The 57,452-nt window shown below is 71.5% G+C and carries 48 protein-coding genes (1 of these 48 running past the window's edge); 21 read left to right on the forward strand and 27 right to left on the reverse strand.

Going from position 1 to position 57,452, the window contains the following annotated elements; all coding sequences use genetic code 11:
- Positions 1-915: 915 nt before the first annotated feature.
- The 5 genes from adh to xylB all read right to left on the reverse strand — a co-directional run bounded on the left by adh (position 916) and on the right by xylB (position 7,713).
- A complete protein-coding gene (adh, locus tag ABT147_RS36335; RefSeq protein WP_351414337.1) occupies positions 916-2,439 on the reverse strand; it encodes an aldehyde dehydrogenase in 1,524 nt (507 codons plus the stop codon).
- 103 nt (positions 2,440-2,542) lie between these two features.
- Entirely contained in the window at positions 2,543-3,841 is a 1,299-nt protein-coding gene (locus tag ABT147_RS36340; RefSeq protein WP_351414340.1) for a GAF domain-containing protein, read from the reverse strand.
- Positions 3,842-3,963: 122 nt separating this feature from the next.
- The gene (locus ABT147_RS36345; protein WP_351414342.1) at positions 3,964-4,563 is read right to left on the reverse strand and encodes an N-acetylmuramoyl-L-alanine amidase; all 600 of its coding nucleotides are present in this window, start codon (positions 4,561-4,563) and stop codon (positions 3,964-3,966) included.
- 403 nt (positions 4,564-4,966) lie between these two features.
- Entirely contained in the window at positions 4,967-6,175 is a 1,209-nt protein-coding gene (locus ABT147_RS36350; protein ID WP_351414345.1) for an ROK family protein, read from the reverse strand.
- A gap of 92 nt (positions 6,176-6,267) precedes the next feature.
- Entirely contained in the window at positions 6,268-7,713 is a 1,446-nt protein-coding gene (xylB, locus tag ABT147_RS36355) for a xylulokinase (RefSeq protein ID WP_351414347.1), read from the reverse strand.
- 145 nt (positions 7,714-7,858) lie between these two features.
- On the opposite strand from xylB, the gene xylA reads away from it, so the two are divergent.
- Together xylA and ABT147_RS36365 are read left to right on the forward strand one after the other, a co-directional pair.
- Complete coding sequence (gene xylA, locus ABT147_RS36360; protein WP_351414349.1) at positions 7,859-9,025, forward strand: xylose isomerase; 1,167 nt, start codon at positions 7,859-7,861, stop codon at positions 9,023-9,025.
- Positions 9,026-9,520: 495 nt separating this feature from the next.
- Entirely contained in the window at positions 9,521-9,784 is a 264-nt protein-coding gene (locus ABT147_RS36365) for a hypothetical protein (protein ID WP_351414352.1), read from the forward strand.
- 19 nt (positions 9,785-9,803) lie between these two features.
- Here ABT147_RS36365 and ABT147_RS36370 read toward each other — a convergent pair whose 3' ends face one another.
- Together ABT147_RS36370 and ABT147_RS36375 are read right to left on the reverse strand one after the other, a co-directional pair.
- Entirely contained in the window at positions 9,804-11,105 is a 1,302-nt protein-coding gene (locus ABT147_RS36370) for an SWF or SNF family helicase (protein WP_351414354.1), read from the reverse strand.
- Positions 11,102-13,969, reverse strand: a complete 2,868-nt coding sequence (locus ABT147_RS36375; RefSeq protein ID WP_351414356.1) for an SCO1167/SCO6262 family helicase — start codon at positions 13,967-13,969, stop codon at positions 11,102-11,104. The genes ABT147_RS36370 and ABT147_RS36375 overlap by 4 nt, the downstream gene beginning before the upstream one ends.
- Positions 13,970-14,214: 245 nt before the next feature.
- On the opposite strand from ABT147_RS36375, the gene ABT147_RS36380 reads away from it, so the two are divergent.
- Positions 14,215-14,403: a tail-anchor membrane protein gene (locus ABT147_RS36380; protein WP_045560506.1), complete on the forward strand. Its 189-nt coding sequence runs from the start codon at positions 14,215-14,217 to the stop codon at positions 14,401-14,403.
- Between the two features lie 47 nt (positions 14,404-14,450).
- Here ABT147_RS36380 and ABT147_RS36385 read toward each other — a convergent pair whose 3' ends face one another.
- The 3 genes from ABT147_RS36385 to ABT147_RS36395 all read right to left on the reverse strand — a co-directional run bounded on the left by ABT147_RS36385 (position 14,451) and on the right by ABT147_RS36395 (position 16,500).
- Entirely contained in the window at positions 14,451-15,314 is an 864-nt protein-coding gene (locus ABT147_RS36385) for a hypothetical protein (RefSeq protein WP_351414359.1), read from the reverse strand.
- 135 nt (positions 15,315-15,449) lie between these two features.
- Positions 15,450-15,746 (reverse strand): hypothetical protein, encoded by a 297-nt coding sequence (locus tag ABT147_RS36390; protein WP_351414361.1) that lies wholly within the window; start codon positions 15,744-15,746, stop codon positions 15,450-15,452.
- Between the two features lie 154 nt (positions 15,747-15,900).
- A complete protein-coding gene (locus ABT147_RS36395) occupies positions 15,901-16,500 on the reverse strand; it encodes a class I SAM-dependent methyltransferase (RefSeq protein ID WP_351414363.1) in 600 nt (199 codons plus the stop codon).
- A 153-nt stretch (positions 16,501-16,653) separates the two neighbouring features.
- On the opposite strand from ABT147_RS36395, the gene ABT147_RS36400 reads away from it, so the two are divergent.
- The 7 genes from ABT147_RS36400 (at position 16,654) to ABT147_RS36430 (ending at position 23,525) form a co-directional block, all read left to right on the forward strand.
- Entirely contained in the window at positions 16,654-17,430 is a 777-nt protein-coding gene (locus ABT147_RS36400; protein ID WP_351414365.1) for an MHYT domain-containing protein, read from the forward strand.
- 54 nt (positions 17,431-17,484) lie between these two features.
- The gene (locus ABT147_RS36405; protein WP_351414367.1) at positions 17,485-20,019 is read left to right on the forward strand and encodes a sensor histidine kinase; all 2,535 of its coding nucleotides are present in this window, start codon (positions 17,485-17,487) and stop codon (positions 20,017-20,019) included.
- Complete coding sequence (locus ABT147_RS36410) at positions 20,016-20,453, forward strand: roadblock/LC7 domain-containing protein (protein ID WP_351414368.1); 438 nt, start codon at positions 20,016-20,018, stop codon at positions 20,451-20,453. Before ABT147_RS36405 ends, ABT147_RS36410 begins: the two co-directional genes overlap by 4 nt.
- Positions 20,454-20,473: 20 nt before the next feature.
- Positions 20,474-20,890 (forward strand): DUF742 domain-containing protein, encoded by a 417-nt coding sequence (locus tag ABT147_RS36415; protein ID WP_351414369.1) that lies wholly within the window; start codon positions 20,474-20,476, stop codon positions 20,888-20,890.
- A 230-nt stretch (positions 20,891-21,120) separates the two neighbouring features.
- Complete coding sequence (locus tag ABT147_RS36420) at positions 21,121-21,726, forward strand: GTP-binding protein (protein WP_351414370.1); 606 nt, start codon at positions 21,121-21,123, stop codon at positions 21,724-21,726.
- 224 nt (positions 21,727-21,950) lie between these two features.
- Positions 21,951-22,364, forward strand: a complete 414-nt coding sequence (locus ABT147_RS36425) for a roadblock/LC7 domain-containing protein (protein ID WP_351414373.1) — start codon at positions 21,951-21,953, stop codon at positions 22,362-22,364.
- Positions 22,365-22,493: 129 nt separating this feature from the next.
- Positions 22,494-23,525, forward strand: a complete 1,032-nt coding sequence (locus ABT147_RS36430) for a DUF6397 family protein (RefSeq protein ID WP_351414376.1) — start codon at positions 22,494-22,496, stop codon at positions 23,523-23,525.
- 25 nt (positions 23,526-23,550) lie between these two features.
- Here ABT147_RS36430 and ABT147_RS36435 read toward each other — a convergent pair whose 3' ends face one another.
- Positions 23,551-24,426, reverse strand: coding sequence for an acyl-CoA thioesterase (locus ABT147_RS36435; protein ID WP_351414378.1), 876 nt, complete (start codon positions 24,424-24,426; stop codon positions 23,551-23,553).
- 19 nt (positions 24,427-24,445) lie between these two features.
- Positions 24,446-26,959 carry a DEAD/DEAH box helicase gene (locus tag ABT147_RS36440; RefSeq protein WP_351414380.1) on the reverse strand — a complete coding sequence of 838 codons (2,514 nt, stop codon included), beginning with the start codon at positions 26,957-26,959 and terminating at the stop codon, positions 24,446-24,448.
- A gap of 166 nt (positions 26,960-27,125) precedes the next feature.
- Between ABT147_RS36440 and ABT147_RS36445 the strand changes: the two genes are divergently transcribed.
- On the forward strand, positions 27,126-27,920 hold the full coding sequence (locus ABT147_RS36445; RefSeq protein ID WP_351414383.1) for a metal-dependent hydrolase: 795 nt from the start codon (positions 27,126-27,128) through the stop codon (positions 27,918-27,920).
- A gap of 44 nt (positions 27,921-27,964) precedes the next feature.
- On the opposite strand, the gene ABT147_RS36450 is transcribed toward ABT147_RS36445, so the two are convergent.
- From ABT147_RS36450 to ABT147_RS36460, 3 genes are all read right to left on the reverse strand, one after another.
- On the reverse strand, positions 27,965-28,429 hold the full coding sequence (locus tag ABT147_RS36450) for a DUF5709 domain-containing protein (RefSeq protein WP_351414385.1): 465 nt from the start codon (positions 28,427-28,429) through the stop codon (positions 27,965-27,967).
- A 339-nt stretch (positions 28,430-28,768) separates the two neighbouring features.
- Positions 28,769-30,550 carry an ABC transporter ATP-binding protein gene (locus tag ABT147_RS36455; protein WP_351414388.1) on the reverse strand — a complete coding sequence of 594 codons (1,782 nt, stop codon included), beginning with the start codon at positions 30,548-30,550 and terminating at the stop codon, positions 28,769-28,771.
- Positions 30,547-32,493 carry an ABC transporter transmembrane domain-containing protein gene (locus ABT147_RS36460; RefSeq protein ID WP_351414390.1) on the reverse strand — a complete coding sequence of 649 codons (1,947 nt, stop codon included), beginning with the start codon at positions 32,491-32,493 and terminating at the stop codon, positions 30,547-30,549. Before ABT147_RS36460 ends, ABT147_RS36455 begins: the two co-directional genes overlap by 4 nt.
- A 352-nt stretch (positions 32,494-32,845) precedes the next feature.
- Here ABT147_RS36460 and ABT147_RS36465 point away from each other — a divergent pair, with 352 nt between their 5' ends.
- The 3 genes from ABT147_RS36465 (at position 32,846) to ABT147_RS36475 (ending at position 36,957) form a co-directional block, all read left to right on the forward strand.
- Complete coding sequence (locus ABT147_RS36465) at positions 32,846-33,562, forward strand: L,D-transpeptidase family protein (protein WP_351414461.1); 717 nt, start codon at positions 32,846-32,848, stop codon at positions 33,560-33,562.
- Between the two features lie 100 nt (positions 33,563-33,662).
- Positions 33,663-35,354 carry a peptide-N4-asparagine amidase gene (locus ABT147_RS36470; RefSeq protein ID WP_351414393.1) on the forward strand — a complete coding sequence of 564 codons (1,692 nt, stop codon included), beginning with the start codon at positions 33,663-33,665 and terminating at the stop codon, positions 35,352-35,354.
- 145 nt (positions 35,355-35,499) lie between these two features.
- Entirely contained in the window at positions 35,500-36,957 is a 1,458-nt protein-coding gene (locus tag ABT147_RS36475; RefSeq protein WP_351414396.1) for a cation:dicarboxylate symporter family transporter, read from the forward strand.
- 182 nt (positions 36,958-37,139) lie between these two features.
- Here ABT147_RS36475 and ABT147_RS36480 read toward each other — a convergent pair whose 3' ends face one another.
- Positions 37,140-37,598: a MarR family winged helix-turn-helix transcriptional regulator gene (locus tag ABT147_RS36480; RefSeq protein WP_351414398.1), complete on the reverse strand. Its 459-nt coding sequence runs from the start codon at positions 37,596-37,598 to the stop codon at positions 37,140-37,142.
- A 154-nt stretch (positions 37,599-37,752) separates the two neighbouring features.
- Here ABT147_RS36480 and ABT147_RS36485 point away from each other — a divergent pair, with 154 nt between their 5' ends.
- Both ABT147_RS36485 and mltG read left to right on the forward strand, forming a co-directional pair.
- On the forward strand, positions 37,753-39,762 hold the full coding sequence (locus ABT147_RS36485) for an ABC transporter ATP-binding protein (RefSeq protein WP_351414400.1): 2,010 nt from the start codon (positions 37,753-37,755) through the stop codon (positions 39,760-39,762).
- 43 nt (positions 39,763-39,805) lie between these two features.
- Positions 39,806-40,687: an endolytic transglycosylase MltG gene (gene mltG, locus ABT147_RS36490; protein ID WP_351414403.1), complete on the forward strand. Its 882-nt coding sequence runs from the start codon at positions 39,806-39,808 to the stop codon at positions 40,685-40,687.
- A gap of 25 nt (positions 40,688-40,712) precedes the next feature.
- On the opposite strand, the gene ABT147_RS36495 is transcribed toward mltG, so the two are convergent.
- From ABT147_RS36495 to ABT147_RS36520, 6 genes are all read right to left on the reverse strand, one after another.
- Positions 40,713-41,789, reverse strand: a complete 1,077-nt coding sequence (locus ABT147_RS36495) for an NAD(P)-binding domain-containing protein (RefSeq protein ID WP_351414405.1) — start codon at positions 41,787-41,789, stop codon at positions 40,713-40,715.
- A 90-nt stretch (positions 41,790-41,879) separates the two neighbouring features.
- Positions 41,880-43,079 (reverse strand): LLM class flavin-dependent oxidoreductase, encoded by a 1,200-nt coding sequence (locus ABT147_RS36500; RefSeq protein WP_351414407.1) that lies wholly within the window; start codon positions 43,077-43,079, stop codon positions 41,880-41,882.
- Position 43,080: 1 nt separating this feature from the next.
- Positions 43,081-44,109 carry an ABC transporter substrate-binding protein gene (locus ABT147_RS36505; RefSeq protein WP_351414410.1) on the reverse strand — a complete coding sequence of 343 codons (1,029 nt, stop codon included), beginning with the start codon at positions 44,107-44,109 and terminating at the stop codon, positions 43,081-43,083.
- A gap of 92 nt (positions 44,110-44,201) precedes the next feature.
- Positions 44,202-45,017, reverse strand: coding sequence for an ABC transporter ATP-binding protein (locus tag ABT147_RS36510; protein WP_351414412.1), 816 nt, complete (start codon positions 45,015-45,017; stop codon positions 44,202-44,204).
- A complete protein-coding gene (locus tag ABT147_RS36515) occupies positions 44,990-45,877 on the reverse strand; it encodes an ABC transporter permease (protein WP_351414415.1) in 888 nt (295 codons plus the stop codon). The genes ABT147_RS36510 and ABT147_RS36515 overlap by 28 nt, the downstream gene beginning before the upstream one ends.
- Before the next feature lie 249 nt (positions 45,878-46,126).
- Positions 46,127-46,207 (reverse strand): putative leader peptide, encoded by an 81-nt coding sequence (locus tag ABT147_RS36520; RefSeq protein ID WP_351414463.1) that lies wholly within the window; start codon positions 46,205-46,207, stop codon positions 46,127-46,129.
- A 137-nt stretch (positions 46,208-46,344) separates the two neighbouring features.
- Between ABT147_RS36520 and ABT147_RS36525 the strand changes: the two genes are divergently transcribed.
- From ABT147_RS36525 to ABT147_RS36540, 4 genes are all read left to right on the forward strand, one after another.
- A complete protein-coding gene (locus tag ABT147_RS36525; RefSeq protein ID WP_351414417.1) occupies positions 46,345-46,767 on the forward strand; it encodes a secondary thiamine-phosphate synthase enzyme YjbQ in 423 nt (140 codons plus the stop codon).
- A gap of 121 nt (positions 46,768-46,888) precedes the next feature.
- A complete protein-coding gene (locus tag ABT147_RS36530) occupies positions 46,889-47,350 on the forward strand; it encodes a hypothetical protein (protein WP_351414420.1) in 462 nt (153 codons plus the stop codon).
- Positions 47,350-50,088 carry an AAA family ATPase gene (locus tag ABT147_RS36535; RefSeq protein ID WP_351414422.1) on the forward strand — a complete coding sequence of 913 codons (2,739 nt, stop codon included), beginning with the start codon at positions 47,350-47,352 and terminating at the stop codon, positions 50,086-50,088. Before ABT147_RS36530 ends, ABT147_RS36535 begins: the two co-directional genes overlap by 1 nt.
- 108 nt (positions 50,089-50,196) lie before the next feature.
- Positions 50,197-51,399: a cytochrome P450 family protein gene (locus ABT147_RS36540; RefSeq protein WP_351414425.1), complete on the forward strand. Its 1,203-nt coding sequence runs from the start codon at positions 50,197-50,199 to the stop codon at positions 51,397-51,399.
- Positions 51,400-51,497: 98 nt separating this feature from the next.
- Here ABT147_RS36540 and ABT147_RS36545 read toward each other — a convergent pair whose 3' ends face one another.
- The 3 genes from ABT147_RS36545 to ABT147_RS36555 all read right to left on the reverse strand — a co-directional run bounded on the left by ABT147_RS36545 (position 51,498) and on the right by ABT147_RS36555 (position 54,250).
- On the reverse strand, positions 51,498-52,667 hold the full coding sequence (locus ABT147_RS36545) for a N(5)-(carboxyethyl)ornithine synthase (RefSeq protein WP_351414427.1): 1,170 nt from the start codon (positions 52,665-52,667) through the stop codon (positions 51,498-51,500).
- A 76-nt stretch (positions 52,668-52,743) separates the two neighbouring features.
- Positions 52,744-53,016, reverse strand: a complete 273-nt coding sequence (locus ABT147_RS36550; RefSeq protein WP_351414430.1) for a hypothetical protein — start codon at positions 53,014-53,016, stop codon at positions 52,744-52,746.
- A gap of 340 nt (positions 53,017-53,356) precedes the next feature.
- Positions 53,357-54,250 carry a phosphorothioated DNA-binding restriction endonuclease gene (locus ABT147_RS36555; RefSeq protein ID WP_351414433.1) on the reverse strand — a complete coding sequence of 298 codons (894 nt, stop codon included), beginning with the start codon at positions 54,248-54,250 and terminating at the stop codon, positions 53,357-53,359.
- A 25-nt stretch (positions 54,251-54,275) separates the two neighbouring features.
- On the opposite strand from ABT147_RS36555, the gene ABT147_RS36560 reads away from it, so the two are divergent.
- Positions 54,276-54,728: a flavodoxin family protein gene (locus ABT147_RS36560; protein WP_351414435.1), complete on the forward strand. Its 453-nt coding sequence runs from the start codon at positions 54,276-54,278 to the stop codon at positions 54,726-54,728.
- Positions 54,729-54,862: 134 nt separating this feature from the next.
- On the opposite strand, the gene ABT147_RS36565 is transcribed toward ABT147_RS36560, so the two are convergent.
- A complete protein-coding gene (locus ABT147_RS36565) occupies positions 54,863-56,425 on the reverse strand; it encodes a mucoidy inhibitor MuiA family protein (protein ID WP_351414437.1) in 1,563 nt (520 codons plus the stop codon).
- Between the two features lie 8 nt (positions 56,426-56,433).
- A protein-coding gene (locus ABT147_RS36570; RefSeq protein WP_351414440.1) for a DUF4139 domain-containing protein crosses the window boundary here: on the reverse strand, positions 56,434-57,452 show its final stretch. It continues 1,096 nt past the right edge of the window; only the last 1,019 of its 2,115 coding nucleotides appear in the window; its start codon lies off the right edge, out of view; it ends in the stop codon at positions 56,434-56,436.

Here is a 57,452-nt window from a genome sequence, read left to right on the forward strand (position 1 = left end):
CGTCTCCGCAGCCCACGCCTTCTGCACCCTCCAGCGCATCACCCGGTCCCCAAAAGAGACGGCGTCGGCCTGAGCCTCTACAAGGTCGCCCGCGAGCTTCAGCTACTCCTCGCGGTCTGGACCGGCGCCTGCCCCACCTGTCACCGCGACATGCCACAACCGATACCGACCTGACCAAGCACTACTAGAACCCCACCGTGCCGCCGGCGGTGGACAGGAACTGGGTGAGCACGGACCAGGGGTGGTCACGCAGCACCGAGCTGATCGCGGGGCGTTCGGCCGCGTCGGCCTTCACGCGCTGGAACCGTACGTCAGTGGGGGCGGTCGACCTCGGTTCACGCACGGTTCACGGTCTCGACGGGCGTCCGCGCCGTCCTCGCCGAGCCGTCAGATTCGTGCAGCATGTTCGAGGTGCGACGCTCGCCGGTGGAGTGAGATGTCACCCCCGAGGCTGAACCGGTGGAGCAGCACCACCGCGATGGCCTGGCGATGCGCAGCGCAAGCGGCCCCCATGCCACCTGGAAGGCACGGTCGTTGCTGTCTGGCGAACAGGTCGCCTCGGACACTGCCCAGTCCTTCGACCCTCTCAGGTACGCGGGGATCGTCGACGCCGACTGCAAGCCCGTCTGGTGCCGAGACCGGCCTGCCTGGGAGAGTCCGTATGTGGCGGTCCCGGCGGAGGGGGTGAACGCGCCGACATCCCGCCCGAGATCCCAGAGCGGGAGCGTTGTTGCGCGTGGAGGCTAGGGCCGTCTCGCTGGCGCCTGGCAGGGGCACTTTGGCCCGCAGCTGGTCCGGGACGAGCTCTCGTCGAATCCCTGTGGTTACGTAGAGTGCTGACGAGATTGCTATAGGTAGCCAACCTGTCGGGTTGGCTGGAGCGCAACAGTGCCTCCAGCCAACCGACTTGAGGTACTAGAAGAAGCCGAGCTTCTGAGGACTGTAAGAACAAAGAATGTTCTTCGTCTGCTGATAGTGGTCCAGCATCATCTTGTGGGTCTCGCGGCCGATGCCCGAACCCTTGTAGCCGCCGAACGCGGCGTGGGCGGGGTAGGCGTGGTAGCAGTTGGTCCAGACGCGGCCCGCCTGGATGGAACGGCCGGCGCGGTAGGCGGTGTTGGTGTCCCGTGTCCAGACACCCGCCCCCAGGCCGTACAGCGTGTCGTTGGCGATCTTGATGGCGTCGTCGAAGTCGTTGAACGAGGTCACGGAGACGACCGGTCCGAAGATCTCCTCCTGGAAGATCCGCATACGGTTGTCGCCCTCGAAGATGGTCGGCTGGACGTAGTAGCCGCCCTTCAACTCGCCGTCGTGGTCGATGCGTTCACCGCCAGTGAGGATCTTCGCCCCCTCCTGCCGGCCGATGTCCAGATAGGAGAGGATCTTCTCCAACTGGTCGTTGGACGCCTGGGCACCGATCATGGTGTCGGTGTCCAACGGGTGCCCGGTCTTGATCTGCTCGGTGCGGGCGACGGCCGCCTCCATGAACTCGGCGTAGTTGCCGCGCTGCACCAGCGCCCGCGAGGGGCAGGTGCACACCTCGCCCTGGTTGAGCGCGAACATCGTGAAGCCTTCGAGGGCCTTGTCACGGAAGTCGTCGTTCGCCGACCAGACGTCGTCGAAGAAGATGTTCGGCGACTTCCCGCCGAGTTCGAGCGTCACCGGTGTGATGTTCTCCGAGGCGTACTGCATGATCAGGCGCCCGGTCGTCGTCTCGCCCGTGAACGCCACCTTCGCCACCCGGGGACTCGACGCCAGCGGCTTGCCCGCCTCCACCCCGAACCCGTTGACGATGTTCAGCACACCCGGCGGCAGCAGGTCCGCCACCAGGCTCAGCCAGACATGAATGGACGCCGGGGTCTGCTCGGCCGGCTTGAGCACGACCGCGTTGCCCGCCGCCAGCGCGGGCGCCAGCTTCCAGGTCGCCATGAGGATCGGGAAGTTCCACGGGATGATCTGGGCGACCACACCCAGCGGCTCGTGGAAGTGGTACGCCACCGTGTCGTCGTCGAGCTCCGCCAGCGAACCCTCCTGCGCGCGGATCGCCCCGGCGAAGTACCGGAAGTGGTCGATGGCGAGCGGGATGTCGGCGGCCAGCGTCTCCCGCACCGGCTTGCCGTTCTCCCAGCTCTCCGCGACCGCCAACTGCTCCAGATTCGCCTCCATGCGGTCGGCGATCTTCCGCAGCACGTCCGACCGTTCGGTCACGGACGTACGCCCCCACCCGGGCACGGCCGCGTGCGCCGCGTCCAACGCCCGCTCCACGTCCTCGCTCGTACCCCGCGCGATCTCGGTGAACGGCAGCCCGTTCACCGGACTCGGGTTCTCGAAGTACTGGCCGCGCGCCGGCGGCACGTACTCACCCCCGATGAAATGGTCGTAACGCGCCTCGAAGGAGACGACCGCGCCGTCCGTACCGGGCGCTGCGAAACGGGTCATGAATGCCTGCCTCCCGAGAAGCGCCGCCCGCCGTTGGGCGGCTCTCGCGAGGAGGCTAGAAACCCGAAGGTTGCAACGACGTTGCGCCCCATGAGCGCATCCCTCAGGGGTACCGAAGGCGCCCCCACCCCGGTGGTGCAGACAGTTCCGACTCCAGCTCGCGCAGCCGGGACCGTACGGCCGGTGTCGGCCGTACGGCCGCCAGCGCCCGCCACACCTCCAGGTCGTCCTCGCCCCAGGGGGCGTGCGCCCAGTCCGCGAGGAGGTCGGGGTCGCGGCGGGCTATCAGGGCGGTGCGCAGCCCGTCGGCGAGCCGCTGCCGCAGTCGCACGACGGCCGGTGCCTGCGAACCCGGCAGCAGCGGACCCACGTACACCGACGCGGCCGCCGTCACCGCGCCCGTCTCCAGCCTCCGTTCCACGGCCGTCACATCCGACTCGACCGGCACCACGAGCCGATACGGCCGGGACCCCAGCAATCCCGGCCCGAGCAGCCGGCGCAGCCGGGCCAGTTCGGCCCGCAGTGTCACCGGCGGCACCGACTCGTCCTCGTACAGCGCGCAGAGCAACTCGTCGCCGGACAGTCCCTCCGGGTGCCGGGCGAGCAGCACCAGGAGCTCGCTGTGCCGACGGCTGAGCCTGATCTTCCGTCCACCGACGAGGAGTTGGGCCTCGTCACGGCCCAGAGCCGCCAGTTCGAGCGCGTCGGCCGAAGTGCCGGGCGGGGTGAGCAGGGCGAGCTGGGACTCGGCCGCCCTGGCCACCGCCTGGACGAAACCGAGGCTGTGCGGATGCGCCAGGCCGTCGCCGCCGGTGATGTCTACCGCGCCGAGCACTCGCCCGGTACGCGGATCGTGCACCGGCGCCGCCGCGCACGTCCACGGCTGCACCCGGCGTATGAAGTGCTCGGCCGCGAACACCTGCACCGGCCGGTCCACGGCGACCGCCGTGCCCGGCGCGTTCGTCCCGACGGCGGACTCCGCCCAGCGCGCCCCCGGCACGAAGTTCATCCGGTCCGCCCGCCGTCTGGTCGCGGCATCCCCCTCCACCCACAGCAGCCTGCCCTGCGCGTCGCACACGGCCAGCAGATGCTCGCCGTCCGACGCGAACGTGCCCAGCAACTCCCGGACCAGCGGCATCACCCGGGCCAGCGGATGCTCCGCGCGGTAGGAACCGAGGTCGCCGTCCGTCAGTTCCACCCGCGCGGTGCCCTCCGGCCCGACACCCGCCCTCGCCGAACGCCGCCATGAGGCCGCCACCACGGAACGCACCGGTCGCGCCACCGTGCCTCGCAGCGTGAACGCCTCATGGGCGCGGCGCAGCACCCGGACCCGTTCGACGGGGTCGGCTCCCGGCTCCAGAGCCACCCATGGATCGGTCAACTCGGCCTCCCCGAAAAGCATGCACAACTGGACCCATCGTCACCGCCGAACGCACACCCCGACAAGCCACGCGACCTCCCCGCACGGCCCGGACCGCCTCGGCCCGGCCCGGCACGCGACGGACGGCCTCGGCCCGGACCTCGTCAGACGGCGCTGACCAGACGTATGTAACGGTCCCAGTCCCAGTGCGGCCCCGGGTCGGTGTGGTCGGTGCCCGGTACCTCGTGGTGGCCGATGATGTGGGCGCGGTCCTTCGGTATGCCGTATCTGTCGCAGATCGCCGAGGTGAGGGTCGCCGACTGCTCGTACATGGCACCGGTGAAGTACTCGGGCCGGTCCACCCAACCCTCGTGCTCGATGCCTATGCTCCGCGCGTTGTAGTCCCAGTTGCCCGCGTGCCAGGCGATGTCGCGCTCCCGGACGCACTGGGTGACCCGCCCGTCGGCCGACCGGAGCACATAGTGCGCGGAGACCTGCTTCGCCGGGTTCCAGAACACGGGCAGGGTGTTCTTGTACGTCGTCTGTGTCACGTGGATGATCACCAGGTCGACGGACCGGTCGGTCGGGCGGTCGGCCGCGGTGTAGTTGGCCGTGCTCGCCGGATCCCACCGGGCGTGCGCGTGGTCGACGGCCGGCGGCTGCGCGCCGGCCCGCGGGCTCGGGAGCAACGCGTAGGGGATCGCCGCGAGAGCGGTGCCCCGCAGAAGCCGCCGCCTGCTCGGCAACGGCCTGGCTCGCTCCATCTGGGTCCGCCTTTCAAGGATGGGTAATCCGCTCGGATGTCGTGATCGAAGACGCATCCGCAGGTCGGATGGGTGCGCCTCACGTGAATCACGGTACGGCGATCGCCGATCGGCCGTCCGAGCGTGTGGAAAACGGTGGAAAAGCAGTGAGTTGTGGATAACTTCGTCACCCGGAAGAGGGATGTGGCTGCACCGCCCCCAGAACGCCAACCCCTGAACGCCGCCTCGCGAACCCCTGCCTACGAACCTCTGCCTACGAACCTCTGCCACGAATGCCGGCCCGCGAATGCCGTGGCCCCCGAACAGCACAGTCCTCGAACAGCACAGGCCGAGAACCTCCAGCCCGTGAACCGCACAGCCCGAGAACCGTCCAGCCCACGAACGGTGAGGCGCGCCGACCGCGCTACGGCCGTACCCCGACCGTCGCCGGATCGTCCAGCACACCCCGCACCACCGAGTGCGCCGCACCCAGCAGCGGCCCCTCGGAGCCCAGCCGGGACACGGTCACGGCACATGCCGGACCGGCCGTCCGCCGCGCCAACTCCCGCTCCAGCGAGGGCAGCAACCAGGGCGCGAGGGCGGCCAGGGCACCGCCCAGCACCACAGTCTCCGGGTCCAGCAGATTGACCGCGCCGGTCAGGGCGATGCCGAGCGCGGTTCCGGCGCCGCGCAGGGCCCGGTGCACGTCCTTGTCACCGGCGGCTGCCCGCTCGGCGAGGAACTCGACACGGCGTTCTCCCGGTTCCAGCCCCGCCGCCCGCAGCACGGCCTCCTCACCGGCGTACTGCTCCAGACAGCCGCGTCCACCGCACGCGCAGTCGGGGCCCTCCGGCCGTACGGGCACATGCCCCAACTCGCCCGCGAAACCGCGCGTTCCGCGGAGCAGCCGGCCGTCCACGACGACCGCGCCGCCGATGCCGATCTCCGCGGAGACGTGCAGGAAGTCGGAGGGTGTGCCGTCGCCGAGCCAGAGTTCGGCGAGGCCGCCGAAGTTGGCCTCGTTGTCCACGGTCACCGGCAGGCCAGCGGGCAACAGGGCGCCCAGGTCCGTGTCGTGCCAGTCGAGGTTGGGGGCGCGGACCACGGTCCGGGCGTCGCCCGCCACCAGCCCGGGCACGGCGACCGCGAGACCCGCGGGCCACAGGCCCTCGCCCTCCGCCTCGGCGACGACCCGCCGGACGAGGTCGGTGAGCTCGTCGATGACCGGCTCGGGCGACCGGCCGCGGTTGGTGCCCTGCCGTACCGCCCGAGCCCGTACCTCACCGCGTAGATCCACGGCACAGACCGCGAGGTGGTCGACACCGATCTCCGCACCGATCCCGGCGGGGCCGCGACCGCTGAGGGCGAGTGCCGAGCCGGGCCGCCCGACGCGGCCGGGGCGCTCGGGACCCAGCTCCTCCAGGAGCCCCGAGCGGATCAGCTCGTCCACCAGCGTCGACACGGCGGCCCGGGTCAGGCCGATGCGCGAGGCGACGGCGGCCCGGGACAGCGGCCCCTCGGCGTTGACGGAATGCATGACCCGGGAGAGGTTGCGGCGGCGCATGCCCTGCTGGTTGTCGGGCAGGCCACGGCCGGAGCCGCTCGTGTGGGATTCGTGCAGTGGAGCGGTCATGCCTCCCCCGGCTTCCTTCGGTGTGTCCTGGTGGGTCTCCTGTAGATCATGCCGGAATCGGATTTTCCCACTTCGGACACCCCCTGGCCCGCTCAGCTGCCGCCCGGTTCACGCTCCAGCAGCGGCGCGGCGTCGGACAGTACCCCGGAGATCCTGGCGAGCGCCTCCTCGTCCCGCTCCACGGCCTCCAGCACCGGCCCCCGGGTGGTGTCCCAGCGGCGGGCGACCGCGGCCGGGTCCTCGCCGGTGAGCAGCCCGGCGGCCTGCGCGGCGGCGCCCAGCGCGACCAGTTCCCTGGCCTCGGGGACCTGCACGGCACGCCCCGACAGGCGCCGCACCGTCTGCTGCCAGGCCGTGCCCCGGGCGCCCCCGCCGATGAGCAGCAGCGGCGCCGAGGTGTCCGCGTCCGAGTCGAGCACCAGGTCGAGGGCGCCGAGCAGCGAGTGGACGGCACCGTCGTACGCGGCCTGGAGCAGCTGTCCGCCGGTCGTGTCGTGACGCAGTCCGTGCAGCAGACCCGAGGCGTGCGGCAGGGCCGGGGTGCGCTCGCCGTCCAGGTAGGGGAGGAGGGTGACGTGTCCGCCGGGCTCCACGGCCTCGCGGTCCAGGCCCAGCAGGGCGGCGACCCGGTCGACGGCCTGGGTGCAGTTCAGGGTGCAGGCCAGCGGCAGCCAGTCCCCGTGCGCGTCGGCGAAGCCCGCCACCGTGCCGGTCGGGTCGGAGGGGCGGTGCCGGGAGACGGCGTACACCGTGCCGGAGGTGCCGAGGCTCAGCACGGGGGTGCCGGGGCGCAGCCCGAGCCCCAGTGCGGCGGCCGCGTTGTCGCCGGTGCCCGCGGCGACCAGGGTGCCCTTGGAGAACGGCAGGTCGTGGGCGTCCCGCACGGTCCCGGCGACCTCGCCCGGCCGGACCACACGGGGCAGCAGCGCCGGGTCCAGCCCGACGTGGGCGAGGACCTCCGTGTCGTACGCCTCGGTCGCCGACGCCCACCACCCCGTGCCGGAGGCGTCGCCGCGATCGGTCGTGCCCTGGCCGGTGAGGCGCTCGGTGAGGTAGTCGTGCGGCAGTCGTACGGCGGCCGTGGCGCGGACGGCCTCGGGCTCGTTCTCGGCCAGCCAGGCCCACTTCGTGACGGTGAACGACGGGCCCGGCACACTGCCGGCGCGCTCCGCCCACGCCTTCGCGCCGCCCAGCTCCTCCACCAGACGGGCGGCCTGCGGCGCCGAGCGGACGTCGTTCCACAGCAGCGCCGGGCGGACCGGCTCGCCCCGGGCGTCGAGGGTGACGAGGCCGTGCTGCTGGCCTCCGACCGACACCGCAGACGCTTCGCGTGCCGCCTCCCCGCACTGGTGCAGCGCCTCGCACAGCGCGTCCCACCACTGGCGGGGATCGCTCTCCCGGCCCGCGCCGGAGGACACGGTGTGCGATGCCTGCCCGCTCGCCACCACCCGTCCCGTCGACGCGTCGACGACCAGGGCCTTGGTGGACTGTGTGGACGAGTCCACACCGACGACGAGCGGACCCTCGGCTGCTGACATCGGGCTCTCCCTCTCACACGGCTCGTGACTGCCGCTGACGCGGCCGACGTCTCCCTCCGGCGACATCTTGTCTTCCCAGAGACGCGTCCGCATACTAATTTGTAAATCGCCATGACGAAATAGTCGGAGCGCAAGGAGCCGCGGCATGAACTACCAGCCCACCCCCGACGACAGGTTCACCTTCGGCCTGTGGACCGTCGGCTGGCAGGGACGGGACCCGTTCGGCGACGCCACCCGGCGCGCCCTCGACCCGGTCGAGTCGGTGCATCGTCTGGCGGAGCTCGGCGCCTACGGGGTGACCTTCCACGACGACGACCTGATCCCCTTCGGGTCCTCGGACAGTGAGCGCGCGGAGCACATCAAGCGCTTCCGCGCGGCCCTGGACACGACCGGTATGACCGTGCCGATGGCCACCACCAACCTCTTCACGCACCCCGTCTTCAAGGACGGCGCGTTCACCGCCAACGACCGCGACGTCCGCAGGTACGCGCTGCGCAAGACGATCCGCAACATCGACCTGGCGGTCGAGCTGGGCGCCAAGATCTACGTCGCCTGGGGCGGCCGCGAGGGCGCCGAATCCGGTGCCGCCAAGGACGTCCGGGACGCGCTCGACCGCATGAAGGAGGCCTTTGACCTCCTCGGCGAGTACGTGACCTCCCAGGGCTACGACCTGAAGTTCGCGATCGAGCCCAAGCCGAACGAGCCGCGCGGCGACATCCTGCTCCCCACGGTCGGCCACGCCCTGGCCTTCATCGAGCGCCTGGAGCGCCCGGAGCTGTACGGCGTCAACCCCGAGGTCGGCCACGAGCAGATGGCCGGGCTGAACTTCCCGCACGGCATCGCCCAGGCCCTCTGGGCGGGCAAGCTCTTCCACATCGACCTCAACGGCCAGTCCGGTATCAAGTACGACCAGGACCTCCGCTTCGGCGCGGGCGACCTGCGCTCCGCCTTCTGGCTGGTCGACCTCCTGGAGAGCGCCGGTTACGCGGGCCCGAAGCACTTCGACTTCAAGCCGCCGCGCACCGAGGACTTCGACGGCGTGTGGGCGTCGGCCGCGGGCTGCATGCGCAACTACCTCATCCTCAAGGAGCGCGCGGCCGCCTTCCGCACGAACCCGGTGGTCCAGGAGGCCCTGCGGGCCGCGCGCCTGGACCAGCTGGCCCAGGCGACGGCCGCCGACGGTCTGAAGGCCCTGCTCGCGGATCGTTCGGCCTTCGAGGAGTTCGACGCCGAGGCCGCCGCGGCTCGCGGCATGGCCTTCGAGCAGCTCGACCAGCTGGCGATGGACCACCTGCTGGGCGCGCGCGGCTGATCACGCGCGCGTGGGAGGCCCTTTCCGCTGACGCGGCAGGGGCCTCCACCCGCCCCCGTCGGCTTGTGTCTCGGCCGTCCCCTGCGTCACCCCTCGTCGATTCCCGCACGGAATTCTCCGGAATCATGCGATCCGTGGCATGAGTCCGTATCAACTCCCGCGCAGGACTCGCGTCTTGGCCGTTTCGCGGCGACTCTGGTCGGTATGGGCATGCCGCCGCCACCGTCACAGCCGCCGGACGGCACACCGCCGTCGCACGGCGGAGGGTTCGGGCCCCCACCAGGGGGCTACGGCCCACCCCCGGACGATCCGACCGGGGCACACACACCACCACCCGGCGGCTTCGGTCCGCCCTCACAGGGTGGCGGCCTGCCTCAGACGGGGCAGGGAGGTGGCTGGCAGCCCCCGGGTCAGGGCGGGGGCTGGCAGCCACCCGATCCGTCCCATGAACCCTCTTCCGGCGGGCGCCGCAACGTCGTACTCATCGTGCCGGCCGTGATCATCGCCATCGGTGCCGTGATCGCCGTGGTGCTGGTGGTCACCGGAGGCGAGGGATCGCCGGACGAGAAGCCTTCGGGCGGGACCGGCGGCGGCACGAGTGCCTCGCCCACCCCGTCGCTGAGCCTCCCGTCCCGGTTGCCCAGCGACCTTCCGACACTTCCCTCGGGCTTCCCGAGCGACCTGCCCAGCGGGTTCCCGACCGCGTTCCCCAGCGACCTCGACTCGTTCCTTCCGGCCCCCGCCGACGACGCCGAGTGAGAGCCCGGCCGACCACGCCTCAGACGTCGGTCTCGGCGCTGACCGAAGCCAGTGCCGTCGCCGGGTCATGGGCCGCCGGGCCGGCGGGTGCCCAGCGGCCCCGCTCCTTGCGGTAGGGCCACCAGCGGCCGTCCCGCCCGAGGCGCAGCTGGGCCGAGCCGTCGACCACGGTCCAACGGTTGTGCGCGGGGCGCAGTGAAGGCCGCTCGTCCTCGTCCCAGGCCGTCTCCAGCGCGGCACGCGCGCGTGCGAGCGATTCCGCCTGTACGTGCCACTCCTCGTCCAGTACGGCGAGACCGGCCACCCCGCCGTACCGCCAGGCACGTACGGCGAGCGTCAGCCCTTCACGGCCGCGCTCGGAAACCTGGCCGAGCCGTGCCCCGACGCTCGGCTCCGGACCGCCGGAGGCCAGCCGCACCGCGTCCTGCTGGAGCGTCAACTCCTCGTCCAGAGGCTGCTGCTCGTGTCCGGGAAGGAGCGCCTCGGCCAGCATCCGACGGGCCTCCCGGGCCGTCTGCGCCGCCAGGAACTCGAGTGCGGTCGGGTCCACCCCCGGCGCGGGTGGGGCCTCGGTGTCCAGGGAGGCCGGCAGGCCGGGCTCCACCGGCGGCCGGGGCGGCTCCGGGAGCGGCGGAAGGATCTCGCCCGCCGCGAACGCCTCGACGGCGTTCAAACCGTCCTGAGGGCTTTCCTGAAGGTCGTCCTGAAGGCCTTCGGACGACATCCGTCCGTCCGCCGCGGGAGCGATGCCGCGCACCTGGAGCTCGTCCAGGAGCGGGCGCTCGGCACGGCCCCGCATCAGCAACAGGACGAACGGGTCCTGGTCCAGCAGCCGGGCCACCTGGTAGCAGAGGGCCGCGGTGTGCCCGCAGTGGTCCCAGGCACCGCAGTCGCACTCCGCCTCCAGATCACCGAGCCCGGGCAGCAGTTCGACGCCGGCGGTCGCGGCGTCCTCGACCAGATACGGTGGCATCTCACGGTCGAGCAGGGCGGCGATGTGTCCGGCCCGCTCGACCGCCATGTCCAGGAAACGGTCCCAGTGGTCCTCGGACAGCTCCTGCAGCAGCACGTCGGCGCGGTGCGCGGTGCCGTCCCGGTCCTGGACGACGGCGGTGACGCGCCCGGGGCGCACCGACACCGCGCCCACGGCTCCCGCGCGCGCCAGCCTGCGCCCCTCCTTCACCTGCTGCCCGTCCAACGCGGCGTCCTCGAGCGCCTTCAGCCAGGCCCGGCCCCACCACGTCTGTGCGAAACCCCGCCCGTGCACAGGCGCCAGGGCCGCGAACGTGCGCTCCGCGCCATGTCCTGAACGTTCCGTCATCGTGCGCCCCCTCGCAGCTCCACCAGGTCGGCCAGTTCGGTGTCGGACAACTCGGTGAGCGCCGTGTCGCCCGCACCCAGCACCGCGTCGGCCAACTCCCGCTTGCGCAGCAGCATGTCCGCGATGCGGTCCTCGATCGTCCCCTCCGTGATCAGCCGGTGCACCTGCACCGGCCGCGTCTGTCCGATGCGATACGCCCGGTCCGTGGCCTGCGCCTCGACGGCCGGATTCCACCAGCGGTCGTAGTGCACGACATGCTCGGCCCGGGTCAGATTCAGCCCCGTGCCGGCGGCCTTCAACGACAGCAGGAAGACGGGAACTTCACCCTCCTGGAAGCGCTCGACCATCGCCTCGCGCTCAGGGATCGGCGTTCCGCCGTGCAGGAACCGGGTGGGGACACCGCGCGCCGCCAGATGCCGTTCCAGCAGACGTGCCATCTGGACGTACTGCGTGAACACCAGAACGCTCGCTCCCTCGGAGAGGATGGTGTCCAGCAGTTCGTCCAGCAGCTCCAACTTCCCCGATCTGCCAGGGATCCGGGGCCGCTCCTCCTTGAGGAACTGGGCGGGATGGTTACAGATCTGTTTGAGCCCGGTCAGGAGCTTCACGATCAGTCCGCGCCGCTCCATGCCGTCGGCAGCGGCGATCTCCGCCATGGTCTCGCGGACCAACGCCTCGTACAGGCCGACCTGTTCCCGGGTGAGCGACACGGCACGGTCGGTCTCCGTCTTCGGCGGGAGCTCCGGCGCGATGCCCGGGTCCGACTTGCGGCGGCGCAGCAGGAACGGCCGTACGAGACGGGAGAGTCGCTCCGCCGCGGCGGGATCCCTGCTGCCCTCGACGGCCTGCGCGTACCGGGTGCGGAAGGCGCCGAGTCCGCCGAGGAGGCCCGGAGTGGTCCAGTCGAGGATCGCCCACAGTTCGGACAGGTTGTTCTCCACCGGAGTGCCGGTGAGCGCCACACGCGCGCGTGTCCCGATCCTGCGCAGTTCCTTCGCCGTGGCCGAGTAGGGGTTCTTCACGTGCTGCGCCTCGTCCGCCACGACCATGCCCCAGGGCACGTCGGCCAGCCGCGGCGCGTCGAGCCGCATCGTGCCGTACGTGGTGAGGACGAACTCTCCGTCGGCGAGGCCGTCCAGGCTGCGCCGGGACCCGTGGAAGCGGCGCACCGGCACACCTGGCGCGAACTTCTCGATCTCCCGCTGCCAGTTGCCCATCAGCGAGGCCGGACAGACCACGAGAGTGGGGCCCGCCGACGACGTGTCCGACTGCCGGTGCAGATGCAGGGCGATCAGGGTGATCGTCTTGCCGAGGCCCATGTCGTCGGCGAGACAGCCACCGAGCCCGAGGGAGGTCATCCGGGCCAGCCAGGTGAGGCCACGCAGCTGGTAGTCCCGCAGTGTCGCCGCGAGCCCGGACGGCTGCCCGACGGGCTCCTGTCCCTCAGGGTCCGACAGCCGCTCCCGAAGCGTCGCCAGCCACCCCGTGGGCCGTACGTCGACCATCCGGCCGTCGACCTCCGTCGAGCCCGTCAGAGCGGCACTGAGCGCGTCGACGGGCGACACCTTGCGGTCCTGTTGCGCACGCGCGTGGCGGATTTCCTCCGGGTCGACCAGGACCCACTGGTCGCGCAGCCGCACCATGGGGCGGTTCGCCTCCGCGAGCAGGTCCAACTCCTGCCGGGTGAGCCGCTGGTCGCCCAGGGCGAACCACCAGTCGAAGGCGAGCAGGGAGTCGGAGGACAGGTACGACGGGGTGTCCGACGCGGCTCTGCCCGGCCCCTTCTCCTCGTCCGGTGGGCCGATGACCGCGCGGGCGGTCAGTCCACGCGCCAACTCCTTGGGCCAGTGCACGTCGACGCCGGCCGCCGCCAGCAGCCGCGCGCCCTCACCGAGCAGTTCGGTGATCTCCTCGTCGGCGAGTTCCACGGCGTCAGGCACGGCTGCCGAGAGCAGCGGGGTGAGCGGGGCCCAGGCTCGGGCCGCGCGGCGCAGCGCCAAGAGGGCGTCCATCCGCGCGCGCGGGCCGAAGCTCCGGTTGCCGGCCCATACGGCGGAGGCGTCCGCGACGAGGGCCGGGTCGCTCACGCTGTGCACCTGGGGGACGGCACGGAACGGCAGGTTCGTCCCGCCCGACTCGTCGTCCCCGGCCGAGACGAGCCCGGGGATCTCGACACGCAGCGACACGCGGACCCCCGCGTCGTGCCCGGCGGCGACATCGGCGGCCCAGGCGCGCTGCTCGGGCACGTACACGGGTTCCCGCGCGGCGAAGGCCGGGCCGCCCGCCGCGATGCTCGCGGCGGGGGAGCGGGGCAGCGAGTCCATGACGGCGTCGAGGAACTCGCGCAGCAACCGCTCCGGATCGGGCAGCCGCAAGGGTTCGTCGTGATCGACGGGCACCGCGTGTGCCTCCGGCGGCATCGCGGCGGCCAGTTCTCTGACGCGGTCCAGATCCTCCGCCCGCAGCGGGCCCGCCCGCCAGGCGTCATGGCCGCTCGCGGTCACGCCGGGCAACAGCAGTCCGCGCGCGGCGAACTGCAGCGCCAGCACGGAGGCCGCGCCCCAGAACGCCGTCGACCGGTGTGCGTCCGTGGCGGCACGCGCGCGTGTGAGCACGGGAAGCGCGGCGCGCACCGGGAGCGACAGGATCGGTACGGTCACCAGATCGACGCCGGCGCCTACGCCGCCGGGCAGGGCGACCGTCAGCTCCTCGGCGGTGCCGTGCGTGGTCGGAGGTGGCGGTGAGCCGTCCGGTCGCCAGAAGGCGACACGGCCGGCGCGGGCAGGGGCGTCGGCCACGAAGACGGCGCGGCAGCGGGTCAGCTCGGAGACTTCGGAGGGGGTTGCCACGGGTTTCGGCGGCACAGGGATGCTGGACTCCTCAAATTTGACTACCGTAGCCAGAATCGCCGATCGTACGTCACTTCAAACCTCCGACAGGCATCCTGATGAGTGATGTGGGTCACTTTTCCTGCTCGACGGCGGGGGCATCTCAGGGTTGTACGGGGGTTCGACTCAGGGACGTGTCAGGGTCGTGGTCCGGAACTGCCGGGAGTCCGATCCCGTTTTCAGGACAGAGAGCGGCAGTAGCCGCGAAGGAGGCGACAGAGATGTCGAAGAGTACGAAGATCGTCGCGGGGGGTGCGGCAATCGGGATCGTCCTGCTGATCCTGCTGCCGTTCCCCTTCTGGGCCAATCTCCTGATAGTCCTCGGGATCCCCACGGCCGCGTACCTCGCGCTGGACCCCTCACAGCGGCGCAGGCTGCGCCGGACCGGCCGCAAGGAGCTGGGCCGCTGAGGCGCCACCGGCCCGCCCGCCGGTGCGGGCCGGTGCGGCGCAAGGGCTCAGTTCGGGCGTACGGCGATCTTGTCGAGGGACTCCAGGAGGCCGGGCAGTTCCGGTCCCCGGCCCACCGGCAGCACTTCGCCGGGTTCCTCGTCGAGGAGGACGAACGCGATGTCGTCGGTTCTGGCCACCATCGACCAGCCGGGACCGTCGGCACGCAGTGTCCGGGCGTCGCCCGGCGCGAACGAGGAGCGGACGCGCCCGAGGGGCGGCGGGGACTCCACATACGCGCGTGCCTCCGCGAGAACGCGGCGGATGCCGGTGCGAGGGACGCCCTCGTCTGTCCCGGCACCGGTTTCCGTCCCGGCCTCCGTGGCGTCGCCTGTCGCCGCCCGGTCCGAGCCGTCCGGCCCGCCGAAGGCGGCGTCGTCGATCTGCTCCCGCCACATCGACCACTGCAGCGCGATCTCGTCGGCCCCCAGGCGCCGCTGGGCGGGACCCCAGGTGCCGGTGTCGGGCGGGCTCAGCGGGGGGCGGTCCGCGACCTCCGGGTCGGGGTCGTGCGGGGCGGGCACCCCCGGCGCCGCCACGGCGACCGCGAGCGGCCAGCCGGGCAGCGCGGCCACGACCGAGTCCTCGTCGGGTGACAGGTCGTACTCCATGCCGCAGTCCCACGACGCGATGGCCACGGCGACCAGCGACACGTCGTCCACCGCCACCGTCCACCGGGCGCCTTCGCCGTCCTGGCCCAGCACGATTCCGTACCCGTCGGCGAGCGGTGCGAGGCCGAGGGCCGCGCAGGCCTCCGGATAGTCGTCGCCCAGCACACTGGGGAAGTTCGCGGGCGTGAGCAGTACCGCCGTCAGCACATACAGCGCGTCGTCGTCCCCGGCGATGACGGCGTCGTCGTCCGTCCCGGCCATGCCGGCCCCCCTCGCTCTCGCTCGTCCGTCGGCGCACCCTAATGCGCCCGGCGGGCCCTTGTCACGAGCGAGAACCCCGTGCGGAGCCGCGGGTCCGGGTGGACAGGGGCGAATCGACCGGAGACCCTCACTCGTTCAGGCGGCGGGAAGCCCCAGAAGTGACCGCGCGACCGTCTGCGGCGACTCGTCCCGCTCTCGCGCGAGGGCGATGACCGCCCGGCACGCCAGTTCGCTGACCCCGAACGACAGCGCCTCGGGCGACACCCAGGTCACCGTCTCGTCGATCTGCTCCTGGTCGTCCTCGGCGCACGCCGAGATGTAGGCGGCGGCCGCCTCGAACAGGTTGTGCGTGCGCTTGACCTCCTGCGCGGCGGTCTCCGTGCGCAACGAGTCGAGGAATCTGCCGATGGACTTGCGAACACTGCCGAACATATGGGCTACCTACCCCCCGCGTCGGTATCACAGCTCGTTCCCCTCAACGTAGAGACGGAGCTGAGGCCACAGAAGGGGGAGGACCGGGTGAAGCGCAGCGAACGGCACATTCAGGACGACTGTGCGGCGCGGCCCTTCCCGGCGGCGCCGGGGCTCAGCCGGCGCGCGCGGCGAGCGCGAGGAAACGGGCGTCCTCGTCGACGTACGACGTCATGCGCCAGCCCGCCCCGGCCAGCAGCGGACGGAGGTTCGCCTCGGCCCGCAGGTCCTCCGGGGTGATCTGCCTCCCCTGACGCGCGGCGAGCGCCGCCCGGCCGATGGGGTGGAAGAGCGCCAGCGTGCCGCCCGGCCGGACCACTCTGGCCAGCTCCCGCAGGTTCTCGGTGGGATTCGGGAGGTGTGCGACGAGACCCGCGGCGAAGACCGCGTCCAGTGACTCCGAACACAACGGCAGGACGGCCACGTCGGCGAGCAGCAACTGCCCGTCGCGGTCCCGTCCGGCCCGCACGGCGGCCTCCAGCATGGCGGGTGTCAGATCGGCCCCGAGCACCACCCCGGAGGGGCCCACGGCGGCGCGCAACGGCGTCAGGGCCCGCCCCGTGCCGCACCCCGCGTCGAGCACCCGGTCGCCGTCGCCCAGGCCCAGCTCGGCGACCGCCGCGGCGTAGGCGGGTCCGTCGTCGGGAAACCGGGTGTCCCAATGGGCCGCGCGCGCCGAGAAGAACTCCTGGACATGTGTGTGGTCGTCGCTCATGCTCCGCATGATCCCGCACCGGAGAACGGCCAGGGGATGACGCACATGTTCGGGCGGCAGGCGATCGTTCCCGTGCATATATGCGCCACATTGCAGCACCTTTCGAAATGCGCCCCCTGCGTGCTCCCGTGCCCCCACTAGCGTCCCGGAGCCATGGGACACCTGGACCACGCCATCTTCGGCTGGCTGACCCCCGCGCTGTCGTACGTCATGGCCTGCATCGGCGCCGCCCTCGGACTGCGCTGCACGGTCCGGGCGCTCGGCGCCACCGGCAGGTCCCGCCGCAACTGGCTCGTCACCGCGGCCTCGGCGATCGGCACCGGCATCTGGACCATGCACTTCGTGGCGATGCTCGGCTTCGGCGTCAGCGGCACGGAGATCCGCTACGACGTACCGCTGACCATCCTGAGCCTCCTCGTCGCCATGATCGTGGTCTGCGCGGGAGTCTTCGCCGTCGGCTACGGCCGGGACCGCGCCCGGGCGCTCTTGTTGGGCGGGCTCACCACCGGCCTGGGCGTCGCGAGCATGCACTACCTGGGCATGGCGGCCGTACAACTGCACGGCGAGGTGACCTACGACCCGGCGCTCGTCGCGCTCTCCGTCGCGATCGCCGTCGTCGCGGCGACCGCCGCCCTCTGGGCGGCACTCAACATCGCGTCGCCCATCGCGGTCACCGTCGCGTCCCTGGTCATGGGCGGAGCGGTGAGCAGCATGCACTACACCGCGATGTGGGCGGTGCGTGTGGAGGTCACTCCGTCCGGGACGGTACTGCCCGGGGCCACGGCGATGCAGTTCATCTTCCCCCTCGCCGTCGGCCTCGGGTCCTACCTCTTCCTCACCTCGGCGTTCGTCGCGCTGTCACCGACGGCAGGGGAGCGCGAGGCATCCGCGTCGGCCCAGCAGCCGGTCGAGAACGCCGCCGCCCACTAGCCGCGCGGCGGCCTTCGAGACCCGCCCCTGTGAACCACTCCGATCGAGGAGGCCATGCGTACACCCCGCAGGACCCCGACAGCCGGCGCCGAGGCGCCGCCCCAGCCCGCGATACGTGGCCGCCGCGCCCACGCCGGACCTCCCGCCGACGAGCGCTTCGACCCCGACGGAACCGGCGCGCCCCCGACCGGGCCGCCCACGCGCGCGGGGCGATGGCATCTGCGCCCCCGCACCGTCCGGGCCAAGATCATCTGCCTGCTGATGGTGCCCGTCGTCTCCCTGCTCGCCCTGTGGGCCCACGCCACCGTGACCACCGCCCAGGACGTCGCCACCTTCCGGCAGTCGCAGCGCGTCCACGCCTCCGTACGCGGCCCGGTCGCCGACGCCGTCGCCGCCCTCCAGGCCGAGCGCGTGGCCGCCGTACGCTACGCCACCGGGCCCTCCACGGAGCGCGAGAGCACCCTGCGGAGCCTGTCGCGGCGCACCGAACGCGCGGTCGACGCACTGCGCCTGGGCGACCGGCACACCATCGCCGACGGCACCGACCTGCCCGCAGGAGTGGCGGAACGACTCGCCGGCTTCGTGACCGGAGCCGAACAACTGCGCGCGCTGCGGACGTCGGTGCTCGACCGCCGCAGCGGCTGGACCGAGACGTACGAGCGGTACACCACGACCATCTCCGCCGCCTTCGCCGTGGGCGGCGCGCTCACCGGAGTCCAGGACGCCGACCTCGGCTCCGACGCGCGCGTGCTGCTCGAGTTCTCCCGCGCGGGCGAGGCCCTGGCCCGGGAGGACACGCTCCTGGCCGGCGCCCGCCTGGCCGGAACCCTCGACCGCGAGCGGTTGCGCCTGTTCACCGGCGCCGTCGACACCCGCCGCACCCTGACCGAGGCCGCCGGCGCGGATCTGCGCGGCCCCGAACGGGCCGCCTGGCAGGAACTCGCCGGGGGACGCGCCTACGCCGACCTGCGCGCAGTCGAGGACAAGGTGCTCGCGAGCCACGCCGGAGCCCAGGCACTCGACGCCGCTCCCGAAGCGGCCTGGGAATCCGCCCACGCGCGCGTGCGGGACGGCATGCGCGGTATCGAGTCCGACGCCGGACGCCGGGTCGCCGAGCGGACCGACCCGTTCGCCCGTGCCCTGCTCACCCCGGCCGGGGCCGCCGTGCTTCTCGGGCTCGTCGCCGTCGCCGCCTCCCTCGTCATCTCCGTACGCATCGGACGCGGCCTGGTCGTCGAGCTGGTGAGCCTGCGCAACGGCGCCCTGGAGATCGCCCGCCGCAAACTGCCGCACGCCATGCGCAAACTGCGCGCCGGAGAGGAGATCGACGTCGACATCGAGGCCCCGCCCGGGCCACCCGCGGAGGACGAGACCGGTCAGGTCGCCGAGGCCCTCGGCACCGTGCACCGGGCGGCCCTCCGAGCGGCCGTCGAGCGTGCCGAACTCGCGGGCGGCATCTCCGGGGTCTTCGTCAACCTCGCCCGCCGCAGCCAGGTCCTCGTGCACCGCCAACTGAGCCTGCTCGACAGCATGGAACGCCGCTCCGACGATCCCGACGAACTCAGCGACCTCTTCCGCCTCGACCACCTCACCACACGTATGCGGCGCCACGCGGAGAGCCTGATCATCCTTTCCGGAGCCGCTCCGGGCCGCGCCTGGCGCATGCCCGTCTCCCTGACCAACGTGGTCCGCGCGGCCGTCTCCGAGATCGAGGACTACGCGCGCGTGGAGGTACGGCAACTCCCCGAGGCGAAGATCGTCGGCACCGCGGTCGCCGACCTCACCCACCTCCTGGCGGAACTGGTGGAGAACGCCGCCCAGTTCTCGCCGCCCCACACGCGCGTGCGGATCACCGGGGAACCGGTCGGCAACGGATACGCAGTGGAGGTCGAGGACCGGGGGCTCGGCATGGGCAAGCAGACGCTCACCGAGGCCAACCGGCGGATCGAACAGTCCGAGGCCCTCGACCTGTTCGACAGCGACCGGCTCGGCCTGTTCGTGGTGAGCCGGCTCTCCGCCCGCCACGGCATCAAGGTCCACCTGCGGACCTCGCCCTACGGCGGCACGACCGCGGTGGTCCTCCTCCCCACCGACCTGCTGCACAACGGTGTGCCGGAACGTTCCCCCCGAGCCGCCGCCGAAGCAGGGCCTCGACCCGAGGAACGCGAGTACGCGCGCGTGGCCGCGGTCCCGCACCAGGAACCCGTCGAACAGGCCACCGACCGGCGTGCCCTCATCGCCCCCGTCGCCTCCGCCGGGCCCACCACGGCGGACGGCCCGCCCGAGCCGCCGCCCGGCGTCACCGCTCTACGGCCGCACCGCCACCCACCGGAACCGGAACGCACCGACGAACTGCCCCGCCGCGTACGCCAGGCGCACCTCGCCCCCCAACTGCGCGAACAGCGCACCGGGCAATCCGCGTCGGCGGCGCCCTCCCGGGCCGACGACGCACGCACTCCGGAACTCGTACGAGACCGCTTCGCGGCCTACCGCGACGGCTGGGTGCGAGGCGGCGGCAGGGCACCCGGCCCGAACGTCACTCACGGCCCCGCGATGGACAGCGACAGCAGCGAAGGAGACCCCGCATGATCCAGGACCCGATCACCAGGGCCGGCGAACGGTCCGGTGAACTCGACTGGCTGCTGGACGACTTGGTACTGCGCGTACACGAGGTACGGCACGCCGTGGTGCTGTCCAACGACGGACTCGCGGTCGGCGCCTCCAGTGACCTCAAACGCGAGGACGCCGAGCACCTCGCCGCCGTCGCCTCCGGCTTCCACAGCCTCGCCAAGGGCGCCGGCCGCCACTTCGGCGCCGGCGGCGTACGCCAGACCATGGTGGAGATGGACGACGGCTTCCTCTTCGTGGCCGCCGCCGGTGACGGCTCCTGTCTCGCCGTCCTCACCTCCGTCACGGCCGACATCGGGCTGGTGGCGTACGAGATGGCACGGTTGGTGAAACGCGTCGGAGAGCACCTCCACACACCGACCCGCGCCGGCGCGCGCCCGCCCGCGGCCGGATGAACCAGGGACGGGCCGTGCTCATGACCGAAGGCAGCACAGGCGCTTCGCACGAGCCGCCGGGCGGCCGGTGGTACGACAACGAGGCCGGGCCGCTCGTCCGCCCCTACGCCATGACGGGCGGACGCACCAAGCCCGGCCCGAGCGGGGCCCGCTTCGACCTGATCGCACTGGTCTCGCTCGACACCGCCACACCCGGGGGCGACGACGACACCTCGCTCGGCCCGGAACACCGCGCCCTCGTCGAACTGTGCCGAACCGAGACCCAGTCGGTCGCCGAACTCGCCGCGGGCGCCGACCTGCCCGTCGGTGTGGTGCGGGTACTCCTCGGTGACCTTCTGGAACTGGGCCGTCTCACCGTCAGCCGCCCCGTGCCGCCCGCGCAACTGCCGGACGAGCGGATCCTGCGCGAGGTGATCGAGGGGCTGAGGGCGCTGTAGATGAACAGGAGCAGGGGGCCGGCCCGTACCGACTTGTGCGTCCAACCCGGCACCGAATGTACACAAAGCAGTCATTGGCGTGAAAAACCGGTCCAACGCCCCACGGAAGAGTGGCAGTTGCCATGATGCTGACTCCTCGCAGCCGTACGGACACGACCGCACGGACACAACCACCCCCAGACAGCCGTACCGATGTCGACCGCGGCCGACACTCCCGAGAGAAGTGATCGATGGTCTCCGAGCACTCGGATGAGACAGAGGGCGACACGGGCGCCCTGGCACTGAAGATCCTCGTCGCCGGTGGGTTCGGCGTGGGCAAGACCACTCTGGTCGGCGCGGTCAGCGAGATCAGGCCGCTGCGCACCGAGGAACTGCTGAGCGAGGTGGGCCAGTCGGTGGACGACACCGACGGGGTGGACCAGAAGGTCACCACCACCGTCGCCATGGACTTCGGCCGCATCACCATCAGGTCCGGGCTCTCGCTCTACCTGTTCGGCACACCGGGCCAGGACCGGTTCTGGTTCCTGTGGGACGAACTGGCGCAAGGGGCCTTAGGTGCCGTCGTCCTCGCGGACACGAGGCGACTCCAGGACTGCTTCCCGGCCGTCGACTACTTCGAGCACCGCCACATCCCGTTCGTGGTCGCCGTCAACTGCTTCTCGGGCGCCCGCGCGTATGGCGCCCCCGACGTCTCCCGCGCTCTCGACCTCGACCAGGGCACCCCCGTGGTCCTGTGCGACGCCCGGGACCGTGACTCCGGGAAGGAAGTACTGATACGGCTCGTCGAATACGCCGGACGGATGCACACCGCCCGGCTGCTCGACTCCGTGAGCTGATGCGACGTCAATACAGGTGTTTCTGGCCGGTTTCCGTCCCTCGACGCCGCTGTTTCGGGTGGGGAAGCGCCCGTTGTCGCTGTTCGCGAAGAAGGCCCGGCATTCTTTGTCGGTCATCTTCCTTGCCAAGTCCCCATCCTGCTTGCTCCGGCGCCGACGGTGGGGAAGGCTGAATCGTCGGATCCTCCTCGCCAGGGGGAACGACGAAACGGGGAGTGCGAGCGATGGCGCAGAACGCGGGACTCGGTTGGCTGCTCGACGACCTGACCGAGCGCGTGGAACCGATACGGCACGCTCTGGTGCTGTCCACCGACGGACTCGTCACCGCGGCGAGCACCGGCCTGCGGCGCGAGGACTCCGAACACCTCGCAGCGGTCTCGTCGGGACTGCACAGCCTCGCCAAGGGCTCGGGTCGCCACTTCGGCGCCGGTGACGTACGGCAGACGATGATCGAGTTCGACGACGCGGTGCTCTTCGTCACCGCGGCCGGACCGGGCAGTTGTCTGTGCGTGCTCAGCGCCGCGGAGGCGGACATCGGTCAGATCGCGTACGAGATGACGCTGCTGGTGAACCGTGTCGGCGAACACCTCGCAGTGGATGCCCGCCAGCCCGAACGTTCGGCGTCCATAGACCGCTGACCTGCTGTTTTCGCCACAGCGTGCGGAGTTATCCACAGGCCCACCACGACTTTCGGCGATCGGGCTACGGTTTTTCCCGAGGCGAGCGCGAGACAGCGCGAGCACCGCACCACACGGGGGAGAACCACCATGTCCGGCGACACCATCACGCGATCCGCCCCGCACCGCACGACCACCGAGCCCGTCACACCCACCACACCGAGCACCACGCCGACACCGGCCGGGGCGACCGGCCGCACCCTCGCACCGAGCCGTGCCGCCCGCGAACTGGGCCTGAAACGAAGCGAACTCGACCTCGCCGTCCACCTGGGCTGCCTACGAACAGTCGTCGACGACGGAGGCGGAGGCCGTCGGATCCCACAAACGGAGATCGGCCGGCTCCGTGCCGAGGAGGGCTTCCCGGAAGCGCTGAGGGAACGGATCGAGGCCGTGGGTTCCCGCACAGCCGCCGAAATCCTGGGCGTGTCGGCCTCTCGGTTCATGCGTCTCGCACGGCTGGGACTGGTCACGCCGGTCAAGTTCTATCTCAACCGCTACCGCGCCGTGGTCTGGCTCTATCTGGCGGTCGAACTACGGCAGTTCGCGGCCGACGAGAAGAACGCCCCCTGGCTGACGGGCCGTATCCCGGAGGAGCTGAGGCATCGATTGACCGCTGGGCTGGACCTGCGCCCCCGGAACTGGCGGGGACGGCATCTCGGATTCCTGCTGCGGCAGGCCGACGACCCCTGGAAGCGGGCTGCCGCTCCGGCCTCCCTGCTCGATCCCCTCCAGGTCGCGCAGATCGTCCAGGATCCTTACGAGCGCGCCCACTTGAACAGTCATCTGCCCGCCCGGGCCGACCACGGTCCGCCCGACTCGCCCGCCGCACAGATCACCGCGCGGATCATGACGGCGGACGACCCCGACGAGATCGAATGGCTGCGGACGGACCTGCGACAGTCCCTGGCCGAGGCCCGAGCCCACCGACTCGCGCCGAGGTCCCGCCGGAAACTGCCGGCGGCGACAGCCGCCGACCGGCACGGGACACCCGTGGCCACAGCACGATCCGGGCCGCACCCGCGTAAGGCCGGGCGGCGGCCCGGGAAACGGCGGCCGACAACGGCCACGGCCCCCGAAGGGCGAAGCCGCCTGCTGGGATGGCTCCGGCGCGGAAAACCCTGACCCGCGGAAACCCCTGACCCACAGGTCAGACGTCGAGCTTGCGGAACAGCCCTTCCTGGACCACCGACACGAGCAGACGGCCCTCCAGGTCGTAGATGCGGCCGCGGGCCAGTCCGCGACCGCCCACCGCGATCGGGGACTCCTGGTCGTAGAGGAACCACTCGTCCGCGCGGAACGGCCGGTGGAACCACATGGCGTGGTCCAGCGACGCCATGTCGAAGCCACGCGGGCCCCAGAGGGGCTCGACCGGGATACGGACGGCGTCCAGAAGGGTCATGTCGCTGGCGTACGTCAGCGCACAGGTGTGCACGAGCGGGTCGTCCCCCAGAGGGCCCACCGCCCGCATCCACACCGCACTGCGCGGCTCGGCGTTCTCGATCTCCTCGGGGGTCCAGCGCAGCCGGTCGACATACCGGATGTCGAAGGGCTGACGCCGGGCCATGCGCTCCAACTGCTCGGGAAGCGTGCCCAGATGCTCGGTGATCTCCTGCGTCACCGTCGGCAGCGACTCGGGGTCCGGCACCTTCCGGGCCGGCGGCAGCTGGTGCTCGAAGCTCCCCTCTTCAGGCTTGTGAAAGGAGGCGGTCAGATTGAAGATCGTGCGGCCCTGCTGGACTGCGGTGACCCGACGCGTGGTGAACGACCGCCCGTCGCGGACCCGCTCGACCTGGTACACGATCGGCACGCCCGGACGGCCCGGGCGCAGGAAGTACGCGTGCAACGAATGCACCGGCCGGTCGCCCTCCGTGGTGCGCCCGGCGGCCACCAGCGCCTGGCCGGCGACCTGGCCGCCGAAGACACGCTGCAGGGACTCCTGCGGGCTGCGCCCACGGAAGATGTTGACCTCGATCTGCTCCAGGTCGAGCAGGTCGACGAGCCGCTCGGCGGGGTTGGTCGTCATGTACTGGCCTCTCCTGTGCTCACAACTGACCGACGTCGGTGACCTTGACGACGGCGCGTCCCTCGGCGTCGGAGGCCGCGAGGTCGACCTCCGCGCTGATGCCCCAGTCATGATCGCCGTTCGGGTCGGCGAAGGTCTGCCGGACGCGCCACAGCCCGTTCTGCGGCTCCTCCTCGATCATCAACAGCCGGGGGCCACGGGCGTCGGGACCCGTACCGAGCTCTTCGTACTCGTCCCAGTACTTGTCCATCGCCTCGCCCCACCGCTCGGCGTCCCAGCCGGACTCGGCGTCCATCTCACCCAGCTCGCCCACCTGGTCGAGCGCGGCGAGCTCGACACGGCGGAACATGGCGTTGCGGACGAGGACACGGAAGGCACGCGCGTTGGCGGTGACCGGCTTGACCTGGTCGGCCTTCTCCTGGGCCTCCTCGGCCGTCATCTCCTCGGGGTTGGCCAGCTGTTCCCACTCGTCGAGGAGGCTGGAGTCGACCTGGCGCACCATCTCACCGAGCCAGGCGATCAGGTCCTCCAGGTCCTCCGACTTCAGGTCGTCGGGGACGGTGTGGTCGAGGGCCTTGAAGGCGCCGGCGAGGTAGCGCAGCACGATGCCCTCGGTGCGGGCCAGCTCGTAGTGGGAGGTCAACTCCGTGAAGGACATGGCCCGTTCGTACATGTCCCGGATCACCGACTTCGGCGACAGGGGATGGTCGCCGACCCAGGGGTGGCTCTTGCGGTACGTGTCGTACGCGTGGAAGAGCAGCTCTTCCAGCGGCTTGGGGTAGCTGACGTCCTGGAGCCGCTCCATGCGCTCCTCGTACTCGACCCCGTCGGCCTTCATCGCGGCCACGGCCTCGCCGCGTGCCTTGTTCTGCTGGGCGGCGAGGATCTGGCGCGGATCGTCCAGCGTCGACTCCACGACGGAGACCATGTCGAGGGCGTACGACGGCGACTCCGGGTCGAGCAGCTCGAACGCGGCCAGCGCGAAGGTGGACAGCGGCTGGTTGAGCGCGAAGTCCTGCTGCAGATCGACCGTCAGCCGGACGATGCGGCCCTCGGCGTCCGGCTGGTCGAGCTTCTCGACGATGCCGCCGTCCAGGAGCGACCGGTAGATCGCGATCGCTCGGCGGATGTGCCGCAGCTGCTGTTTGCGCGGCTCGTGGTTGTCCTCCAGCAGATGGCGCATCGCCTCGAAGGCGTTGCCCGGCCGGGCGATCACCGACAGCAGCATCGTGTGGGTGACCCGGAAGCGGGAGGTGAGCGGTTCCGGGTCGGAGGAGATGAGCTTCTCGAAGGTGTTGTCGGTCCAGCCGACGAACCCCTCGGGCGCCTTCTTGCGAACCACCTTGCGACGCTTCTTCGGGTCGTCACCGGCCTTGGCGAGCGCCTTCTCGTTCTCGATGACATGCTCGGGCGCCTGCCCCACCACGTAGCCCGCCGTGTCGAAGCCGGCCCGCCCGGCACGCCCCGCGATCTGGTGGAACTCACGGGCCCGCAGCGTCCGCACCCGGTTGCCGTCGTACTTGGTGAGGGCGGTGAACAGCACGGTGCGAATGGGGACGTTGACGCCGACGCCGAGCGTGTCCGTGCCGCAGATGACCTTCAACAGACCGGCCTGGGCCAGCTTCTCCACCAGGCGTCGGTACTTGGGCAGCATGCCGGCATGGTGGACGCCGATGCCGTGGCGCACGTAACGGGAGAGGTTGCGGCCGAACTTGGTGGTGAAGCGGAAGCCGCCGATCAGCTCGGCGATCTGGTCCTTCTCCTCCCGCGTGCACATGTTGATGCTCATCAGCGCCTGCGCCCGCTCCACGGCCTGCGCCTGGGTGAAGTGCACGATGTAGACGGGAGCCTGCTTGGTGGCGAGCAGCTCCGTGATCGTCTCCGTCAGCGGGGTCAGCACGTACTCGTAGGAGAGCGGTACCGGACGCGTCGCCGAGCGGACCACCGAGGTGGGGCGGCCGGTGCGCCGGGTGAGGTCCTTCTCGAACATCGAGACGTCGCCGAGCGTCGCCGACATCAGGATGAACTGGGCCTGCGGCAGTTCCAGGATCGGGATCTGCCAGGCCCAGCCGCGGTCGGCCTCCGCGTAGAAGTGGAACTCGTCCATCACGACCTGGCCGACGTCGGCGTGCTTTCCGTCGCGCAGCGCGATGGACGCCAGCACCTCGGCGGTGCAGCAGATGACGGGGGCGTCGGCGTTCACGGAGGCGTCGCCGGTGAGCATGCCGACGTTCTCGGTGCCGAAGATCTTGCACAGCTCGAAGAACTTCTCCGACACCAGCGCCTTGATCGGAGCCGTGTAGAAGGTGACCTCGTCCCGGGCGAGGGCCGCGAAGTGCGCACCCGCCGCGATCATGCTCTTGCCGGAGCCGGTGGGCGTCGACACGATCACGTTCGCACCGGAGACCACCTCGATGAGCGCCTCCTCCTGATGGGGGTAGAGGGTGAGACCGCGTTCCTGGGCCCACGACTCGAAGGCTTCGTAGAGGGCGTCGGGGTCGGCGGTCCGCGGCAGCTGATCGATGAGGGTCACGCCCCCATCTTGCCTGTCCGCGCACCCGATGGGGGAATCGGATGCCGGACCGAAGATCGCGAACGCTACGCTGTGGCGCCGACGGAACGTCAGCGCACCTGGACAACTGGACAGCGGCACAAGGCGCCTGGACAGCGGCACGAACGGAATGGGACGGGGCACGGCCATGATGGGACCAGCACACTCACTGTCGGGAGCCGCGGCCTGGCTCGGCGTAGGGGCGGCAGCGGCCGCCGCCGGGCACACGATGCCCTGGCCGGTCCTCCTGGTCGGTGCGCTGATCTGCGCGGGTGCCGCGCTCGCCCCGGACCTGGACCACAAGGCGGCCACGATCTCGCGCTCCTTCGGTCCGCTGTCGCGCTGGGTCTGCGAGATCGTCGACAAACTCTCGTACGCCGTCTACAAGGCGACGAAGAAGCAGGGCGACCCGCGGCGCTCGGGCGGGCACCGCACGCTCACGCACACCTGGCTGTGGGCGGCGCTGCTCGGCGCCGGCGCCTCCGCCGTCGCGATCACCGGTGGCCGCTGGGCGGTGCTGGCGCTCCTCTTCGTGCACATGGTGCTGGCCATCGAAGGCCTGCTGTGGCGGGCGGCCCGGGGATCGAGCAGCGATGTGCTGGTGTGGCTGCTGGCCGCGACCAGTGCCTGGATCCTCGCGGGTGTCCTGGACAAGCCGGGCAACGGGGCGGACTGGCTGTTCACGCAGCCGGGCCAGGAGTATCTGTGGCTCGGGCTGCCGATCGTGCTCGGTGCCCTGGTGCACGACATCGGGGACTCGCTGACCGTGTCGGGCTGCCCGATCCTGTGGCCGATACCGATAGGGCGCAAGCGCTGGTACCCCTTGGGCCCGCCGAAGGCGATGCGTTTCCGGGCCGGCAGCTGGGTGGAGCTGCGGGTGCTGATGCCCGTGTTCATGGTGCTCGGGGGAGTGGGCGCGGCGGCAGCGCTGAACGTCATCTGACGCACCGCTCGACCCCGGCCGCCATGCTGCGGGCCGGGTCGGGCCTACGGGGAATCCTCGTCCACGATGTGCATCGCCGCCTCCTCGGCGGAGGACGCCGCGCCGTCGATGCCCACGTCGGTGGCGATCAGCCCGCTCTCCTCGTCCTCGTGCGCGCCCTGGTCGGGGGCGACGAGACGGCCGGAGCGGAGGTCTCCCACCTCGTTGTCCAGGGGCTCGCCGTCGGTGTCCTGGGAGTCGCCGATACCGTCCCCGTCGGGGTAGGCGACGTCGGGGAGCTCCTCGGCGAGGCGTTGCTCCAGGGTCTCGCCGCGCAGCCGCTCCGCCGCGGTCACACCGGTGTGCTCCACCGCCCAGGGCCGCTCCGGTGGGGACCAGCCCCGGTCCAGGGGGTCGGCCACACCGTCGGCGACCAGGGTGTCCTCGGCGTCCAGCAGCCCCGCGTCGTCCTGGATCTCGGATCCGTCTGGCTGGTAGACGTCGTCTCCCCAACCGCCGGCTCTGTCCACGGGTACCTCCAGTGGTGGGACGGGCCCGGTGCCACCGCTCGGCGACGGTGGGCGCGCGGACCGCTGGGCGGCGGTCCGAACCCCGCGAACCGGGCGGCTCACGGGCGTCCCCCGAATCAGTGCCCACCACCAGACTTCCACTCGCGTTCGGCACCGCGCAACGGCAGGGGTCCGCAGGCCGCGGGACACCCCGACCGCCGCCCGCCGTCGGGGCCGGGTCCGGGCCGGGTCCGGCGGCAGGACACGGCCCTTGCGATGCCGCGGGCCCCCGCCCGGGCCCGGGCGGGGGATCATGCGGCGAGGGCCACCACACCCGCGACGGCCTTTGACCGGCGCAGGTCAGCCGTGCCACGACCTCCACAGGGCGGCGTAGGCGCCGTCCGCCTCGACCAGCTGGTCATGGCTGCCCAGTTCGCTGATGCGGCCGTTCTCGACGACGGCGATGACGTCGGCGTCGTGGGCGGTGTGCAGCCGGTGGGCGATGGCGACGACGGTGCGGCCGTCGAGGACGCGGGCGAGGGAGCGTTCCAGATGGCGGGCCGCGCGTGGGTCGAGGAGCGAGGTCGCCTCGTCCAGGACCAGCGTGTGCGGGTCGGCGAGGACCAGCCGGGCCAGCGCGATCTGCTGGGCCTGCGCCGGGGTGAGCGCGAAGCCGCCCGAGCCGACCTCGGTGTCCAGGCCCTCGTCCAGCGCCTGTGCCCAGGTGTCGGCGTCGACCGCGCCCAGGGCCGCCCACAGCTCGGCGTCCTGCGCACCCGTGCGGGCGAGGAGCAGATTGTCGCGCAGGGAGCCGACGAACACATGGTGCTCCTGGTTGACCAGCGCCACATGGGAGCGGACGTCCTCGGCGGGCATCCGGGACAGCTCGGCGCCACCCAGGGTGATGCGGCCGTCGCGGGGCGCGTAGATCCCGGCGAGGAGCCTGCCCAGGGTCGACTTGCCCGCGCCGGACGGGCCGACGAGGGCGAGCCGGGTGCCGGGAGCGACCTCCAGGGACACCTTGCGCAGCACGTCGACGCCTTCGCGGTAGCCGAAGCGCACCTGGTCGGCGTGGACGTGACGACCCTCGGGGGCCACGGCCGGGTCGCCGGCGTCCGGCTCGATGTCCCGCACACCGACCAGGCGGGCCAGCGACACCTCGGCGATCTGCAGCTCGTCGTACCAGCGCAGGATCAGGTTGATCGGGTCGACGAGCATCTGGGCGATGAGCGCGCCCGTGGTCAGCTGGCCGAGCCCGATCCAGCCCTGCAGGACGAACACCCCGCCGATGATCAGGACCGAGCCGAGGATCGTGGTGTGCGTGAGGTTGAGGACCGGGAAGAGCACCGACCGGAGCCACAGGGTGTACCGCTCCCACGCCGTCCATTCGCGGACACGCTGGTTGGACAGCTCGATGCGGCGGGCGCCGAGGCGGTGGGCCTCGACGGTGCGGCCGGCGTCCACGGTCTCCGCGAGGACGGCGGCGACGGCGGCGTACCCGGCGGACTCCGAGCGGTAGGCGGAGGGGGCGCGCTTGAAGTACCAGCGGCAGCCGACCACCAGCAGCGGCAGGGCCAGCAGGACGGCGAGAGCCAGTGGGGGTGCGGTCACGGCGAGTCCGCCGAGGAGCAGGGCCACCCACACGACGCCGATCGCCAGCTGGGGCACGGCCTCGCGCATGGCGTTGGCGAGCCGGTCGATGTCCGTGGTGATGCGGGAGAGCAGGTCACCCGTGCCGGCGCGTTCCAGGACGCCCGGCGGCAGTCCGACCGACCGTACGAGGAAGTCCTCACGGAGGTCGGCCAGCATCCGCTCACCGAGCATGGCGCCGCGCAGCCGCACCTCCCGTACGAAGACTGCCTGGATGACGAGGGCGACGACGAACACCGTCGCCGTGAGTTCCAGATGGAGTTCGCGGGCCCCGTCGGAGACGCGTTCGACCAGGGCACCGAGCAGGTAGGGGCCCGCCATCGAGGCCACGACGGCGATCGTGTTCACGGTGATGAGCAGGACGAAGGCCCTGCGGTGCCGGCGGAACAGTTCGGCCACGTAGGCGCGGACGGTCGCGGTGGCGCCGACGGGCAGGGTGTTCGCCGTTTTCGGGGTGGCCGGGTCGTAGGCCGGTGGCGCCACGCCGATCATGCGGTCTCCTCGATCTCTTCCAGTTCGTCCAGCACGTCGCTGAGGGTGCTCCTGCGCTCCGGCGGTCGGCCCGCGACGGCAGGGTTCTTGGTGGTCTCGGCGCCCGGAGCCGCCTTCCGGTCGGACCCGTCGGCCGTAGTCGCCCGCGTCCCTGGCCCGTCGGCCGCTGCCGCCTCCGTCCTCGCCTCCGCCCCGGTGGCCGAGGCAGCTTCCTCGTCGGTCTCGCGGGTGACGACGGCCCGGTATCGGGGGTCCTTGTGCACCAGATCGCGGTGCAGGCCCACGGCCGCGACCTCGCCGTCGTGTACGAGGACGACGCGTTCGGCGAGGTCCAGGAGGAGGGGCGAGGAGGTGAAGACGACCGTCGTGCTGCCCGCCCGCAGTGACCGGATGCCGTCGGCGACCCGGGCCTCGGTGTGCGAGTCGACGGCGGAGGTCGGCTCGTCCAGGACCAGCACGCCCGGGTCCGTGATCAGGGACCGGGCGAGCGCGAGCCGCTGGCGCTGGCCGCCGGACAGGGACCGGCCACGCTCGGTGATCCGCGCGTCCATCGGGTCCTCGGCGTCCAGCGACCCCTGGGCCAGCGCTTCCAGCACGTCACCGCACTGGGCGGCGGTCAGCGCCTCCTCGGCGGTGACCGCGCCCGAGGAGGGGACGTCGAGGAGTTCGCGCAGTGTGCCGGAGAGCAGCACCGGGTCCTTGTCCTGGACGAGGACGGCCGTGCGGGCGGAGGCGAGGGGCAGTTCGTCGAGCGGGACGCCGCCCAGGAGCACGGAGGCGCCCTCCTCGGCGGCATGGCCGCCCAGCCGTTCCGCCAGTCGTCCGGCCGCGTCCGGGTCGCCGCACACCACTGCGGTGAGGCAGCCGGCGGGCGCGAGCAGACCGGTCGCCGGGTCGTACAGGTCTCCGGTGGGCACGGCGGCCTCGCGGGACCCCTCGGTGTCCGTGGCCCGCTCCAGCGACAGCACCCGGGCGGCCCGCTTGGCGGACGGACGGGAGAAGGAGTACGCCATCGCGATCTCCTCGAAGTGCCTGAGCGGATACGTCAGCAGCATGACCGCGCTGTACACCGTGACCAGTTCGCCGATCGTGATCCGGCCCTCGCGGGCGAGACCCACGCCGTGCAGGACGACCGCGATCATCAGCAGCCCCGGCAGCAGCACCTGCATGCCCGAGATCAGGGCCCACATACGGGCGCTGCGGACGGCTGCGTGGCGGACCTCCTGGGAGGCGCGGCGGTAGCGGTCCAGGAAGAGGTCCTCGCCGCCGATGCCGCGCAGGACACGCAGGCCCGCGACGGTGTCGGAGGCCAGCTCGGTGGCGCGGCCCGCCTTCTCGCGCTGGAAGTCGGCACGCCGGGTCGCGCGGGGCAGCAGCGGCAGGGCGGCCAGGGCGAGGACGGGGACGCCCACGGCGACGACGATGCCGAGCGCGGGCTGATAGACGACCAGACCGACGCAGACCAGCACCACGGTGAGGGCGGCGGCGGTGAAGCGGGAGACGGCCTCGACGAACCACCCGATCTTCTCGACATCGCCCGTGGAGACCGCGACGACCTCACCGGCCGCCATCCGACGCGTCAGCGCCGAGCCGAGCTGGGCGGTCTTGCGGGCCAGCAGCTGCTGGACGCGCGCGGCCGCCGTGATCCAGTTGGTGACCGCCGACCGGTGCAGGAAGGTGTCGCCCAGCGCGATGGTGAATCCGCACAGCACCAGCAGTACGCCGGCGAGGGCGAGCCGGGACCCGGAGTGGTCGACCACGGCCTGGACGGCGAAGCCGACGCAGAACGGCAGCCCGGCCACGGAGGTGAAGTGCAGCAACCCCCATGCCAGCGCCTTGAACTGTCCGCCGAGCTGATTCCGGCCGAGCCACCACAGGAATCGGGGACCCGAGCGTGCGTCCGGCACACCTGGGTCTTGATACGGAAGGTCTTGAATCTGCATGACGTCCCAGAGGCTCGTGTCAGGGTGGGGGAGAAGTGGGGGAGAAGTGGGGAGAAAAGGGGCGGCGAAGGGCGACGACCGGCCGTGAAAGGTTCGCGTCGCAGCGTGGTCGGAAGCAAACGGTTTTCCGGTGCCGGGCAAAGTTTCGGCCTGGACAACCCGTGTGCGGCCCGGCACGCGGGGCGGCGGGCGCTTGTGTCCGGTGCGCGGTGCGACGATGGACCGCATGCGAATAGGCGGTACGAGGCGGGGACGAACCAGCGGCGCGAACGGCGCGAACCGCGCGGACAGTGCGGACGGGGCGAACGGTGCGCACCGGACGAGAGGCGCGGTGCGCGTCGGGTTCGCGGCGATGGTCTGCGGTGCGCTGGTGATGTCCCTGGCGGCGTGCGGCGGTTCGGGCGGCGCGAACGACGGGAACGAGGCCGGCGCGAACGCGACGAAGTCCGGGGGCGAGGCCGACCGAGCCGAGGCGCGGACGGCCGACCCGACCCGTATCCCGGACGTCGGCGACCGTCTCCAGAAGCAGATCCCCGCCGAATCCCGCCAGGTCGTGGCGGTCTACGGGGAGGGCGAGAACGACGCCGACGCCACGGTCGTGCTCTACACGAAGAGTGGTTCCACCTGGAAGAAGACCCGCAGTTGGGAGGGGCACAACGGCAAGAAGGGCTGGACCACCGACCATCGGGAGGGCGACCGGCGCAGCCCCGTCGGTGTGTTCACGCTCAGCGACGCGGGGGGCGTCCTCGCCGACCCGGGGGCCAAGCTCCCGTACAGCAGGTCGGCGTCGTTCCAGGCGCCGCGCTACTGGGCCAAGTCGCACTGGCACGACTTCGACTACGTCATCGCCATCGACTACAACCGGGTCAAGGGCACCTCGCCCAACGACCCGACCCGCCCCGAGGGCCAGTCCAAGGGCGGCAGCATCTGGCTGCACATGGACCACGGCAGCGGCACCTCGGCCTGTGTCAGCCTGTCCAAGTCGGGCATGGAGTATCTGGTGCGGACCCTCGACCCGGACCGGCACCCGGTGATCGTCATGGGCGACAAGGCGGAGCTGAAGGCCTGAGACACGGGGCGCCACCGCACGCACGCCAGGTGCCACCGCGCGCTCTTGTGGCCGGAGATGCCATTGCGGCGGGGCGCCGACTCCCCGTAGAACTCCGGCCATGAGAAGCCGGATCATCATGTCCATGCTCACCGGAGCGACCCTCCTGGCGAGCACCCTCCTCGGGGCCACCCCCGCCCATTCCGCCGCCACCCCCGCCCCGTCGCCCCAGTCAGCCCGGTCGGCCAAGTCGGCCCAGCCCGCCGAACCCCCTTCCGTCCCCGCCGAGTTCGGCACCGACTGGCACGACCCGATCACCGCCGCCCCGCCGGTCGCCAGACCCGCGAACACCAGGTCGTGCGAAGTGACGGTCGCCGAGGCGCAGTTCAGGGACTTCACGCCGTACCGGGGGACCTACGCACCACCGGCGGAGTGTGGGAAACGGTGGAGCAAGGTCGTCCTGCGGCTCGACGGCAAGGTGAAGGGCCGCCAGTTCGACCGGCTCGGCCACCTGCACATCGGTGGCGTCGAGGTGTTCCGGACGTCCACCCCGCAGCCCTCGCCCGACGGCATCGAGTGGTCCGTGGAGAAGGACGTCACGCGCTACAGCGACACCCTGCGCACCGCGCAGCCGGTCGAGATGCTCATCGGCAATGTCGTCGACGACACTTACACCGGAGTCCTCGACGTCAAGGTCACGCTGACGTTCTACGCGGGCAGGTCCGACGCGAAGACGGCGAAGACCGTCCCCGACCGCGTCCTCACCCTCCAGGACGGCACCACCCTCACCACCCCGCGCAACAGCGAACGCGTCATCGCCGAGGTGTACGCCACCGGGTCCGGCGGCGGCTGCGAGGAGTACTGGTATCTGACGGTGCCCGAGGGGGCGCCGTACTCCTGCAAGGCGGACGAGGGGCCGTACCGCGAGGTGCAGATCTCGGTGGACGGGCAGCTCGCCGGAATCGCCGCGCCGTTCCCGAACGTATGGACCGGCGGCTGGTCCAACCCCTTCCTCTGGTACGTCGTCCCCGGCCCCCGCGCCTTCGACATCCAGCCCCTGCGCTACGACCTCACCCCCTTCGCGGGCCTCCTCAACGACGGCCGTCCGCACCGGATCGAGGTATCCGTCGTCGGTGTGCCCGAGGGGCAGACCGGCTGGAGCGCCCCGGTCAACGTCCTCGTCTGGCAGGACGCGAAGAGCGAGCACGTCACCGGCGCCCTGACGAAGGTCCGGGCGGGCGATCTCGCCAACTCGTCCACGTACACGCCGGGTTCGGAGCATCGCCTCGACACCGAGGGCGGACACCGGCTGACCGTCGCCGGGTATGTCGACACCTCGCACGGCCGGGTGACGACGACAGTCCGCCGGAGCCTCGCCAATACCTCTACGCACACCTGGTCGGACGGCGAGAACCCCGACGCGCTGGACGCGAGGTGGAGCGACGACGAGACGGTCACCGTCAGGGGAGGCGGACGCGGACCGGTCCGGACGACGCGTGTCCAGCGGTCGTACACGATGGACGGGACGACGACGCTCGGCGCGGGCGACCGGCTGCGGACCGTGCTCACGCTCGGCGACCGCGCGAAGGTCACCGAGACGCAGGGCGGGCGGCGCACGGCCTGGTCCCGGCTCGACGACACCTACACGGGTGACGCCACCTACACGGCGAACGTGCCGCGTGACCAGCGCCATGCGGTCGGGACGACGAGTGAGCGCTACCGAGCGCACGGATCGGGCGGCTCGGACGGCTGCTACGACCGTTCGCTGGTCTCCGTACAGGGAGTGCTGACGGAGGACCGAATGGGCTGTTGATGCCGTATGCGTGCGATGCGACGTCTGTTCGATGATTTACATCGGTGAAACGCGGCGGTCTTCCCCGCGAGCGACAACTCCCCGATAGTGATCGGCGCGGAAGCACTTTTCCGCATGACAGAAAGTCCCTTCGGAGGAGTGCCCCGTGCCGCAGTCCGTACCGTCCCTGCCGCGACGCGTCGCACGCATGCTGCGTACCTCATTGTTCGCACAAGTCGGTGTCGCGCTTGTGCTCGGAATCGTCGTCGGAAGGTTGTGGCCGGACACGGCCACGACCTTCCAACCGCTCGGCGACGGTTTCATCCGTCTCATCAAGACGGTCATCTCGCCCCTGGTGTTCTGTGTGGTCGTCGTCGGCATCGCCAAGGCCGGCAACCTCAAGGCCTTCGGGCGGATCGGCCTCAAGGCGCTGATCTGGTTCGAGATCGCCTCCACGGCCGCGCTGCTCATCGGTCTGATCGCCGCCAACGTCTTCGGCCCCGGCTCGGGCATGAACGTCGACCCCTCGAAGCTCGACACCTCGGCGGTCGACGCGAAGACCGCCGGCGGCGAACTGCCGACGACCGGCGAGTTCATCCTGAACGCGCTGCCGCAGAGCGCGATCGGCGCGTTCGCCGAGAACTCGCTGCTCCAGGTGCTCGTGCTCGCCTGCCTCGTCGGTGCCGCGCTGCTGCACCTCGGCCACACCAAGGTGCCCAAGATCCTGCCCGCCATCGAGCAGGCCCAGGAGGTCATCTTCGCGATCGTCGGCTTCGTCATGAGGCTGGCCCCGCTCGCGGTGTTCGGCGCGATGGTCCACCTCGTGGGTGAGTACGGCCTCGGCGTGATGAAGACCTACGCCAAGCTGATCATCCTCTGCTACGCCGTCGCCGCCGTGTTCCTCGTGCTGCTGGGCGTCGCGCTGAAGCTGATGACCGGGCTGAGCCTGTGGAAGTTCGTCCGCTACACCCGTGCGGAGATGCTGCTCGCGCTGGGCACCGCCTCCAGTGAGAGCGTCATGCCCCGCATGATGCAGAAGCTGCGGCAGGCCGGCGCCCGTGACGACGCCGTGGGCCTGGTGCTGCCCACCGGGTACTCCTTCAATCTCGACGGCGCGTCCATCTATCTCTCCATCGGCACGCTGTTCATCGCGCAGGCCGTGGGTGTGGACCTCAGCATCAGCCAGCAGGTCACCGTCATCCTGGTCCTGATGCTGACCAGCAAGGGAATGGCCGGTATCCCCGGTTCGGCCTTCCTCGCCCTGTCGGCGACCGCCTCCTCGCTCGGTGCCATCCCCGCCGGAGCCGTAGCCCTGCTCCTCGGCGTCGACCGCATCATGGACTCGATGCGCGTCGTCACCAACCTCCTCGGCAACTGCGTCGCAGTCTTCGCGGTGTCGAAGTGGGAGGGCGCGCTGGACACGGACCGGGCGAAGAAGATGCTGGACGGGGAGATCCAGTTCGTGGAGGAGGACGACGAGCCCGGCGCGGGTGGGTCCGGGTCGGCCGAGACCCCCGCGAAGACCCCGGCGACCCCCGCGAAGATCGCTGAGACCCCGGCGGAGCCAGAGGTTCCCGTACTCGCCAAGGCCGAGGCGAAGGAGCCCGCTCCCGAAGTGAGCTGACCTCTCCATCTCCGATCGACCGGACACGAAGCCGGACACGAAGCCGGACAGGATCCGACCCTCGGGCACGATCCGATCTCCCGGACACGAATGGGGCCCGGCGCAGCACTCTGCGCCGGGCCTCATTCGCGCGCCCTCCGGTCGAGCCCCCTCGTACGTACGCCCTCAGCGCGCCCCGCAGTTCAGCAGGGGGACCGCTCCGCCCCCGGCACCCCGTCGACCAGCATGTCGAGCAGCCCGCCCAGCACCCCCCGCTGATCGTCCGACAGCGGCGCCAGGATCTCCTCCGCCGCCGACCGTCGCGCATGGTGCAGTTCCCGCAGGACCTTGCGGCCCTCGTCCGTGACCTCTATCCGGATCACCCGCCGGTTGGTGGGATCGGGCACCCGGCGCACCCGGCCGCTCTCCTCCAGCGCGTCGACCAGGGTCGTCACGGCACGGGGCACGACCTCCAGCCGCTCCGCCACATCGGCCATGCGCGGCGGCGCCTCGTAGTGCGCGACGGCGCGCAGTAGTCGTGACTGCGCCGGGGTGATCTCCAACCCGCTCTGCTGGAGATGGCGCTTCTGGATGCGGTGCACACGGCGGGTGAGCCGCAGCAACTGCTCGGCGAGCGGCCCGTCGGCGTCGGGGGTGGTCATACGGGAACAATATCAGGACCATGTTCATTGTGAGTATAGGTAACAATGAGCTAGGCTCCGTAAGCCCGTTTCGCCGAGCCTTCCCCATCCGAACCCCTTCACCCGAGCTCTCCTCATCCGCGCTTCCCATCCGCCTCACCTCCCGTAGGAGCCCATGCATCCCGACAACGAACCCGTCAGCGGCCCGTCCGGCGACGCGACGCAGGAACAGCCCCGCCAGGTACGCCGCATCCTGAAGCTCTTCCGCCCCTATCGCGGACGGCTCGCGATCGTCGGCCTGCTCGTCGGCGCCGCCTCGCTCGCGTCCGTCGCCACGCCCTTCCTCCTCAAGGAGATCCTCGACACCGCGATCCCCGAGGGGCGCACCGGCCTGCTGAGCCTGCTCGCGCTCGGCATGATCGTGAGCGCGGTGCTCACCAGCATCTTCGGCGTTCTGCAGACGCTGATCTCCACGACCGTCGGCCAGCGCGTCATGCACGATCTGCGCACCGCCGTCTACGACCGGCTGCAGCGCATGTCGCTCGCCTTCTTCACCCGGACCCGCACCGGCGAGGTCCAGTCCCGCATCGCCAACGACATCGGCGGCATGCAGGCGACCGTCACCTCCACGGCCACCTCCCTGGTCTCGAACACCACCAGCGTGGTCGCCACCGTCGTCGCCATGGTCGCCCTGGACTGGCGGCTCACCGTGGTCACCCTGCTCCTGCTGCCGCTGTTCGTGTGGATAAGCCGCCGGGTCGGCGACGAGCGCAAGAAGATCACCACCCAGCGCCAGAAGCAGATGGCCGCGATGGCCGCCACGGTCACCGAGTCGCTCTCCGTCAGCGGCATCCTGCTCGGCCGCACGATGGGTCGCTCCGACTCGCTCACCAAGTCCTTCACCGGGGAGTCCGAGGGGCTCGTCGACCTGGAGGTCAGGGCGAACATGGCCGGGCGCTGGCGCATGGCCATCATCACCGTCGTCATGGCCGCCATGCCCGCCGTCATCTACTGGACCGCCGGTGTCGCGCTCCAGCTCGGCGGCCCGTCCGTCTCGGTCGGCACGCTCGTGGCCTTCGTCTCGCTCCAGCAGAACCTGTTCCGGCCGACCGTGAGCCTGCTGTCCACCGGCGTCCAGATCCAGGCCTCGCTCGCCCTCTTCCAGCGCATCTTCGAGTACCTCGACCTGCCCATCGACATCACCGAGCCCGAGCGCCCGGTCCACCTCGACCAGGTCAAGGGCGAAGTCCGCTTCGAGAACGTCGAGTTCCGCTACGACGGTGACGGCGACGGCGACGCGCACGGCCATGGCGACTCCGGCGCCCCGGGCGCCCCCGGTGGCCCCGCGAAGGCGCGCCCCATCCTCGACGGCATCGACCTCACCGTCCCGGCCGGCGGCAGCCTCGCCGTCGTCGGGCCGACCGGCGCCGGCAAGTCCACGCTCGGCTGGCTGGTGCCGAGGCTGTACGACGTCACGGGCGGCCGGGTCACCCTCGACGGCGTCGACGTGCGCGACCTGGACTTCGACACGCTGGCCCGGGGCATCGGCGTCGTCTCCCAGGAGACGTACCTCTTCCACGCCTCGGTCGCCGACAACCTGCGCTTCGCCAAGCCGGATGCCACCGACGAGGAACTGCACGCGGCGGCGCGGGCGGCCCAGATCCACGACCACATCGCGGCCCTGCCCGACGGCTACGACACGGTCGTCGGCGAACGCGGCCACCGCTTCTCCGGCGGCGAGAAGCAGCGCCTCGCCATCGCCCGCACCATCCTGCGCGACCCGCCGGTCCTCATCCTCGACGAGGCGACCAGCGCCCTCGACACCCGTACCGAGCACGCGGTGCAGCAGGCCATCGACGCGCTCTCCGCCAACCGCACCACCGTCACCATCGCCCACCGGCTCTCCACCGTCCGGGAGGCCGACCAGATCGTCGTCCTCGACTCCGGCCGCGTGGTGGAACGCGGTACGCACGAGGAACTGCTGGCGAGCGGCGGGCGGTACGCGGCGCTCGTACGGCGGGACGCGCGGGCGAAGCCGGACCGCGAGATGGTCAAGACGCCGAAACCGGAATCGCCATCAGGACCGCAATCGGAATCGCCATCAGGACCGGAATCGGGACGGCGGTCAGGACCGGAACCGGAACCGGAACCGCGGCCGGAACCGAAACTGGAACCGACAAGATGAAGATATGCCGGGTTTGAGGTGATATGCGGGTTACCGTGCCCGCATGCAGATGAACACTCCGCCACGGAGCACGATTCGACTGACGCGTCGGGGCCAGGCCGCCCTCATCGCGGCCGGGGCCGTCGTGGCGGCCACCGCCGTGGCGGTGCCGCTGCTGAGCGTGGAGGGCGGTGGCGGCGCGGCCGAGCGCCCGTCGTCCCTGGTGATCCCGGAGGGCTGGCGTTCCGGCCAGGTCTACCAAGCCGTCGACAAGGCCCTCGCCCTGCCCGCCGGATCCACCAAGAAGTCCCTGGCCAAGGCCGAGCTGATGCTCCCGGCCGACGCCGAGGGCAATCCGGAGGGCTACCTCTTCCCGGCGACGTACCCCCTGCGGGAGACGTCGACCCCGGAGTCCCTGCTGAGCTTCATGGTCGAGACCGCGAACAAGAAGTTCAACGGCGGTCAGGTCACGGCCGGCGCCCAGCGCAACGCGATGAACGTCTATCAGGCGGTCACCATCGCGAGCATCATCCAGGCGGAGGCGGCCACCGAACAGGACATGGGCAAGGTGTCCCGGGTCGTCTTCAACCGGCTGGAGCGCGGCATGCCGCTGCAGATGGACTCCACCATCAACTACGCGCTGAACCGCTCCACCCTGGACACCACCGTCGACGACACGAAGATCGACAGCCCCTACAACTCGTACCGGCGTATGGGTCTGCCGCCCACGCCGATCACCAATCCGGGCGAGGCGGCGATGCGGGCCGCCGTCAATCCGGCGTCGGGCGACTGGCTGTACTTCGTCACGGTCAAGCCGGGCGACACCCGCTTCACGGCGAACTACCAGGAACACCTGCGCAATGTCGCCGAGTTCAACCAGAACCGGAGGAAGGCGTCGCCGTCCGCCGGGGTGAGCACCGTGCCGCCCTCGCGGACGGCCGGCTGAGAGGTCCGTCGGTCGGCCCGGGACGTCAGGCGGCGGCCGGCTCGCTCGCCAGCAGACGCCGGATGTCCCGTACCGCCGTACGGCCGGCGCGGTTGGCGCCGATGGTGCTCGCCGAGGGGCCGTAGCCGACCAGGTGGACGCGTGGGTCGGTGACCGCGCGGGTGCCGTCGACGCGGATGCCGCCGCCGGGCTCGCGCAGCCGCAGCGGGGCCAGATGGTCGACGGCTGCACGGAAGCCGGTCGCCCAGAGGATGACATCGGCGTCCACACGGCGGCCGTCCGCCCACTCCACGCCGTCGGGTGTGATCCGGTCGAACATCGGCAGCCGGTCCAGGACACCGTCCGCGAGGCCCTGCCGGATCGCGTCGTTGAGCGGCAGTCCCGTCACCGACACCACGCTCTTCGGCGGCAGCCCCTGCCGCACGCGCTCCTCCACCAGGGCGACGGCCGCCCGCCCGGCGCCCTCGTCGAACGGCCCCTCGCGGAAGACGGGCGGACGCCTCGTCACCCAGGTCGTCGCGGCGGCGTACGGCGCGATCTCCAGCAAATGCTGCGTCCCGGACGCGCCCCCGCCCACCACGACCACCCGCAGCCCCGCGAACTCCTCGGGCCCCGGATACTGCGCAGTGTGCAACTGCCGCCCCCGGAACGTCTCCTGACCGGGATAGCGCGGCCAGAACGGCCGGTCCCACGTCCCCGTCGCGTTGATCAGCGCCCGCGTCGACCACGTACCGTCCGAGGTCTCCACCAGCAGCCGCCCGCCCTCGCCCTCACGCACCGCGTGGACATCCACCGGACGCCGTACCCGCAGGTCGAAGGCGCGCTCGTACGAGTCGAAGTACTCCTCGATCACCTCGGCGGACGGCCGCGCCGGATCGGCCCCCGTCAGCTCCATACCCGGCAGCGCGTGCATCCCGTGCACCTTGCCGTACGTCAGCGACGGCCAGCGGAACTGCCAGGCGCCGCCCGGGCCGGGGGAGTGGTCCAGCACCACGAAGTCGCGCTCCGGCTCGAAACCGGATCGCCGCAGGTGATAGGCGCCGGCCAGACCCGCCTGGCCGGCGCCTATGACGACTACCTCGACCTCACGCGTGTTGTTCACGCTTCTACCAACGGAGAGGGGGGCACGGATCTTCCCGAGCGATTCCGGATCCTCCCGGGCGGTTCCGGTCCTCCCGAGCGGTCCCGGAGGTCAGCGCCCGCCCGCCACCAGGAGCGGCGCCCCGGTCGTCGGGGAAGTCGTGGGGGCGCCCGACGGCAGACCGCGTGCCGCCAGCAGACCGCGTGCCGCCAGCAGACCGCGCGCCGCCAGCTCCGGGATCACGCCCTCCCCGAACCAGTACGCCTCCTCCAGATGCGGATACCCGGAGAGCACGAAGTGCTCGACACCCAGCGCGTGGTACTCCTCGATCAGGTTCGCGACCTCGGCATGACTGCCGACGAGCGCGGTACCGGCGCCGCCACGGACGAGACCGACACCCGCCCAGAGGTTGGGATGGATCTCCAGTTCCGCCCGGGAGCCGCCGTGCAGGGCGAGCATCCGCCGCTGGCCCACCGACTCGCTGCGCCCGAGCGCGGCCTGCGCCGCCGCGACCGTGTCGGCGTCGAGGTCGTCGAGCAGCCGGTTCGCCGTCGACCACGCCTCCGCCGACGAGTCCCGCGAGATGGTGTGCAGCCGGATCCCGAACCGGACCGTCCGCCCCTCCCGCTCGGCCAGCGACCGGATCCAGTCGATCTTCTCCGCGACCTGCGCCGGAGGCTCGCCCCAGGTCAGATACACATCAGCGTGCCGGGCCGCGACCGGACCGGCCGCCGCCGACGAACCACCGAAGAACAGCTGCGGCACCGGGTCGGGCGGCAACGCGGTCAGCCCGCCCTCGACCCGGTAGTGGACGCCGTCGAAGTCGTACGGCTGCCCGCCCCACACCCCTCGTACGACCGACAGGAACTCGTCCGTGCGGGCATACCGCCGGTCGTGGTCCAGATGGTCGCCGAAGCGGCGCTGCTCGGCGGAGTCGCCGCCGGTGACGACGTTGAGCAGCAGTCGTCCGCGTGTGATGCGCTGGTACGTCGCCGCCATCTGCGCGGCGAGCGTCGGCGAGATCACCCCCGGCCGGAAGGCGACCAGGAACTTCAGCCGCTCGGTGTGCTGCGCCAGCGCCACCGTCGTCAGCCAGGCGTCCTCGCACCAGGTACCCGTCGGCGTCAGCACCGCCTCGAAGCCCAACTGCTCGGCCGCCTTGGCGATCTGAGCCAGATACTCGATGTCCGGCGGACGCACCCCCGGCAGCGCCCGGCCGCCCTGAAGACTGTTCGGCGCGTACGCGTGCCGGTCGACGAGGGTACGGCCGTCGCCGCTCGTCGGCAGGAACCAGTGGAGACGGACGGTCATCTCACGACCCTTCCGAAGGACGCGGCGCGGTGGTCGACGCCGGGAGGTCACCGTTGAACCGTGTGTCGGTGAACTCGCCGAAGTCGACCTCGTTCGGGATGAGCTTCAGTTCGGTGAAGGTGTCGGCGATCTCCTGCTCGGAGGCGATGAGCGGCTTGTCCACGGCGACCGGGATCCGGGTGGTGTACGTCCGCTTCACGGCGGCGAGCGCCACGTCCTCGGGCAGCCCGGTCTCCTTCGACCAGACCTTCGCCCACTCCTCCTCGTGCGAGTACACCCAGGTGTAGGCGCGCCGCAACCGCTCCAGATAGTCCTTGATCGCGGCGGACTTCTTCTTGTCCGCGAGCGCGGCGGGCGCCGCCACCTGGAAGGTCAGACCGTTGGTGATCCCGTCCCCCGTGGTCAGCACACGCCCCTGCCGCCCCTTGAGCACCTGCGAGGTGTACGGGTCCCACACCGCCCACGCGTCGACCTTGCCCGAGGTGAACGCGGCCAGCGCGTCGGCCGGCTGGAGGTACTTGACCTTGACGTCGTCGAACGACAGCCCGGCGTCCTTGAGGGAGGCGACCAGTTGGTAGTGCGCGGACGAACCCTGGGCCACGGCGACGGACCTGCCCTTGAGCTGCGCGGTCTTCGTCAGCTTCGAGTCGTTCGGTACGAGGATGGCGTCGCCCTTGGACGTGCCGTGCCAGGCGGCCACGACCGTGATCCGGGACTTGGCCCCGGCCGCGAAGACCGGCGGGGTGTTGCCGACGCCGCCGATGTCCACGGCCTTGGCGTTGACGGCCTCCAGGAGCGGTGGGCCCGAGGTGAACGTCGACCATTTGATCTTGTAGTCGAGGTCGTCCAGCGCTCCGGCGGCCCGCAGGATGGCCTCCGAACCGCCCTTCTGGTCACCGACATCGAGGGTGAGCGACCCCTTGCCGTCGGTCCCGTCACCGGTCGAGGTGCTCGCGGAGGAGTTCCCGCCGCAGGCGGAGAGAAGCAGGGCCAGGGGGAGGAGCAGGGCGGGGGCGAGACGTCGTCGCATGAGGGTCCGTTCGGTGTGGTTCAGGTGGGGGCGCCCGGAAGAGTTCAGGGGCCGGGACGTGTTGGGGAATCCCAGGGGGGTGTGCTCGGGGTTCAGGCGGCTTCGGCGGCGGTGTCGACGCCCAGCCGTTCGAGGAGCCGGCCGCGCAGCTCGGCGAACCGCGGGTCGGTGATGTCACGGGGGCGGTCCAGGTCGACCCGCGTCTCGTACGCGATCACGCCCTCGTCCATCACCAGCACACGGTCGGCGAGCAGCACCGCCTCCTCGACGTCGTGCGTGACGAGCAGCACCGCGCAACCGCGCCGCTGCCACAACTCGCCCACCAGGTGCTGTGCCTTGATCCGGGTGAGGGCGTCGAGGGCGCCGAACGGTTCGTCGAGCAGCAGCAGATCGGGCTCGCGGACCAACGCCCGTGCCAGGGAGGCACGTTGGGCCTCGCCGCCGGAGAGCGTCTTGGGCCAGGCGCCGGAGCGGTGTTCCAGGCCCACCTCCGTCAGGGCCTGCTCGGCGAGGGCGCGTTCGGGCCTGCCCGGCAGACCGAGCAGGACGTTCCGCCACACCCTCTTCCACGGCATCAGGCGCGGTGCCTGGAACGCGACGGCCTTGCGGCGTGGCACCAGGACGGTGCCCTCGATGTCGCGGTCGAGCCCGGCGAGGATGCGCAGCAGCGTCGACTTGCCGCAGCCGCTGCGGCCGAGCAGGGCCACGAACTCGCCCGGCCGGATGTCGAGTCGGAGGTCGTCGATGACGGCGCGGCCGTCGAAGGAGCGGGTGAGGCCCTCGACGCGCACGGCGTGGGACGCGGTGGCGAGAGCGGTTGCGGTAGCGGTAGCCGTGGAGGTGGAGGTGGGGGCGGGGGCCGGGTGGGCCTCCTCGCCGGTCACCGGCCGGTGAACGTCGGTCGCCATTGCAGCAGCAGCCTTTCGAGGGAGCGGACGATGAAGTCGGCGAGCAGGCCGAGGAAGGCGTAGACGATCAGACAGACCACGATCACGTCGGTCCGCAGGAACTCCCGGGCCTGCACCATGAGGAAGCCGATGCCGGAGTCCGCGTTGATCTGCTCGGCGAAGACGAGCGCGAGCCAGGCGATGCCGAGGGAGAACCGCAGGCCGGTCATGGCGCTCGGCAGCGCGCCCGGGAGCACGACATGCCGTACGAGCCCCCAGCGCGACAGCCCGAGCGACTCCCCGGCCTCGATCAACTGGGAGTCGACGCCGCGGATACCGGCGTACACGTTCAGATAGAGCGGGAACGACACACCGAGGGTGATGATCGCGACCTTCGGGGCCTCGCCGATGCCGAACCAGATGATGAACAGCGGGATCAGCCCCACGAACGGCACGGTTCGCAGCATCTGCACACTGGCGTCCACGAGGTCCTCACCGACCCGGAACAGCCCTGACACCAGGGCGAGTCCGGTGCCGACGACCGTCCCGAACAGCAACCCGAGCGCGACCCGGTGCAACGACGTCCCCATCGCGGAGGTGAGCGAACCGTCGGCGATCAGGTCGCCCGCCACCTGTGCGATCCGCCCCGGGGAGGCCAGTACGACGGGGGTCAACACGCCGGTGGCGCTGAGGAGTTGCCAGAGCGTGAGCAACAGGAGGGGGCCGGAGGTGCGGCGCACCCAGCGGGGGACGCGGGTGCGGCGGGAGGAACCGGGGACGACGGGTTCGAGGTCGAGGGCGTCGGAGGGGCCGGTCCCATGACCTCTCTTGTCGGGAATATCCGTCTTGGTCGGGTCGGGTGGGGCATGGCTGATGCTCATGAGAGCTCCACGGGGAGAAGAGCGCCGAGTGGCGCCGCCGCATCGCCGGAGACCGGAGACCGGAGACCGGAGACCGGAGACCGGAGACCGGAGACCGGAGGCCGGGGACCGACCCCGGACACCGACACCGGACTTCGGCACCGGTCGACGGATCGCTCGGTGAACCCGGTTCGTCAGATGTGCGGGATCAGACGTGCGGGAAGGGCGGCGCGCAAGGCCGAGGGGGAGGTGGGGGGAGCCGAAGAGGCGTCAGCAGCCGCGACACGCGGCGGAGGCCACCCGCAGCAGGTCGATGTGACCGCGCGAAGTGAGCAGGGCTGAACGCAACATGCGGCGAAAGTAGCCAGCCGGTCCGCACACGGTCAATGGTGTCTCGCGAAGTGGACGCCGCGTATCACCGGGTGGGCCGCTACCGGCGCGGACGGCAGCTCCCGCGTCACGCCCGGGCGGTGCGCGAGGATGGACTCATGTCCGATGCCTTCACCACCCGAGTACTGAACGTCGCCTCCGGCTCCCGCGAGCGGGTCGTCGACCTCACCCACGACTGCGAGGCGTTCCTCCGCGAGGCGGCGGCCGGCCGGGACGGTCTGCTCAACGTCTTCGTCCCCCACGCCACGGCCGGCATCGCCATCATCGAAACGGGCGCCGGCAGCGACGACGACCTCCTCGCCGCCCTCCACACCCTCCTCCCCGCCGACGACCGCTGGCAACACCGCCACGGCACCCCCGGCCACGGCCGCGACCACGTCCTCCCCGCCTTCGTCCCACCCCACGCCACCCTGCCGGTCGTCGCCGGGAGGCTGGAGTTGGGGACCTGGCAGTCGGTGTGCCTGGTCGACACGAACAAGGACAATCCCCACCGGCAGGTCCGGCTGAGCTTCCTGGGTTAGGTGCGCCGGTGGGGCGAACGGCTGTGCCCGACGAGCCGATGGCTGTCCCGGAGCATTAGCCCTGGCATACGCTGATGGATCGCGGTGTGTTGCCAGTCTGCGGTGGAGAAACGGGGAGCGGATGACGACCGAGCCGGCGCCTGCGGAGGGCGGCCGTTATGACGTGCGAGCGCGGGATGTGGCAGGGCAGTTCGTGGTGGGGTCGCACAATACGGTGATCCGGTCCGAGCGGCCGCAGGAGGCCGCGGCACCAGTCACCGAGGAGCAACTCGACCGACTGCGCGAGGAGTTCGAGCGCGTACGGGTCCAACTCGCCGAGCTGGGGCAGGGCGGGCCGGGGGCGCGGGAGCGGCTGGACGAGCTGGAGGAGGCCGTCACAGCGGAGGAACCGGATGTCTCCGTCATGGTGTACGTGCGGAACTGGTTCCTGCGGACGCTGCCCGCACTGGCCGGGGCGGTGACCACTCTGATCGGCGATCCCGTCGTGGGGCAGCTCGTGTACCAGGCGGGCGACCAGTTCGCCCTCGAGTACGACCGCCAGTTCGGCGCCCAGCGGCCCGAGAGCGACGCACCGGGCCGCTGATGGAGGACTCCAGAGACCGGGTTCGGATCAGCGGAGACGTCCATGGGCAGGTCGTGGTGGGGGACCACAACATCGTGGTCTCCGCCGAGCAGTCGGTCGTCACCATCCTCACCCCGGCACAGCGCCCCGAGTGCCGGCGGCGGGACGATCCACAGCTGCTGCCGCGCCGCCACCGTACGGCCGTGGGCCGCGAGGAAGAGCTGGCGGCGATCGAGGCGGGGATGGACGCCGGCGGCCCGATGCAGGTGTACGGCCCGTCGGGGACCGGGAAGAGCACGTTGCTGCGGATGGCCGCCCACCGGCTGAGCGGCCGACGGGACGGCGTGGTGTTCGTGGACGCCGCGAGCCGGGACACGGGAGATGTGCTCCAGGACGTCTTCGAGGCCTGCTACGACGCCCCCGGGTACCGGCCCGGCGCGATCGAGCTGCGGCGGCTGATGGCGAACGTCGGCATCAGCCTCGTACTCGACGATCTGGAGTGCTCCTCGGCCGAGTTGGACGTGGTGCTGGACACGGTCACCGCCGCGGCCGTGCTGTACTCGGCCGCCCAGCGCAGTCTGTGGGGCGAGGGCCCGACACTGCCGCTGGGCGGACTCGGCCACGACGACGCGTCGGCCCTGCTCGCCCAGCAGTTGGGCCGCCCCCTGCGCGCGGACGAACTGCCGGTCGCCGCCGAGCTCTGGCGGGCGACGGCCGGTTCGCCGGGGCAACTGCTGCGCGCCGTCGCGGAAGAACGCCTGCACCACCCCGCCGAGCTGGCGGACCTGCTGCCGAACGTACTCGCCGAGTTGACGGCGGCCGAGCAGGAGGTTCTCTCGCTGCTCGACCTGGCCGGGGCCGGCGGGGTGAGCCCCGGCCTGCTGACCGCGCTGGTGGCAGGCCCCGAGCAGACGACCGGTGCCGAGGAGACGGCCGGCGCTGCGGCGGCAGCCGACTCGTACGAGCGGCTGGTCACCCTGGGGCTGGTCGTTCCCACCGTGCTCGGCTTACGGATCTCCGCCGATGTGGGGGCCGCCCTGCCCGCCCGTCTGGACCTGGACACCGCAGCGCTGACGGCGCTGTGCGAACGGCTGCGGCACTGGGTGGAGGGGCCGGACCGCTCCCCGGTCGGTGTGGCCGGTGACGGCGCGCTGATCACCGCCGCCATCGACGCGGCGGCACGTGCGGGCGCCGCGGGCGCGGCTGCCGGGCTGGCGCGCGCGGCGGCCCCCGTGGTCGCCTGCTCGCTGCGGCTGGGTGTGTGGGGGCGCGTACTGGAGTTGGGCAGGACGGCAGCCGAACGGGCCCGCGACCACGGCGCCCTGGCCTATCTCACGCACGAGCAGGGCATCCACCGACTCGTCACCGGCAGACGGGCGGCCGCGGCGGCGGCGTTCGCCGCGGCCGCCGAGATCTGGCGCCGGCTCGGCGACAGCGGTCACGCGGGCACGGCCGAGGACGCCGGGGATCTGTGCGGGCCGGACACCGGGTCGGCGTCGCAGCCCACCGGACAGGAGAGCGCGGCTCCGCAGGATGCCACCGCCGGTCAGGAGGGCACGGCTCCGCAGGATGCCACCGCCGGTCACGAGAGCACGGCTTCGCAGGATCCGACGGCCGGTCAGGACGCGGGCTCCACGGGCGACTTCGGTACGGAGTTCGCCCAGGATCCGTCCGGCGGCCTGTCGTCCATGCCGCCGGTCGACCCCGCCACGGCGACCGCCGCCGGCGCCAAGGGGGTGACCGCGGCCGGCGTCAAGGGCGGCCTGGGCCTGACCGCCAAGGTCGTCATCGGCGGAGGGCTGGCCGTCGTCACCGGCGTCGGAGTGGTCCTCGGACAGCGGGCACTGGCTCCGGAGACGGTCCCCGTACAGGTCACCGTGACCACACGGGTCGTCGAGGTGTCGATGCCGGAAGGAAAGCAGGACGACTGCCTGATCCAGGACGGCTCGACCGACTGCACCAGCGTCGTCATGTCCAAGAAGGGCGAACGGGGTCCCATCGGCGTCGAGCCGACCGGACCGTTACCGGAAGGGGCGTCCATCCTCTACTGGGGCTGCGACGAAGGCCCCGAGGCCACGTCCTGCACGGTGCGGGCCGACAGCGCCAGAACCGTCTGCGTCAGCACCACCAGCCCCGCCGACAAGGCGGCCAGAGAGACCTGCGCCGAGGAGACGGGGGCGCCGCCGCCCAAGGTCCGCACCGAGGCGGTCACCGTCGTGGCGGTGGACGCGACCGGAGAGGCACGGCAGGGCTACACGGTCGTCGATCGGACGGGGCCGGAAGACTCCGTGCTCGGGTGCCTCACCTCTCCCGCCGCCAAGAGTCCGGACATCGTCTACTGCTCCCCCAACGCCGCCACGGCAGACGTCTGCTGGGTCAAGGACGACCGGACGACCCTGCTCTGCGGTGACGACCCCTGGAAGAAGAGACTCCTCCAGTACGTCGTGAACGACGGGCCCGTCCCGGCCACGGGACCGGAGACCGAACCCATCCCGTGGGCCATGGAACTCGCCGACGGAACGCGCTGCCGGCTCAGGACCGGCGGGGCAGGTACCTCTCTGCCCGAGGAGATGGTGGTCATGTACTACTGCGGGGACACCAGCATCATCGTCGCGCAGGGACCACGAACACCGCTCCTCGACACCTCCGCACCGGGTTGGACGGTCCAGACCATGGACGAGGCAGCGGTGTTGCGGGGCGACGACTCGATCCCGCCGAGAACAGAGGTCGTCAAGGTGTACTACGCGGGCAGGGACTGACCGCGGGAGACGGCCGGACCGTAGCGATTCAGTCGGTTCGGGAGCGGTGCGCGTGTGTCGGTCCGCCGGAGGCCGATTCGGGGGTTCCGGCTGGCTAGGGTGGAGTTCATGGCCATCACAACGCCCAGTCAGCCGCCCCTAGTTGACCCCGCGGAACTGCTCGCGGACCCGTACGCGGTGTACGCGCGGCTTCGCGAGGCCGGGCCTGTTCATCGCATCACCGGGACGGACGGGCTTCCGGCCTGGCTGGTCACCCGCTACGGCGATGTACGCCAGGCACTCGCCGACCCCCGGCTCTCCCTCGACAAGCGCAACGCGAAGCCCGGCGGCTACCACGGGCTCGCGTTGCCGCCGGCGCTGGACGCGAACCTGCTGAACATGGACCCGCCGGACCACACCCGCATCCGGGGCCTGGTGTCCCGGGCGTTCACCCCGCGCCGTGTCGCCCGTCTGCGTGAACCCATCATGCGGACCGCCGGCTCACTGCTCGACGCCATGGAGCCGCACGGCCGTGCCGACCTGATCGCCTCGTACGCCGCGCCCCTGCCGATCACCGTGATCTGTGACCTGCTCGGCGTGGCTCCGCACGATCGGCACGACTTCCGGTCCTGGACCGACACCTTGATCGCCCCGGACCCGGCGCGACCGGAGCGGGCGAAGGAGGCCGTCCGCAGCATGCTGGCCTTCTTCACCCAGCTCATCGGCGACAAGCGTGCCGCGCCCGCGGACGACCTGCTCTCCGCGCTGATCGCCGTACGCGACGACGAGGACCGGCTGAGCGAGGACGAGTTGGTGTCGCTCGCCTTCCTGATCCTGTTCGCGGGGTACGAGAACACCGTCCACCTGATCGGCAACGCCACCCTGGCCCTGCTCAGCCGCCCCGACCAACTGAGCGCGCTCCGCGCCGATCCCGGTCTGCTGGGTGGCGCGGTCGAGGAGTTGGCCCGCTACGACGGTCCGGTACCCCTGGCCATCCGGCGCTTCCCCACCGAGGACATCACGATCGGTGGGGTCGCCATTCCGGCCGGTGAGACCGTCCTGTTGTCCCTGGCCGCCGCGCACCGGGACCCGCACCGCTTCACCGAACCCGACCGGCTCGACCTCGGCCGTGACGCCACCGGTCATCTCGCCCTCGGCCACGGCATCCACTACTGCCTCGGCGCACCCCTGGCCCGGTTGGAGACCGAGGTCGCGCTCGCCGCGCTCCTCGACCGTTTCCCCCGTCTGGCCCTCGACGTCGCGCCGGACGAGGTGCGGTGGCGGCCGTCGATGCGCTCCCGCGGGCTGCTGGAGCTGCCGGTGCGCTTCTGACGACACCCCCGGTGCGCTACCGATGAACACCCCCGGTGCGCTGCTGACGACACCACCGCCGGTCGCGGGCTCCCGCACTTGTCCAGCGGCCGAGGCCGTCAGGCCGCTTGCGCGGAGGTGTGCGGTGCCGTGGAGCGGTGGGGGTAGGCGGCCTGCCGGTGCTGGAAGGAGAGGATCTTCGGGTTGCGGACGACGCCGTCGCGGATCTCGATGGCGTTTCTGACCGTGGCGTCGTTCTCCCAGACCTCGGGGCCGCTCATCACCTTGCGCAGGTAGGGAAGGAGGGCCTCGCTGATCTCCCAGGTGGCGGAGTTCCACAGGTGGGACGGGCTGTGGTCGACCCCGTAGTAGTGGCAGCCCTGCCCCACCGCGAACATGGGCTCGCCGAAGGTGGTCGGGCGGGCCCAGGCGAAGCCCATGCCCTCGTCGCAGGCGACGTCGACGAAGAAGGTGCCCGGCCGGAACAGGGCGAGTTCCTCGTCGTCGACGAACATGAGCGGCGCGTCGGTGTCCTGCAGGACGCAGTTGACGATGATGTCGAACCCGGCCAGGTACTCCGCCAGCGGCACGGAACCGGCCGCGGTGACCGCCCGCAGGCGCGTCGGATCGTCCTCCTCCTCCTCGAAGTGGCCCATCACGACCGAGGGCATCGGCGAGGCCACCGCCGCGGCGGCACGCTGGGTGAGCACCGTGACGTCGGTGACCCCCATCGCGCCCAGGCCCGTGACCGCTCCGCGCGCCGTGGCTCCGAAGCTGATGACCACCGCGCGCAGACGGCGGCCGTAGTGCCCGGTCCGCCCGCCGAGCTGGAGGGCGTGCAGCACCGAGCAGTAGCCGGCGAGCTCGTTGTTCTTGTGGAACACATGGACGCTGAAGGCGCCCGTGGAGGTCCAGTGGTTCATGGCCTCCCAGGCGATGAGGGTCAGCCGGCGGTCGATGCCGAGCTGGGTCATCCGCTCGTCCTGCACACAGTGCGGCCAACCCCACAGCACCTGGCCCTCGCGCAGCTCGGCGATGTCCTCGTGCATCGGTTTGGGCAGCAGCAACACGTCGCACTCGGCGATGAGCCGCTCGCGGGAGCGCAGGCCGCCCACGAGTGGTCGCAGCGCGTCGTCGGCGACGCCGAACCGGTGGCCGTAACCGTCTTCGAGGAAGATCCTCTCGCGTACGTCCGGGGCGACCCGGTCGAGGTGGCCGGGGTGCAAGGGCAGACGGAACTCGTTCTCCTTGCGGGAGGAGGCGAGTACTCCGAGACTCATCAGGCTCATGCGCTTCCTCGTCATTTCATTGTCGTCGTGCTTGTCGTGCTTGTGATGCTTGTTGTGCCGGATGCCGGATGCCGGGTCAGGTGCGGTCGGGCTGGTGCCTGCGCAGGCGCTCGGCCATCGGGAGGGGGGCCTCGTCCAGGCCGGTGACCGACCCGCTCGCCATCCGGGCGCACGTCCCGTGGCAGGCGAGCTGCTGCTTGTCGTCGCGGTGCGAGACCACCACCGCCCGCGCGTCCGGTGCGTTGCGGTAGTCGGTGCCGCAGATGAGACAGGCCAGCCCGGAGATCATCTCGGGGGTCGGTTCGGGGCGGCCGCGGCGGCGGCCGGAGATCGCGTCCTGTGAGTACATATGTCCTGCGTCCTCTTGGTCGGTCCAGAGCGTGCGCGCGGCGCCGGAATGCTGGGGAACACCTGGGGAATCAGGAGATCCCGCTACCGCGAGGCGCGGAACGGGTGAAGCGGGTGGAACAAGACGTGGAAGCCGGCGCGAGGGTACGCGTCTGGAGGCATGATGGCGGCTCTTTTCTGGCCGGATCCGATGTGGTCCGGCCATTGCCGTTCCCCGAGGGCGACGCCGAAACGGATGACGGCATGCGAGATGCGCTCGATACCGCAACCGTACTCCCCTCCGGCCCCGCAGCGAGCCGAACGCCGCAGCTGAGCAGCCGGGCGCCACCGGCCCCGGCCCGTCAGGCCGCCGGGGCGGGGCGTGGGGCGCCGTGGAAGACCTGGCCGGTGTGCCAGGCACGATGGTCGGCCGCGACCGGGGGCATGCCCGGCTGGGGGCCGACCAGCGGACGGCCCGCGAGCGCGATGACCTGGTCGCGGGCAGCGGGGCTGTGGCCGACGAAGCGCTGCGAGACGAGGACACGGTGGCCGTCGTCGACCCCGAGGACGCCCTTGTCGAAGAGCTTGTGGTGCAGCGAGCACAGGCACAGCCCGTTGTCGATGTCGTCCGGACCGCCCAGCGCCCACCAGCGCACATGCGCGGCTTCCAGCCCGACCGGCACCGTGCCGATCCTGCCGTCGTAGCCGCAGAACGCGCACCGGTACTCGTAGGCGGTCAGGACCAGCTCGCGCATGTGCCGGTCGCGCTGCCTGCGTACGGCCGGGAGCCGCTCGGTCTCCGCCGGCTCCAGTTCCAGGCCGACCGCTTCGCACAACTCACCGTGGAGGGAGGGCGGGAAGTGCAGATCGATCAGCAATCTCGCCATCCGCCCCAGCAGTTCCGGTTCGCCGCGCAGCGCGGTGCGGAGGTCCGGCGCGAGCCGGCCGGTGGCACCCGTCTCCCGGAGATCCCGCACCCCGCTCCCGGGACTGCCGTGCCCGCGGTCGGTACGCACCTCCCACACACCGTCGCTGACCAGATGGTGGAACGGGTAGGCCGGTGACGTCTTGTGGGGCGGCCCGTACTCGGTCAGCAGACGGTTCAGTTCCTGCTCCACCGCGCTGTAGCGCGACTCGGCGTCGGGGTCCTCCTGGAAGCGGCCGAGGGCGTGCAGGAGCAGGAGTGGCTTGTGCGGAGCGCGCGTTCCGCTCCTCGTCCACTGTCTGAGCTTCGCGACGCGCTCCAACCAGTCCATGACGAGTAATCGTATGGTTCGGGGCGTGGCCACCTTGCTGATCGTCCATCACACACCGTCGCCCAACTGCCAGGCGATGTTCGAAGCCGTCGTCTCGGGAGCGTCGGCGCCGGAGATCGAGAACGTCCGGATCGTGCGCCGCCCCGCACTGTCCGCCACGGCGTCCGACGTGCTGGCCGCCGACGGCTATCTGCTCGGCACCCCCGCGAACCTCGGTTACATGTCCGGCGCCCTCAAGCATTTCTTCGACCAGGTCTACTACCCCTGTCTGGACGCCGCGCGCGGTCGGCCCTTCGGTTACTACGTGCACGGCGGCAGCGACGTCACCGGGGCGGTGCGGGGGATCGAGTCGATCACCACGGGCCTGGGCTGGCGACGTCAGGCCCCGGCCGTCGTCGTGACCGGAGAGCCGAGCAAGGCCGATGTCGAAGCGTGCTGGGAACTGGGGGCGACGGTCGCGGCCCAGCTGATGGACTGACCGGCTGCCGGATGTCGGCGGTCATGGTCAGGACTCTCCTTCGGCGATACGGCGTCGTGCCGGTGCCGGTGCCGGTGCGAGAGATCGGCCGGGAGGTGGTCTGGGAGTGACCGTGTCCTGACCGGGCCCGGGCCTCAGAGCCCGGTGACCTTGGCGCTCGCCGTCAGCTCGTAGACCAGGGTGACGGTGCGGTGGCCGTCGGGCGGGAGGGCGACGTCCCAGCGGGCGATGCCCTCGGCGTCGACCACGTCCGGTGCCGGGGAGCACGCGTCCTTGTGCAGGCGTACCTCCACCGCCGAGACCTCGGAGACCGGGATCCGCTCCCGGAGGACGACGAGCCGCTCGCCGTGCTCCCCGGGGGCGGAGAACCGGGACAGATCCAGCCGGACGGTGCGGGTGACCACGGTCCGCTGGGTGATGCCGGTGGAGTCACGGGACTCCTCGGTGCGCCGGGCCACCCGGTAGTCGTCGCGGCTGCCGAAGGCCAGCTCGACGGGGGCGCCGGGGGCGGTGAAGTCCAGCGTGCCGCGGCCGCTGAAGCCGCTGCCGCGGACCAGCTCCACGGGCCCGGCGAGCAGTGCGTGACCGGACCGGTTGTCGAACCGCACCACCTGGGTGAGCAGCGGCGACACCTCCGGCGAGCAGGCGTATTCGCTGCTCGCGGCCGTGGTGAACACGGAGACCGGCACCCGGTGGGCGCGGCCGTCCGTGGGCACGGAGACCGGCGCGGGGGATCGCAGCACCCGCGCCTCGCCGCCGTCGTCCACCCCGGGCAGCCCGTGCACGGCGGCGGGGCCGAGGTCCCCGATCTCCTCCTCGCGCAGTTCGACGTCGACCGTGCGGCGCTCCGCCGCGGAGCGGTCGACCAGCGTCAGCCGGTCCTCGCTCAGCCGCGGCGGATCGCCGGCCAGCGTCGAGCGGGCCGTCGACAGCGTCAGCCGTACGTCCGACCAGTCCTCCCCGGTGCGCTGCCAGACCATCGCGTCGGTCTCCAGCGTCAGGCAGTCCCCGTCGAGCACGGCACGGTAGGCGGGCCGCCACAGCGCGCACGGGGTGAGGTGGGTCAGACGCAGCCCGGCCGGTCCGGCGGCCTCGGCCTCCACGGTCAGCTCGACATGGCCGACCAGCTCGGCGGGCTGCTCCTCGGCGAGGTCCATGGCCCGCCGGGCTTCCCCGAGTTCGGCCGTCAGAGCGGTCAACCGGGCCTCCACGGCGCGCAGTCGCTCGCCGTACGTGTCGCGCTCCTCGTCGATCCGGTCCAGTTCGCGGGCCCAGCGGGGCCGTTCGCTCTCCCCGAAGCCGGCGCCTTCGCCGATCTCCCGCAGCAGATCGGCGGCGAGGCGGCCGAGCAGGTCGAGGCGGGCCCGCAGCCGGTCACGCTGCCGCTCCAGGTCCGGCCGCTCCTCTTCGAGGGCATGGACGCGGTGGCGCAGGGCGGAGTCGTCGTCGGTGGGCGCCAGCGGTCCTCGCGGCGTCCAGCTACGGACGATCCGCACGTCGAGCACGGTCGCGGAGTGATCGGCGGTCAGCTCGGCGTGCAGGGTCCGGTCGACGGCCAGCGCGCTGACCGGCCCCAGACGCAGCCGCTGGACCCCCGCCTCCAGATCGAGCACGGTGGCGCGCTCGACGTGGGCGCGGTCCTCCAGGCACGTGACGGCGGTGACGGGCAGGGCGATCGGCTTCGGGGCCGTGGGCATGGGGTGTGTCAGCTCCTGCGGTTGCCGCCGGCCAGGGCCTTGCCGGTCGGGATGCGGATCTCGTAGCCGCCGTCGAGGGCGGCGGTGGCGCCTGCGGGCAGGTCCAGGCGCCAGACGCGGGTGCCCGGAGCGTGGTGATCGGGCCCCGTGCCCTCCTCGGGCGCCGTCCAGTCGGCTTGTTCGTCGATCCGGACGCCCGGTTCGGAGGTGACCGGCACCCGCTCGTGGACCTCGACGGTGACGGGCCTCGCGAGCCGGTTGGCCAGCTCCACGTGGACGCTGTGGTCGAGCACGGTGGTGTTGCCGCGCAGGCCCGAGGTCGACTCGCGCTGGTTCGTGCGACGGGTGACCCGGATGCCCTCGGCCGGCCCGAGCCCGACCCGGCGGACACCGCCGGGGGCGAGTGTGGGCAGCGCGGCGGTCAGGAGGAAGTCGTCGTCGACGGTGACCTCCACCGGGCCGGCCAGCAGTGCCTGGTCGGTGGCGTTGGAGAGCACCAGCGTCGCGTACACGGTCTGCTCCACGGACGGCACGCAGAGGTACTCGGTGCGCAGGCCGACCGGGATCTCGCCGACGGTGACGGTGTGCCAGGTGCCGTCCGACGGGATGTCGGCGCGGGCGGCGGCATCGAAGCGGTGGTCGAAGGAGCCCGCCGACTCGCGGGGCCGTACGGCATGTCCGGGCAGCGGCAGGGCCGCCACCGCTTCGGCGCGGCGGCGGTACTCGGCCGCCACCGGGTCGTGGGCGGAGCCGGGGAACAGCCGGCCCCTGCGGCCGGCCTGCTCCTCGGGCCCGCGCAGGACGAGGGCGGCGTAGTCGAGTTCGGCGTCGCTCGGCTGCGGCGGGCCGGACACCGGTGCCTGCGGGGGCGGTCCCGAGGCCCGGCCGGGTGCCTTGGGGGCGGGGGCGGCCCCGGCCCCCGGCGGCCTGCTGCCCGGTCGAGCCCCGGCCCGTGGCGCCGCGGCCGGTTGCGGGAGGGCGGGCATCGCGCCTTCGAAGGCTTCCGGGGCAGCGCCGAACGCGCCGC

Origin of the sequence: Streptomyces sp. NPDC001868, assembly GCF_040297125.1 — a bacterium.
Taxonomy (GTDB): Bacteria; Actinomycetota; Actinomycetes; order Streptomycetales; family Streptomycetaceae; genus Streptomyces.

Excerpts from the sequence above, each read along its gene's own strand:
- adh (WP_351414337.1), bottom strand. The coding sequence starts at position 2,439 with ATGACCCGTTTCGCAGCGCCCGGTACGGACGGCGCGGTCGTCTCCTTC.
- ABT147_RS36340 (WP_351414340.1), bottom strand. The coding sequence starts at position 3,841 with ATGCTTTTCGGGGAGGCCGAGTTGACCGATCCATGGGTGGCTCTGGAG.
- ABT147_RS36345 (WP_351414342.1), bottom strand. The coding sequence starts at position 4,563 with ATGGAGCGAGCCAGGCCGTTGCCGAGCAGGCGGCGGCTTCTGCGGGGC.
- ABT147_RS36350 (WP_351414345.1), bottom strand. The coding sequence starts at position 6,175 with ATGACCGCTCCACTGCACGAATCCCACACGAGCGGCTCCGGCCGTGGC.
- xylB (WP_351414347.1), bottom strand. The coding sequence starts at position 7,713 with ATGTCAGCAGCCGAGGGTCCGCTCGTCGTCGGTGTGGACTCGTCCACA.
- xylA (WP_351414349.1), top strand. The coding sequence starts at position 7,859 with ATGAACTACCAGCCCACCCCCGACGACAGGTTCACCTTCGGCCTGTGG.
- ABT147_RS36370 (WP_351414354.1), bottom strand. The coding sequence starts at position 11,105 with ATGACGGAACGTTCAGGACATGGCGCGGAGCGCACGTTCGCGGCCCTG.
- ABT147_RS36380 (WP_045560506.1), top strand. The coding sequence starts at position 14,215 with ATGTCGAAGAGTACGAAGATCGTCGCGGGGGGTGCGGCAATCGGGATC.
- ABT147_RS36385 (WP_351414359.1), bottom strand. The coding sequence starts at position 15,314 with ATGGCCGGGACGGACGACGACGCCGTCATCGCCGGGGACGACGACGCG.
- ABT147_RS36390 (WP_351414361.1), bottom strand. The coding sequence starts at position 15,746 with ATGTTCGGCAGTGTTCGCAAGTCCATCGGCAGATTCCTCGACTCGTTG.
- ABT147_RS36395 (WP_351414363.1), bottom strand. The coding sequence starts at position 16,500 with ATGAGCGACGACCACACACATGTCCAGGAGTTCTTCTCGGCGCGCGCG.
- ABT147_RS36400 (WP_351414365.1), top strand. The coding sequence starts at position 16,654 with ATGGGACACCTGGACCACGCCATCTTCGGCTGGCTGACCCCCGCGCTG.
- ABT147_RS36405 (WP_351414367.1), top strand. The coding sequence starts at position 17,485 with ATGCGTACACCCCGCAGGACCCCGACAGCCGGCGCCGAGGCGCCGCCC.
- ABT147_RS36410 (WP_351414368.1), top strand. The coding sequence starts at position 20,016 with ATGATCCAGGACCCGATCACCAGGGCCGGCGAACGGTCCGGTGAACTC.
- ABT147_RS36415 (WP_351414369.1), top strand. The coding sequence starts at position 20,474 with ATGACCGAAGGCAGCACAGGCGCTTCGCACGAGCCGCCGGGCGGCCGG.
- ABT147_RS36420 (WP_351414370.1), top strand. The coding sequence starts at position 21,121 with ATGGTCTCCGAGCACTCGGATGAGACAGAGGGCGACACGGGCGCCCTG.
- ABT147_RS36425 (WP_351414373.1), top strand. The coding sequence starts at position 21,951 with ATGGCGCAGAACGCGGGACTCGGTTGGCTGCTCGACGACCTGACCGAG.
- ABT147_RS36430 (WP_351414376.1), top strand. The coding sequence starts at position 22,494 with ATGTCCGGCGACACCATCACGCGATCCGCCCCGCACCGCACGACCACC.
- ABT147_RS36435 (WP_351414378.1), bottom strand. The coding sequence starts at position 24,426 with ATGACGACCAACCCCGCCGAGCGGCTCGTCGACCTGCTCGACCTGGAG.
- ABT147_RS36445 (WP_351414383.1), top strand. The coding sequence starts at position 27,126 with ATGATGGGACCAGCACACTCACTGTCGGGAGCCGCGGCCTGGCTCGGC.
- ABT147_RS36455 (WP_351414388.1), bottom strand. The coding sequence starts at position 30,550 with ATGATCGGCGTGGCGCCACCGGCCTACGACCCGGCCACCCCGAAAACG.
- ABT147_RS36460 (WP_351414390.1), bottom strand. The coding sequence starts at position 32,493 with ATGCAGATTCAAGACCTTCCGTATCAAGACCCAGGTGTGCCGGACGCA.
- ABT147_RS36465 (WP_351414461.1), top strand. The coding sequence starts at position 32,846 with ATGGTCTGCGGTGCGCTGGTGATGTCCCTGGCGGCGTGCGGCGGTTCG.
- ABT147_RS36470 (WP_351414393.1), top strand. The coding sequence starts at position 33,663 with ATGAGAAGCCGGATCATCATGTCCATGCTCACCGGAGCGACCCTCCTG.
- ABT147_RS36480 (WP_351414398.1), bottom strand. The coding sequence starts at position 37,598 with ATGACCACCCCCGACGCCGACGGGCCGCTCGCCGAGCAGTTGCTGCGG.
- ABT147_RS36485 (WP_351414400.1), top strand. The coding sequence starts at position 37,753 with ATGCATCCCGACAACGAACCCGTCAGCGGCCCGTCCGGCGACGCGACG.
- mltG (WP_351414403.1), top strand. The coding sequence starts at position 39,806 with ATGCAGATGAACACTCCGCCACGGAGCACGATTCGACTGACGCGTCGG.
- ABT147_RS36500 (WP_351414407.1), bottom strand. The coding sequence starts at position 43,079 with ATGACCGTCCGTCTCCACTGGTTCCTGCCGACGAGCGGCGACGGCCGT.
- ABT147_RS36505 (WP_351414410.1), bottom strand. The coding sequence starts at position 44,109 with ATGCGACGACGTCTCGCCCCCGCCCTGCTCCTCCCCCTGGCCCTGCTT.
- ABT147_RS36510 (WP_351414412.1), bottom strand. The coding sequence starts at position 45,017 with ATGGCGACCGACGTTCACCGGCCGGTGACCGGCGAGGAGGCCCACCCG.
- ABT147_RS36515 (WP_351414415.1), bottom strand. The coding sequence starts at position 45,877 with ATGAGCATCAGCCATGCCCCACCCGACCCGACCAAGACGGATATTCCC.
- ABT147_RS36520 (WP_351414463.1), bottom strand. The coding sequence starts at position 46,207 with ATGTTGCGTTCAGCCCTGCTCACTTCGCGCGGTCACATCGACCTGCTG.
- ABT147_RS36525 (WP_351414417.1), top strand. The coding sequence starts at position 46,345 with ATGTCCGATGCCTTCACCACCCGAGTACTGAACGTCGCCTCCGGCTCC.
- ABT147_RS36530 (WP_351414420.1), top strand. The coding sequence starts at position 46,889 with ATGACGACCGAGCCGGCGCCTGCGGAGGGCGGCCGTTATGACGTGCGA.
- ABT147_RS36535 (WP_351414422.1), top strand. The coding sequence starts at position 47,350 with ATGGAGGACTCCAGAGACCGGGTTCGGATCAGCGGAGACGTCCATGGG.
- ABT147_RS36540 (WP_351414425.1), top strand. The coding sequence starts at position 50,197 with ATGGCCATCACAACGCCCAGTCAGCCGCCCCTAGTTGACCCCGCGGAA.
- ABT147_RS36545 (WP_351414427.1), bottom strand. The coding sequence starts at position 52,667 with ATGAGCCTGATGAGTCTCGGAGTACTCGCCTCCTCCCGCAAGGAGAAC.
- ABT147_RS36550 (WP_351414430.1), bottom strand. The coding sequence starts at position 53,016 with ATGTACTCACAGGACGCGATCTCCGGCCGCCGCCGCGGCCGCCCCGAA.
- ABT147_RS36555 (WP_351414433.1), bottom strand. The coding sequence starts at position 54,250 with ATGGACTGGTTGGAGCGCGTCGCGAAGCTCAGACAGTGGACGAGGAGC.
- ABT147_RS36565 (WP_351414437.1), bottom strand. The coding sequence starts at position 56,425 with ATGCCCACGGCCCCGAAGCCGATCGCCCTGCCCGTCACCGCCGTCACG.